The following is a 57,671-nucleotide window of genomic DNA, read 5'->3' on the forward strand; positions in this document are numbered from 1 at the left end:
GCGCCTATGCGATTCTTGATCGTTTGCGCGAAGAAGGATTTCGCGCTCCTTTACAGGTGTATCGTGCACTAGAAGGGCTTCTTCAATTAAAGTGTATTCACCGCCTTGAAAGTGCAAATGCTTTTATGGCCTGCTTATACCCTGAAAATTGTCAATATGAACTAACGACTTTCACAATTTGTGATAACTGTGGTACAGTAAACGAAGTACAGAGCCCACTCATGACATATGGTGTTAGACAAATGACACAAGAAATTGGTTTTCACGCCAACAAGAGTACTATAGAAGTGCGAGGTGTCTGCGAAAAATGTATGGCGAAATAATTTGTCTGCATTTGCAAGTTCGTATTGAGTATTATGTCATTTTTATAATATCATGGTGGTTTAATTTATTGTTATTTGAAAAGATCATAGTATTTTCTAGTGGCCTGGTGATTTATTTTATTTGCTTACACATTAAATTTCTTGAATTGAAAGTATAAAATCTATGTCCACGTCGGAAACAGCTCTTCCCCCAAATATGTATTTAAAAAAAATAAAACAGATAAAAATAATCCGTCTTCTCCTCATTCTTCTTGCACTTTTTATGCTCTGGTTTGGCTATCAGTGGATAACACATTGGCGTTATATTCTCTCCACCGAAGATGCCTATGTGCAAGGAGATATTGCTGCCATTGCTTCTAAATTAAACGGATATATTAAGAAAATTGCTATTAAAGCCAATCAAGTTGTCAAAAAAGACGATATTTTATTCTGTTTAGACAATGGTGATTACCAAATAGCTTTAGATCAGACAGAATCTCGTCTCAACACTCAACAAAAAACTCTTCTACGCATTGATGCGCAAATTGTAGCGGCTCACAGTGCTTTAGATGATGCACAAGCACAAAAAGCGGCCGCTTCAGCCATAGCAACCAATGCACAACTAACCTTAAAACGCACCACAGAACTTAAAGCTGATCGTTATGCTCCCCAATCCGATGTTGATGACGCCCAATCAGCTTATGAACAAGCCATTGCTAATGTGAACCGTGCAGATGCGCAAATAGCCGCAGCGCGCGCGAACATCCAAGTCCTAGAAGCACAACGCAATGAAACAGAAAGTCAAACAAAGAGCTTAGAACTCACACGTGATAAAGCAAAACGTGATCTTGATTCAACCATTATACGGGCTCCATTCGATGGAGTTATCGGAAATTTAACAGCGAAAACTGGGGATTTTGTTGTAAATGGTCAACGCCTTGCGGCACTCGTCCCTATACAGGAACTTTATATTGAAGCCAACTATAAAGAAACACAGTTGCAAAATATTTATGCTGGACAAACGGCTTATATTACTTTTGATGCCTTCAAAAAAGATGTTTTTACAGGGACAGTACTTTCTATTGCACCGGCAACAGGAGCTGTTTTTTCTCTCCTACCACCACAAAATGCCACTGGCAATTTTACTAAAATTGTCCAACGCATCCCAGTACGTATCTCTATTCCAAAAGAAGCATTAAAAAATGAGCGTATCCGAGCGGGAATGAGCGTTTCAGTACAAATTGACACACGTATAAAATTGCCCCCCCCTTATAATTCAAAAGAAAAATGATCTGTCCATGACATCTACTATACCAGAAGTTGACCATTCTCAAAAACACGTGGGAATCCGTGAAATGGTAGTTTTTATTGCTATGGCTTTTGGTATGTTCATGGCTATTTTGGATATCCAAATCGTTTCCTCATCTTTGGCTGAAATTCAAGCTGGTCTTTCAGCAAGTTCTGAAGAAATTTCATGGGTTCAAACCTCCTATCTCATTGCTGAAGTCATCATGTTGCCCCTTTCTGGATTTTTGGGAAGGTTGCTTTCAACACGAATTTTCTTTAGCATTTCAGCTATCGGTTTTACTGTTACATCTATTCTTTGTGCAACAGCGACATCTATTGAAGAGATGATTCTTTACCGAGCAATTCAGGGCTTTATCGGTGGTGGTATCATCCCCAGTGTTTTTGTCGCTTCTTATACACTTTTTCCTCCTTCAAAACGCCCCATTGTTACCCCTATCGTTGGACTGGTAGCAACATTAGCACCCACCATAGGTCCAACTGTAGGAGGCTATCTTTGTAATATCTTATCATGGCATTGGCTCTTTCTTATTAATGTGCCCTTCGGAATAATTATCTCAATTCTCGCTTGGAAATTAATTGATTTTGATCAAGCTGACTTCTCTTTAATGGCTAAATTTGACTGGTTAGGTCTTATCTCTATGGCAACTTTTCTAGGAACTTTGGAATATATTCTAGAAGAAGGTGCACGTCATGATTGGCTACAGGATACTCTAGTATTTAATTTTTTTATTATCATGGTTTTGTCTGCTGGCATATTCTTCTGGCGCGTTTTTACGACAAAAGAGCCAATTGTTGATCTCTCTGCTTTTTCTAATTTTAATTTTTCAACCGCAGCAATTTTTTCTTTTATGCTTGGAATAGGTCTTTATGGACTCACCTACCTTTATCCGGTCTATTTAAGCCAAATCCGCCATTATGATGCTCTCATGATTGGCAAAACATTATTTATTTCAGGTTTTGTTATGTTTTTGACTGCTCCTCTTGCGGGTTTTCTTTCAGCACGAATTGATGCACGTCTTATGATAGCGATAGGTTTTTCTGGCTTTGCATTAGGAACCTGGTTGGCTAGTTCTATCACAGATGATTGGGATTTTTGGGAACTCTTTTGGCCTCAAGTTCTTCGCGGTGCCTCGATTATGTTATGCATGGTGCCTATTAATGATATTGCTTTTGGATCACTCTCACAAGAACATATGAAAAACGCTTCTGGACTTTTTAATCTTACACGTAACCTCGGTGGTGCAGTGGGACTTGCTGTTATAAGTACTCTTATGACAAAGCGCGCAGACTTCCATTATGAACGGATAGCTGAGAATATCCAACAAGGGAATACCCAAGCAACTGAAATGCTTTCAAAGCTCACTATGTACTTCAAATTTGCAACTTTTGATTCACAGACTCTTGCACTCTTCCAATTTTTGAATATGGCTCGTACACAAGCATTGGTGATGGCGTTTAGCGATATCTTCTTTATAATAACCATCATCTTTTGCATCTTAACATTTTTAACCGTTTTTCTCCAAAAAACACCACCATCCACTGATATCCCTCCTAGTCATTAGGTTATGATTTAAAGCCAAAGAAACATGAAACATAAGTCAGAAATACTATAAAAGAAAAAGCTTTTTTATCTAATGCCTAAGAAATACCTAAAGCTTTTGAATTTATTAAAGAAGCTTTCGATAAAGTGATGTTTTTATTCTTTATAAAAATGTTCATTATTGTCGTATGATCTTTTCGTCATTGCGCAGAAAGGAATAAGAGAAATGCAGTCTTAATTTCTTTAAGCGTTTTCTTTGTGCCTACAAATATAACTTTTATCAGCAATAATTTGTGTATTTTCATTCCCCCATCAAGATGCTAAGTAATGTGAATAAGAGTATTCCAGCCTCTGGAGTGAAGAGAAAACATAAATTTGATTCCTACACATACTCCAATATGACTCTTCGACATTAAATCTTGGCTTATTTTTGCCAAAATCTCCCTCTCATTCCTGGCCGTATCTATAGTCTGCCGCACAATCTATAGCTTCCAGCATAATTCATGGGTTCGCATCACAGAGATAAGCGTAGAAGGTCACAATGATCCTTACAGGTGCACAATCACACTCCTTGGCAAGCTCTTCTAAAACTTGATACCAATGGCCTTTATTCACAACTTTTATGAATGAATGTTACAGAATTGCCTAAGAGCAATAAAACTCTCACCATTAAGTCGCCATTTAAAATAACATAAATTTTTTCAAAAAAAATGACGAGTAAGATTTTAATCCTCTCACACATTGAAGAAACTTTCCTCTCCACAAACGGCCAATCTTTACACTTAAGAGCATATTTCTTCCTAGTAAAACGCCTGCTCTTTTACTAATAGAACATTACCAATCGGGCTTTTTCTCTCTATCAACACATATATCCTGTAAAAATATTTACATGCTTAAAATCTTATACTGAACGATTATTACAAATTACATCTTACTAAACATAAAACGTAAGTACACTTCCAATGATTATCCATCACAAATTTTGTTCAAAGCCATTTTAGAACTATGCAAAATCTTCTTATATTACCCATTTATCAACAAAAATTACTAAAGAAGATAAAGTTTACAGCAAAGAGAAACCATACTCTGAAATAAAATTATCTCAAACTTTGCGCCTGAAAAAATAATAAACCACCAACACAATAAACACCTAAACTTCCCACAGAAAGTATCGCAGAAAAAAATTAAATGAATAGATTCTTTAAGCGACTTTATGGTGCTGAAAAGAATTCCAATCCTCTAACTCTCCGCTTGGGGTCAAAATACCATGACACGAAGTGAGATAATGAGGAATCAATTCTAGCGCTTGAAAACGATGTTTTTCATAAGGACCAGGCATTGCTAAATTTTTTGTGAGTCTGTGTGAAAAACCAAAACGCTGATAAAATGCACAATCACCAACAAGAAAAATAGCACCATAACCCATTTTTTTTGCTGTTGCAATCGCATGCCGCATAAGAACAGATCCTATGCCGATACCAGAGCATTCCGCTGAAACAGCCAGAGGTCCCAAAAGTAAAGCATGCTGTATTTCATTTTGCCCTTTATTAAATTGCACATGCCAAAGACGCACACTGCCCACAAGTTCTCCAAATACATTTTTGACGACAAAGGAAAGTCCACAGGCAGCCAACCGGCCACGACGTAAAACCTCTGACGATTTACGCTTATGCCCCTTTCCTAGAGTCAGATTAAGTAAGTGTTCCCGATAAGGTTTATCGGATTCCTGCTCCGATGCGAGTGTAAAAAATGCACCATCTTTTGTCTGAAAATAAATCATATTCATGTTTATCACCACCCCCTATAACTCTCGACCATCTCATAAAAGAAAAATTCAAATCACGTAGAATGGCAAAGGCTCAAAACCATTAAATGCAACAGATGCGTAAGTCGCCGTATAAGCACCAGTTCCATGAATTAACAACTCATCTCCTACTGTGAGGGATAAAGGCAACAGATAAGGTGTTTTTTCATAGAGAACATCCGCCGAATCACAGGTTGGTCCTGCTAAAATACAAGGCTCCATTGCCTTATCATCATGAGGTGTCTCAATGGGATAGCGAATAGCTTCATCCATAGTCTCGGTAAGACCGTTAAATTTCCCAACATCTAGATAAACCCATCGGACATTATCATTGTCTGCTTTTTTGGATATAAGAACAACCTCTGTACGAATAACACCAGCGTTGCCAACCATCCCGCGCCCTGGCTCAATGATCGTTTCAGGAATACGATTGCCAAAATATTTTTTTAATGAATCAAAGACAACTGTGCCATAAGCTTGTGTTGTAGGAACATCTTCCAAATAACGGGTTGGAAAACCACCCCCCATATTAACTAATTTTAACGAAATTCCTTCATGCTCCAAGTTTCGAAAAACCGTAGCTGCATCTGACAAAGCGCGATCCCACGCGTCAAGATCTGTCTGCTGAGACCCAACATGAAAAGAAACACCATACGCTTGCAAACCCAATTGATGTGCGCGACGCAATACATCAACCGCCATAGCAGGAACACAACCAAACTTACGTGACAATGGCCACTCTGCACCCCTTCCATCCGTAAGAACTCGACAAAACACGCGAACTCCTGGAGCAGCCCGAGCAATCTTTTCCACTTCTTCAATACAATCAACCGCATAAAGCGAAATACCCAAGGCATATGCCCGTGCAATATCACGCTCTTTTTTAATAGTATTACCAAAAGAAATACGATCAGAGGTTGCTCCTGCTTTTAAAGCCATTTCAATTTCCGCAATAGAAGCAGCATCAAAAGAAGATCCTAAAGAAACAAGCAAACTTAAAATTTCAGGAGCTGGATTCGCCTTTATCGCATAAAAGATACGGGACTGCGGAAGAGCTTTTTCAAAATTTAAATAATTTTCACGAACAACATCAAGGTCAACAATTAAGCAGGGACCTTCAGAAAGATGTTTTGCAAGAAAATCGCGAATACGTTGCGTCGCCATTTGTCAATTCTCCCAGGGGATAAACCCACCCACGCTACGGTTGGACAGCACAAAGCTGCTATAGCCAAAGGACAAAACACACAAAAACGCCCCACATCCCGATTCCTTAAATAACCAGGAAGAAAGCAGCATTGTATGCAGCGAAAAAACAGCGCGAAAACCGCGTTGTTCTACTTTATTCTGCCTTTTTGATTGGAGTTGAGAAAACCACTTCCGCACTGAAGGCAATGAGGTGTGCCTCTATAGTTATCCCAGCATTTGGACAGCTGGAAGACACCAGAAAGGCCCGCACCGTCGTTGCTTCAAGATGTCCTCATTCTTTCGGTTGGCCGTAAGAACGACTGGAGCGGTTAGTTCCAGGTACCGTACCGGTTAATCTCACCATTTGAGAACCAGCGGACACCCACAGGCACGTGCGACTTTGGGCAAGGATCCATATAGAACGAATTCTGATTCATTTCAATCATTTTTTAAATTTTAAATGTTTTTTAATCTTTAAAGAAAAATTGATGTAAAAAAGCAACAGCTCTCTCAAACAAATAAGTCACATATCCCCTTTAATAGAAATCGCAACTTTCACAAAAAAAACATATCATTGTAATACAAATGCATAATCTTTTCTTTAAAAAAATCTCTTTACTTGGCTTCTTAATCCCCTCTGTCTACAATCATTCATGAAAGGTATAACGCTACAAAAAATTGATTTATAAAGACAATTTATTGTTTTGCAACTTGAATGAGAACATCAAATATCGTAAGATTCTCTCCTCTCAAACCCTCTCATAGTAAATAACTCAAATTCATTCGCTTGCACATCACAAGCGGGATTGGCGTGTAGGTGCACACTCTTCAAGAAAGGAGTAAAAATGTTCCTTATAACCCGTCTCAATACAAAAGCTGGCAAAGAGAATGACGGAGCTGGCGTGCACCTTCATAAACGTAAAGAGGGTAGTGTACAATAGTTTTTATGGTATACCTTGTCACAGGCGCCATCGTGAAAGAGGCTTTTATGCACTGACAGATATCTCTTTAAAACAAGCGCGTGAATGTGCAACAACAGTGGCATTCCGTTTTGCATGATGGGTGTGACTGCATGATCCTATTAAGAAAGGTGAGAAACAAAAGCGTGAGACACTGCGCAATCTCCATTATTTAAAAGACATTGCTCCTAGATACTTTTAAAAGCCGTAAAACCAAATTAACAGAAGATAGTAAGGTTGGAAACTGATTTCTATATTTACAACTTCATATTCTCCCCCAATTAGGCTGTTTTCTTGTTTCAGAGATTACACAAACAGATATACACAATATTCTTGCCCCCACCTGCATAAAAAAGCTGCAACAGCAGACCAAGCACTTATCCATCTTAATATTTGTTGCAAACATGCAGCTGCATTAGAATTGGATGTTGATTTACAAGCAAGAGCCACAGAAAACACCATCTCTATGTTTATGAAATCATATGCCATGGCCATCAATGTCTTTATCATCCCCTTTACCAATTCTTGCATTTAAACAGTTTATCAATCGGCCTGTCGTATTCATTCCAAAACTGCTTTTCAAAGTCATATACTCTTCCATTGAGCTGTCTCCTCAATTGAAACATCATAAAGCAATTTTTACTGATTAAAAATTAAAAACTGAAACAACCAAAGACTATACAATCAGAGATATCTCATTCAAAATGTATAGCTCTAATTTCCGGGTGATAGCCAATCTTATAAAATTCTTGTCTACTCAAAACGAAAATTCTTTTCTTGAAATAACCAAAAAAAGCAAAAGCCTTAAACACCAAAGTACGATAGCTTGTATCACTCTTAATGAGAATGCATTGCACGCAATTTTGATAATTGGAACTGCCTATGACGTTCGCGAAATCGTTCCCTATCATCTTCACTGCGCATATTATAACAAGCATTACACGAAACACCTTCTTCATAATGAGGCGATAATTTGCTTTCAGCATTAAGAGGAAAACGACACGCACGACATAATTCGCGCCCACATTCTTCAAGACCATGTTTAACAGAGACACGCTCATCAAAAACGAAACACTCACCCCACCACAGACTCTCTTCTTTTGGAATTGTTTCCAAATATTTAAGAATCCCACCTTTTAAATGGTAAACCTGTTCATAACCAAGTTTACGAATATAAGCTGTTGATTTTTCACACCGAATACCGCCCGTACAAAACATAGCAATTTTCTTTTTCTTTTTTAAATCAGCTTCATGCTTAAGCACCCATGCGGGAAATTCACGAAATGTTTTGATCTGTGGATCAACCGCTCCTTGAAAGCTGCCAATTGCATATTCATAATCGTTACGCGTATCAATGAGAAGTGTTTCTTCATCTTGAATAAAGGCATTCCAATCTTTAGGGTCGACATAAGTACCAACAACTTTTAACGGATTAATACCCTCAACGCCCATTGTTACAATTTCTTTTTTCAATCGTACTTTCATACGATGAAAAGGCATCTTCGATGCCCATGAATATTTAATCTCAGGCGTTCGAAATGTTGATTCAGCAGTAATAAAATTCACTAATGTTTCAATAGCAACACAAGATCCCGCAACAGTTCCATTAATTCCCTCTTGTGCCAAAAGGAGAGTACCTTTGATATCCTTTGCCTGACATAAATTCAGCAAAGGTTTTTGTAATTGACGATAATGCTTCAAATCTGCAAAGCAATAAAGAGCAGCAACTTTAAAATTCTTTTCCATAGTTTTGGCATAACGCGGGTTTCATATAATTTCAAGATCTATTCATTTACTCTTTAAGATATTGTACTTAATCAACACCATCATTTTTTGGAGAAAGAACACCATATGCCAAAAAATAGAGAAGCTTTTATCACTGCTCCAGAAACAAGCTATTATATCTGCTTTGCACATTGATACTCTACACAATGCCGTGCCTTTAGCGCTTACCTTTTAAAGGAGAATTGAAAACAATTGAAGTTACATTGCAAACAGAAAATGCACTCGACGCAATTAAAGCCATTACACAATAGGTACTCGAATCAACTGTTGGAGCAGGAACAATTTTGAGCACCCTGCATTATGAACAAACAGAACATGCAAGAGCAAAATTTATCGTAAACCCTCGCTTCTCAAACAAATTGATCGATTGTGTAAAAACAGTGCTCCCTTTCTCGAGGACCGTTACACCAAGTAACTTAATGAAAGCACTGGACAAAGGCTATTTATATCTTAAATTTTTCCAGCTGAAACGGCAGGGAGTACTGCCTTTGTACCAGCTTTAGCCGCTCTCTTCTTTAAAATCCGATTTCACCCAACAGCGGCATAACACAAAAAAATGCTGCTCAATGGTTCCAGTTTTCTAATGTTTTCTGTATTGGTGGTTCTTGGATAGCTCTTAGAAATCTTATCACAGAGAAGAATTGTAATGTGATTAGCGAATTAGCACAAACTGCAGTACAACTCTCCTCTTATCCTACAAAAGCGTGTCCCATAATATAAGGTGCCGATGCATTATCGGAACCTTCAACAAGACCAAAGGCTTCACACACTCTCGTACAATATCCCATATTGCCATAGAACCACAAATCACCATAAGGTCTTCATCAGCATCAATCTTCAACAAACCAGTCATTTCAAAAAAAGCACCGCTCCCCAGAAAAGCAACAGCACAACACCTCTCTTACCCTACAAAAGCGCGCTCCACAACATACGTAGCCGGTGCATTATTGGCACCTTCAACAAGACCAAAGGCTTCACACATTCTTGCACAATCTTTCAGCATTGACATGGAACCACAAATCATCACCCGATCTTCATCAGCATTAATCTTTGGCAAACCAGTCATTTCAAAAAAAACACCACTCTCCATAACAGCCGTAATGCGCCCCATATACTCAGAAGATTCCCTAGTCGTCATGGGATAAAATTTTAACTGTGGTGCATATTCACCAATCAGTGGATCTTGTTGTAAAGAAATGACAAGATCTCTTGCATAATTAAGCTCATCCCGCTCACGGGTTGTTTGAATAAGAACCACTTCTGAAAATTTTTCATAAGTTTCAGGATCACGGATAAGACTCGCAAAGGGAGCAACCCCCGTTCCTGTTGACAAAAGATAAAGGCGCTTTCCAGGAATAAGAGCATCAAGAACCAGTGTTCCAGTAGATTTTTTACGCATGAGAACGATATCACCAATTTTAATTTTTTGGAGATATTCGGTTAATGATCCTCCTGGAACTTTGATCGAAAAAAACTCAAGCTGTTCATCCCAAAATGGGCTTGCAACAGAATAAGCGCGATAAATTGGCTTTTCTGCATTTGGCAAACCAATCATAACAAATTCACCAGAACGAAAACGAAAACTTTCAGGACGATTCAAGCGAAATTTAAACAAACGGTCTGTGTAGTGATAAACTTCCTGTACAGTAAGTGCGAACACATTTTCAGGAATAGGAAAGTTTGACGCAACGCCGCTGATATTTGACTGAACATTGCTAGCAGACGTATTCATAAAATTTTTCCCTTATCTTCATTCAACATTAAACCTTAAATCTTCAAAGTGATATAATACGTGCATCGCCATCTGCCAATATTTTTCTTAAAAAACAAACCACAAGATCAACACTCTTATATCAAAATTAGCTGAAAAAACTGAAATACATAATAAAGAAAAATCACATTCATTAGGAAAATTTCTTTTTACAGCTCGTGTTATTCTTTATCGTGGTTCTTGGCTTGATATTGAGTTTGATGCTAAAGACATCATTTATGCTCGTATTGACCGACAACGTAAAATTCCTGTTATAAATATTTTGATGGCATTAGAGATGGATACGTCAGATATTTTATCGACTTTTTATAATACAGTTACCTATGAGCGAGGTGGAAATGGATGGCATATTCCATTTTTTTGAGCGCTTTAAAGACATGAAGCCTGTTTCTAATCTTATATATAAGTGCAGAAAGTAGTGAAGTTGTTGCAAAAGCTTTTAAAAAACCAACGGTTCGTGCAGCGAAGGCTTTGGCAGAAAAAGGTCTCAAGGCAGTTAAAGTCAGTGAAAACGATTTATGAGGATCTTATCTCATAGAAGATATAGTTAATTACCAGACAGATGAAATTTATCTTGAAGCTGGTGATGAAATTGACGAAAAACTACTTTTGCTTGATGTTAATGCACACCCTACAAACAAATATCAAAGCATTTAACCTTAAATAAACTTATTACCCTGATAAGTTGTAACACGTAATGAGTATCAAACATTGTCTATAAATAGAGAAACACTCTCTAATTTTTTAAAATTTATAATCAAAAACTTTAAGAGAGGTAAAATTTGTGGCCCTTTAATAATAATCTTACAATTTCTCCACAAAATCTTCAATGAATTAGCTTTTTTGATAATTAATGGACAATCACTCTACAATCCTTTAGAAGACTCTCTATCATTTCACTGCTCTGACAGTTAATCTACCACCATAAACATTAAACTTCTTCCCCAAGAATTTTTCAACCTATCAAAAACTATAAAAATATCCCTCTTAACGATATCTGTGTCGTAAATGAAACAAGAAGAGCTCTCGCAATCTAGACAAAAACCAAAGAAAAAACCGGCAAAAGAATACCACAGTGCATTCTCATTGTCAGTGAAGATATGTAAATGCAACACAAGCATTTTAAAAGAATCATTCAAACAATGAACATAATATTCATTGAACGATCTACTCCAACTTAATAAAATCTCAAATGCAATCAAGTCCACGAAACTGGAACGGCAATTTTACAACCTTCGACATAATACAGAATACCCTCTGTCATTCGTATCTTTATCAAAACAATAGAGAAGGTTTCAGAATAAATTTTCAATCATAAAATTATTGATAATCATACCGCTAAATTTATGCTTGTTCTTTTATGGGAGACACAAATGTTAGCGGTATGAGAAAACAGATCAATAACTGGTTCTTAGTGCATTTTTATAATTTTCCAGCGATGACCATCAAACATGTACATCAGTTGTGTTCTGCTATCGACCTTCGTCATATCAGTATTAACATGAATAGATGAGCTGTAACTTGCTTTGTGATCAACAAAAATTGATTTTCATTTAAATAAACGAGGTTTTGGGAAATAAATATGAGATGCCCAATAACCATCCTGGGAACGAATAACGATCAAGCTAACTGCTCTCAACGCATCAGAAATAGTTTGTGCACTCAAATCTTTCCCATTTTAACAAGAAAAACTTTAGATGCACGAGGTAAGGCTCTCTCTCCAAGATAGTTTACAGTATTAATGCAAGCATCATCATTACAGGCAGCTTGAACCATATAAGAATCATTGCAATTTCATAAGTATCAGTACTTTGTTTCGCTTCGACTGTATTATTGCCTATAAGAGCTTTAAAGATTGAACTTTGCATCCCCATCACAAAACAAGATGAAAATTGCTCATCCCCTTGAGAATATTTTAAAGAGAATATATTTTCAACAAAGTCAAGAAAAGCATAAAATTTACCAAATGTTTTTGGAACGTCAATAAAACCCACAATTGTTTTTGTGCTATCCATTAAATCCATCAGAAATCCAACAACTAAATTTCTACTTTTTGAAATATCTAATTTGTACTGAGGCTCCATCTTCCACGGAATTTCAATACGATATTACATCCCAGAGCCTTCATAATTAAAATATGATACCGATCACTCTTCCAACCAACAGCCTTCTATATAGAGTAATTAACGAAATGATTACCTCCACTATTTTGTAAACCAATATATCCACTATCACCGTTTTTAAAGAAAAACTGCTTTGCTCAATAATAATGAAAATTCACTCCATCATCGTTACTGATCTCCTGGAAAAACGTCCATTGGTTAAATTCTGATTGAGCAGGCCACGCATGTCCAATAGAAACAATCCCATCCGCAACAATAGCGTAATTTGGGAAACTCACGAAAAACAATAAAAACGAATAATATTTTTTTGATTCTGTAATTCATAACTAATCCCCCCTTAATTTATTAAATATAAAGTTAATTTGATCAAACTCAGACTCTATAATCAATGTCGCCAAAAGAACTTTAATTTACTATTGATCTTAAAGTTTTTTCTGATTTCACTATGAAAAACGATATAACGCAGCAGATGAGCCTTTAATTTTTTTAATATCTTTACCCAAGGAGAGAGAATGAAGTCTATGCCTTTCCGACTGTCAGTACATTACGTGTTCATAAAAATACAAAGAGAATAAATTACTCTATTGATGATACTCAAAGTACGCATCTTACCTTAAAAGGTTGCTTTGATGACACATAATTCAGTATGAACTGCTTATGATTTTGATAAGAACAAACAGTACAGGCATCCTTTTCATATATCATAGAAAACTATATGAAAGAATCAAAGGGAATTTATGTCTCATTGACTCGAGAGAGGATTTTTAAAAATGAACAAATCCGCTAAGGATACAACAAACCTATTATTTCCTGCTACAGCGATAGCAACCATCGATGTGCGTGCTATTGTTGCAAATTATGTAACTTTAGCCCAACATGTTGCCCCAACTGAGTGTTCAGCGGTTGTGAAAGCCAATGCCTATGGGTTGGGTGCTAATAAAATTGCCCCTGCGCTTTATCAGGCTGGCTGCCGCACTTTTTTTGTTGCTCAAATCGAAGAAGCGCTTCAATTAAAAACCGTTTTACCAGAAAATGTCATGATTGCCCTTCTGAATGGGTTTCCACATAAAGCAGAAGAATTTGTTGCACAATCGGGTATTGTCCCTCTTCTGAACTCTTGGTCTGCTATTGAAGATTGGCAAACACTCTGCCAAAAAAAGAATAAAAAATTTCCCGCAATCATTCAGGTCGATACAAATATGAGCCGATTAGGGCTTGATAAAAAAGAATTACAAAAACTTATAAAACACCCTACAATTTTCGAAAAAGCAGAAATAAAATATATTCTCAGTCACCTTGCGAATGGAGAGGACGCCTCTCATTCATCCAATAACAAACAATTAGCTGCTTTCAAGAGAGTACTTGCACAGTTACCTACCTGTAAAGTCTCATTTGCCAATTCTGGAGGCATTTTTCTTGGTTCAGATTTTTATTTTGATCTTGTTCGCCCCGGCATAGCACTTTACGGTGTTGATCCCCATGGCAAACATCCAACACCTCTTAAAGCTGTTGTAAAACTTGAAGCCCAAGTCCTTCAAAGCCGCTTTATTGACGCAGGAATACCTGTTGGTTATGGGGAAAGCTTTATGACCCACAGGCCAAGTACTCTTGCAACCATTTCTATCGGCTATGCAGATGGTTGGCCACGCATTCTTTCGAATAAAGGTACCGTTTATTTCAATGGACACAAACTCCCTATTGTTGGACATATTTCTATGGATTCTATCATAGTCGATGCTACTGATCTCGATAAAAAACCTCAAAGAGGTGATTGGGTAGAGCTCATTGGCCCTCATCAACCCCTTGAAAAAGTATCTATAGATACCAATACTATTCCTCATGAAATTCTCACTTCTCTAGGAAAACGCTATAAACGCATTTACATTTAAAACTCTCTCAAGAAATTAAAGTGAAGAAAATTACCCTCTCAGTAAAAAAAATCTCAGAGCTTCTAGACATGGTTTTAAACAGCTAAATGTACAGACTATCCATCAATACGCCTTCTTCCATATCCTGTTCATCAATATTTTCATCAAAATGCTTAAGCAAATAATGACAATGAAAATCATCAATTTATTTTAAGATTATTTTAGATGACCATCAGGAAAACAAAAATCTATACGCACCAAGAAAAATAATATGATCAAATTCATGAATAAGTGACAAAAAAGCCCACAAATTCTGTAGAGGCTTTTTTTATTAATGCAAACAAAAAATTTAATAGGTGTTTTCCAAAGGCGGACAAGAACAAATAAGCATTCTATCTCCTGTAACATTATCAATACGTGAAACAGGCGGCCAATATTTATTTGCGGGATCAAGAGAGCAATTGGGGAAAGCCGCTTCTTGTCGTGAATAAGGCCGCGCCCAAGCATCATCTATTGTATCGGCCAATGTATGTGGTGCATGAACCAATGGATTATTGTCTTTTGGCCAAACACCGCTACCAACTTTCTTAGCTTCTTCAGCAATAGAGAGCAAAGCATCACAAAAACGGTCAATCTCTGCCTTTGGTTCTGATTCGGTTGGCTCAATCATCAAAGTTCCAGGAACAGGGAAAGACATCGTGGGCGCATGAAATCCGTAATCAATGAGACGTTTTGCAATATCATCAACACTCACCCCACACTGCTCTTTCAACACACGTGTATCCACGATACATTCATGAGCAACACGTCCCTGCCTACCTCGATAAAGAATGGAATAAGCCTGTGAAAGACGCACAGCAATATAATTGGCATTCAAAATTGCTGTTTGTGTTGCATATTTCAAACCCTCAGCGCCCATCATCCGAATATACATCCAAGTAATAACAAGAATAGATGCGCTTCCATACGGCGCTGCTGAAACTGCATATCTTGTCCCCTCTTGTTCATGACCTGGCAAAAATGGCTTGAGATGTTCTGCCACTCCAATCGGCCCCACACCAGGACCACCACCACCATGGGGAATGGCAAATGTTTTATGAAGGTTCATATGACAAACATCTGCCCCAATATCTGCCGGACGAGCAAGGCCAACAAGCGCATTCAGATTAGCACCATCAAAATAAACTTGCCCTCTATTTTCATGAATAAAAGAACAAATATCCTTAATACTTTCCTCATAAACACCATGTGTTGAAGGATAAGTGATCATGAGAGCAGCTAAACGCTCCTTATGCAATTGTGCTTTCATTTTAAGATCATCAAAATCCACATTACCATCATTCAAGCATTTCACCACAACAACTTCCATACCGGCCATATGAGCTGAAGCTGGATTGGTGCCATGCGCAGATTCAGGAATAAGACAAAGCGTGCGTTGATGTTCACCCCGCGATTGGTGATACCGACGAATTGCCAAAAGCCCAGCATATTCACCTTGAGCACCAGAGTTTGGCTGAAAAGAAACTTGTGCAAACCCTGTAATTTCACACAACCAGGCATTTAACTGATTGATCATTTCCTGATAACCTACCGCATCCTCTTGCGGAACAAAGGGATGTATATTGGCCACCGTAGGCCAGCTTATAGGCATTAGTTCAGCTGCTGCATTAAGTTTCATCGTACAAGAGCCAAGAGGTATCATTGTCCGATCTAATGCCAAATCCTTATCCGATAAACGACGCAAAAAGCGCATCATGTCCGTCTCTGAATGAACCGCATGAAAAAAGGGCTGTGAAAGAAAAGTAGCATCACGCCCTTTACCCATAAGTCTTGGAGAAACCTCATCAACTAACCCCGCACCGAAAAGCTGTGCTAAAGTACAAGCATCCTCTTGTGTTGACAATTCATCAAAATTGATCGCAACTCTGTCATCATCAAGAATACGAACAAGGCGTCCACCTGCTTTCGCTTGGCGTGCAATCTCTCGTGCTCTTCCCTTCACAACAACGCTTACACAATCAAAAAAATATTCTCCTTCACAAAAGATACCTACTGCCTCTAAACCACCAACGAAACGGCATGTTAAATGATGAACGCGCTGAGCAATTTCCTGTAAGCCTTTCGGACCATGCCAAACAGCATAAGCCGTTGCCATATTTGCCAGCAGAGCCTGTGCTGTACAAATATTTGATGTCGCTTTATCGCGCCGGATATGTTGTTCACGTGTTTGCAATGCTAAACGAAAACCAACACGGCCTTTCGTATCCACTGATTGACCAACAATACGCCCGGGAATAAGACGTGTGAGCGCATCGCTGACCGCAAGATAACCAGCATGAGGACCTCCAAATCCCATTGGAACGCCATAACGCTGCATCGAGCCGACAACAATATCAGCTCCCCACTTCGCTGGTGCTTCCATAAGGGTAAGTGCCAAAGGATCAGCAACCACAATCACCAGTGCTCCTTTTGCTTTTGCCTCCTTAATGACTTCACTATGATCATTAAAAGAGCCTTTTGTATCTGGCCAGGACAAAACAATCGCAGCGGTATCAGAACAAATTTCGCTATTTTGGCTAACCCGAAGACCTTGTGTTTCAGAACGCGTTTGTACAACACTCAAGATCTGGGGATGCAAAAAACTCTGAAGAGAAATCTTCGTTTTTTTCTCACGCGCAAAGCGGAAAGCCACTGCAATAGCTTCAGCCAAAGCAGTTGCTTCATCAAGAAGTGAAGCAGCTGCAACAGGCAAACCTGTGAGTTCACTAATCAATGTCTGAAAATAAAATAAAAGCTCTAAACGACCTTGGCTAATTTCTGCCTGATAAGGCGTATAAGCAGTATACCAAGCTGGATTTTCAAAAAGATTCCGCAAAATAACAGACGGCACAGATGTTCCATGATACCCCTGCCCAATAAAACTTTTGTGCAGATGATTACGCCCCATCATCTTGGAGAGTTCTTCCAGAGCTTTCTCTTCACTAACTGCCTTTGGGAGATTAAGCGGCCGTCCCAAATGAATAGAGCAAGGAAGAGCTTGAGAAACCAGTGTATCAACAGAATCTACTGCTAAAACATCAAGCATTTTTTGTTTTTCATCAGGACAAAGCCCAATATGGCGAGAAAAAAAAGGACGCTCTAACATAGCAGTCATCCGATCAGTTCTTGATAAGCAACCTTATCTAGCAACCCGTCAAGTTGCGTTTCGTCCTGCAAGGTCATTTTCCAGAGCCAACCTTCTGTTTCAGCTTTTTTGTTTACCAGTTCTGGACTATCTGCCAGAGCTTCATTCATTTCGACCACTTCACCATTCAAAGGTGCATAAACATCTGAAGCTGCTTTCACCGATTCGACAACAGCAGCAGCGTCTCCCTTAGAAAGTTTTGTCCCATTTTGTGGCAAATCAATAAAAACCAAATCACCTAACTGCTCTTGAGCATAATTGGTGATCCCGACAGTAACCACTTGTCCTTCAACACTAAGCCATTCATGATCTTGTGTAAAATAAGTTTTAGACATAAAAAATTATCCTTTAAAATAATGTTGTGCAACAAAAGGAAGTGAATGAACAGACAGTGCAATCTTTTTGCCACGCAGCTCTGTAAATATCTCTGTTCCTTCCACTTTCCAACCAATAGGAACATATCCCATCGCTACAGGACCATCAAAAGAAGGGCCAAAACCACCTGATGTTACCAATCCAATCCGATTGCCCTCATCATCGAAAAGCAAAGCACCAGCACGAATAGGTTGACGTGTTTGTGGTTTTAAACCAACACGACAACGAGAGGGACCTTTTTTAAGAGCTTCCAGAAAAGCCTTTGCTCCATAAAATTGCGCTTTTTCTCGAACATTTTTGGGAACGGCCCATGTCAGTGCAGCATCAATGGGCGTAGTATCAGGAGTAATATCACTGCCATGCAAGCATAATCCTGCTTCCAATCGAAGACTGTCGCGCGCCGCAAGACCGATCCACTCAACACGAGAATCCCTAAGCAATTTTTCAGCCAATTCGCGTGCATGCCCTATGGGAAGAGCAATTTCAAAACCATCTTCTCCCGTATAACCAGAACGGGCAATAAACCAATCTTGTTGTGGTTCGAATCCTTGCATAAATAACAGTTCATTGCCCGGTAAACCAGCATCAACTAGAACAGCAGCTGCTTGTGGACCTTGAAGAGCAAGCAATACCCTTTCAAGAGCAATGACTTGACATTCAAAGCCAACAGCACGTTTTTCAAGTTCAGCAAAATCGGCTTGTGCATTACCAGCATTAGCAACCAGCATAAAACGACACTCTGCCAAGCGGGTAAGGATAAGATCATCAAGAATGCCAGCCTGTTCATTAAGTAAATAGCTATAGCGCGAATGACCAATCTTTAACAGTGCCGCATCAACAGGAAGAGCATAGGATAAAAATTCCACTGCTTGCGACCCCTCAACAGTAATCAATTTCATATGAGAAATATCAAAAAGGCCTGCATGCGCACGCGTATGAAGATGCTCTTTCAAAACCCCAAGAGGATAAGTCAAAGGCATTTGCCAACCCGCAAAAGCACCAAATTTCGCTCCAGATTTTTCATGCAATTCATATAAAGGAAGTGTTTTTAAAGAAGATGTTTCAAATTCTCGTGATGTCCCCATAATATCTCCAAAGCCGTGCTAACGCTCACACAATGTGTTCGTTTCTGCACCCCTCTGTTACAAACCTGAGAGACTCGCGAAAAAAGCTTTCGCTTACACCTTTGGTGTAGCCCCTCCCGACTTTCCAGATCTGCCTTTCTCCTTTTACGGTCCTTAGAGCCTGAGAGATTACGGGCTATTTTCCCCTTCGGCGGCAGACACAAAAACTTGCAGCCTGCACTCTCCCGCACAAGAATGAAAGAAATGACAACGTTCTTTCCGACATATCTCTAAGTCTATAGCCTATCTCTATCATACTGTCATCAGCAAAATGATTAGTATGCCCTAATTTTATACTTGCATAGGTTATTTTAAAGAGCTTATAATGTTAGATCTCGTGTATTTTAAAAATCATAGGTGTTTACAGTTTAGTAAAGTAAGGAGAATCAGCTTATACATTACCGGCATGAGCTACCAACATAAAAAGGAAATTGCGAAAGGCCAAGACCAAAAACACCAATCAAAAACTAAAAAAACAAATTGAAGACAATATAAAATTTCACGGACTAAAAAGAGTGTCCCCTTTTGTATAGTCCTATTATAGCCGCAAAGTTTATTCTCTCTAAACTACATACTCTAAGAATATCAGGAAATATGATCTTAACATTCAAGGGGGGGTAGTCTCTATTATCGATAAGTAGTATCATAAACTGTGGGGCTCTTTATGCACCAAACCTCACTATACAAAGGTTTTAAAATACGAATGAAAGCTGGCAATATTCATTATAATTGCGAAAATGATCTCCCAAAGAAAATTGCTCTTTTTCCTTTAGAAGGTGCGCTCTTATTGCCAGGAGGTTTTTTATCGCTCAACATTTTTGAACCAGAAGCTCTCGAAATGGTTGAAGACGTTATGGCATCCAACCGTTTGTTAGGTATTATTCAACCACTTTCTTCAGGAACAGACTATTTCCCCATACAGCTTTATAAAATGGGCTGTATAGGTCGCATCACACACTACAACGAAACAGGAAATGGGCAGCTTTTCATTATCCTACAAGGTGTTTGCCGCTTTACTTTAGAACAAGAACTCGTGAACACAAAATCCTATCGGATTGCTCTCGTCCAATCAAACATACAAGACCTACAAGAAGCAGAATTTTCAGAAAGCATTAATCGAGAAAACTTACTCAACATTGTTGAGCAATATCTCATCATACATGAAATAGAATATAATTGGAGCAATATCATACAAACGCCTACGCCTATATTGGTGAATGCTTTTTCATCGCTTATTCCTTTTACACCCGCAGAAAAACAAGCTCTGTTAGAAGCTCCTGATATTGGAAGCCGTGCCCAGACTCTTCTCGCTTTAACTGAACGCTCTCTTATAAAACAAACAGGAGCATATCACTATTTAAACTAATGGATGTTAAAACATGAAGAAAATGATCACTGATCCCAAAATGCTCGAATTGCTGGTTTGCCCAATTACAGGAGGAACTCTCTCTTTGAACCGAAAAACACAGGAATTAATTTCGCTTAAAGCAAAACTCGCCTATCCTATTCGCGACGGTGTTCCCGTTATGCTTGCCTCCGAAGCCCGTCCTTTGCAAAATAATGAAAAAGAACTCTATAAAAAATAAGAAAGTTCTATTCAATTTTCCTTTTACAATAAACTGTTATCAATCTAGTTTTCCATAAAGAAATATTCTTTATGGACGTAGTTTTTTTTTCAATAGTTAGCACTTTTAAAAAAGTAGTTTCATAACAAATCAACACATTATTTTTTATTTACCACTAATGTTACGCTGTTTTTGTATGAAGACAGTTCATAAAAAAGTATATTGAGTTCTTTCTCAAAAAATTTTTGATTCTGAATGTGCAGAGATACCCTCATTTTTTATAAAGAAGAGAAGATTTAGATAAAACGAAGGATAAAGGATGGAATAAAACCATAGGATTTCAAATTTATAATGTAACGAAGATGCACATAGAAAATGATATCACATTGATCACCAACAGGAGTGGTTTAAAAAACTTTATTGCCCATGTCGTAAAGCTTAGTCTCCTTCTCACTCTCAAGGATAAAAACTTAATCCTTACTCATTCGATTACATGATTGATTTCTCTCAACGTATTCCACTTGGTGCCCACTAATATCATTCACTCCATAAGCTCACTGGACAAGCCCTGCCCTAAATATTATGTTCAACTTTAGATTTCTACATTTTAAGTTGGTGAAAAAAAAACTAAAACAAGACAGAGACAACGTTATATTTTTAATATACATAAATGCGCCTTATATGACCATACAACAAGACAATGTTTACAATACTACCGACCCTGTTTTTGAAAAGAAATCAATTGTAATCGTTCAAAATGCGATGACAATCTTGGCAACAAGTAATTTAAATGCATAAACTACAAAACATTATCTTAGCGTCTCATTTTAATTTTTAAAATTTACGTTTTGTCAATCAAACAGAATTTGCAAAGAAATAATATATCCCAAGCAACATTTTAATCACAATATAAAGCGTTTAATTATCATGAGTAGTTTTTTGGAAAATCTATGTAAAGTTCTATGCATTTGGATCAATAAATCTGACCATCTGAACCAAAAGGCAGTACAAAAATCCCAAATAAGCACTTAAAAATAATCTCAAATGCCGCCTCAAAACCGCTGTTCTTCGTAGTATTTTTGAAACCAACGAAACACGAGAAAAAGCGCAAGAAGAATATCTTTAAAAATAATGAAAGCTCTCTGCCGCTTTTAAAAACCAAATTGAAAGACACTTCAAGCTCTTAAACTCTTCTGAAAGTGCACATCAAAAACAAGATCTTAAAAACACTCCTTCTATCGATATAAAATGACGCCAAAGAGTACCTTCAATGGCGATAAATAAATTGTAAACAAAAAAAACTGAAAGCCTTAACAGATAGATTTTTAAGATAAATACATAAAACCACGAGTCAAAAATCTAAACTGTTTATCTTTTAAAATCAAAATCATTTCGGCATGCATGATTTTTACAAACGAAAACGGCATTTATACTTAACCTCACTTTCTTTTTTCCTTTTTTCACAGCTGAATTTTTCCAATTTGTTAAAACCCATTTGAGCCCCCCTGAAATGTCTTGCTCTGCAAAATTTTTTGAAAACGCCACTGCAGATTTTATTTTAAAATATCCTATTGATTAAAAACGATGCATAGAAAAAAAATGATATAAATTCCATTAAAATAGAGAGACACATTGCAATGGTTGCGTTTAAATTTTGAAAAAAAGCAACCAAAACAACTGTTGTATTGTAACTCTGATTGATGATTTAAGGAAATTATCCTATGAATAAGTTTGTAGTTTTGATCGTATACGCAGCGATCAATAGGACCTGGAGGCTCTAACATCGAACATAGAATAAATCTGCTTTGCGGGTATCCTAGAATTTCCAAGGTTTTTGTTATATACAAGTGCTATAAGTACTATAAAGTAAGAAGCTGATTTGATGCCAGTACTTCTAGACCCCAGAAGACCAACGCGAAGGCGTTCACTATCGGTGGGCGGCTTTCAAAGTGCGAACCCAAAATTCACATTTTAATGATATCTCTGTAGGCAAAAAAATCGCTTCAGAAGAAGCATCATAGGATTTTTTCAAAAACAATTAGGTTGTCATTTAAGCGCCATTTTCCAACAAATTCAAAAGTATGAAAAAGGAATAAATCGCGTAAGTGCAGAACACTTGCAGGAAATTGCCGATAGACTGAATGTTACTGTTTTTTTCTTTTATGCTGATATTTCAACAAAAGCAGATATTCTCTACCATGATAACGACAAAGTATCAAACAAAGTAGAACACTTTCTTTTGAAAAATTTCAGAGGGCTTAACTCCAAAAAAACAAACGGCAATCTTGCGGTTGATTTCTGATTAAGAAGACATCTTCTTATTTTCATGATTTGCATGAACGTTTCTTCAATAAACGCCTTTATCACATGAAAAGAACTTATGAAATAAGAATAAACATCACAAAATAAAATAGGGAACAGCACAGAAGAAAATCAGATCACAAACCTCCATTTTAACCTGCACATAAAAAACATTTATCATAAGGCAATATAAAAAACTTTACCAGCACAAGGCATGATACAATCGTTACAAAATTCAAACTTCTCAAGCTAAACAATTGACAGAAGATAAGCAATTCACTAGATTGCGGTGCTGTCAAGGAGATATTCATGCAGCTTGGCATAAAATATTCAGGCTTTCTTAGCTCTTAAAAACCAGCAGGATGATACATTCGAAATCAACCAACCTGTGTTGGTGTGGGTTGTGATTGACATGCACAAAAATGAGGCCTTTTAAAAGCCTACAATATTATGATTTAATTCCTGGCCAACTCGCCCTCTCCTGGGTATAGCCCAGGGAAGAAAAATAGAGAGAACAGGAGTATGGAAAATGAGTTTTAAAGTTGCAATTGTCGGCGCAACTGGAAATGTTGGTCGTGAAATGCTAACAATTCTCGAGGAACGTGGTTTTCCTACTCATGAAATCGTTCCTTTAGCTTCACGCCGCTCCCTAGGGCAAAGTGTTTCTTATGGTGACAAAACTTTAAAAGTCAAAGCGCTTGATACGTACGATTTTTCCGATACAGACCTATGCCTCATGTCTGCTGGAGGGAGTATTTCCAAAGAATATGCTCCTAAAATCGCGGGGGCTGGCTGTGTGGTAATCGACAATTCATCTACTTGGCGCTATGATAGCAATATTCCGTTGATTGTACCTGAAGTGAATGCACAAGCCATTGATCAATTTTCCAAGCGCAATATTATAGCTAACCCAAATTGTTCAACAATTCAACTTGTCTTAGCTTTAAAACCTCTCCATGAGGCAGCACACATTAAACGTGTTGTTGTGTCCACTTATCAATCGGTTTCCGGAGCCGGTAAAAAAGGGATGGATGAGCTCTTTGAACAATCACGAGCAGTTTTTGTTGCAGACCCAATCACATCAAAAAAATTCACCAAACGTATTGCCTTTAACGTCATTCCCCATATCGATGTTTTCATGGAAGATGGTTATACAAAAGAAGAGTGGAAAATGGCCGTTGAGACGAAGAAAATTCTTGATTCTAAGATCAAATTAACAGCAACAGCTGTTCGGGTTCCCGTCTTTATTGGTCATGCGGAAGCTGTTCATGTTGAATTTGAAAAACCACTAAGCGCCCCTGAAGCACAGAAGCTTCTACGCAATGCACCAAGCTGTCAGCTTATCGATAAACATGAAGATGGCGGCTATATAACGCCTTATGAAAGCACTGGTGAAAATGACACCTTTATTAGCCGTGTTCGTGAAGATATCACCGTTGAAAATGGCTTAGCTTTTTGGATTGTAGCTGACAATTTAAGAAAAGGAGCCGCATTGAACGCAGTTCAAATTGCTGAACTACTCATTTCTCATAATTTGATAAAACCAAAATCAGCAAACTAAACAAAAACGGCAGCATGAAGCAAAAACGCCTTATACTGCTGTATTTTTTTCCTATCACCGCAATAACAGTTGGATTTTCTGTATCCTTATGGCACGGGATAGGTCACAACACGGTAACGCGTTTCATTGCGTTCAAAATTTCTGTAATTGACATCATACGGGAAAAAGGGATTATAAGCGCTCACACGCTTTACAGATACACCTTGTGCCTTTTTGGAGGGATTTAAAACTGTCCTTTCATCCCTTTTTTTGACAGTTGTAGAATCAATGACTATATCTTTTCTGTAAAATTTTTGTAGATTTTTTCGTGTTTTTTGAGGTACCGTAAGATTTTTAAAACTGGAAACAACCTGTTTTACTTTTTGCTTTTGTGCTTTTATCGTAGAATTTGGCTTCATGCGCATATGTGTAAAAGAGATCGTAGGAACATTATTAACATTTAAATAACGTGCAGATACCCAACCGACCTTTCTATTATAGGAAAGTAAGCACCAAGATTTATTGGAAAGACAACCATTAATTTGCACTTTTGCTCCTGTTGAAGCAGTTGTAGTAACTTTGTAAGTTGTCGCTGGACCTATGCGTAGAACTGCCTGACCTGATGCGACGCGAGCAACTGTTGAAACTGCCGCATGAGAAGCAGTCATTTCAAACCCCGATCCCCCCAAAATCAACAAAATCATTGTGATTGATAAAAAATCCTTTTTTAACATTATTTTTCTTCCTCTCCAAAGTGTGAAGGACAAAATATAGACTTTTGCAAAAATGTACCCTGTTTCAATTTTGCCCTGTTTCAATCAAGTGGTGATCGATTTTTGATCTCCTTAAAGAGATGCAGCACATTTCGAAAAAAGCTCTCTTAACTCTATCCCCTAAGCCATACACACGGCCTATTATCTTGATTGCGCAATATTCTCCTCATGAATTTACTGATAAAAACCCATTTGATTGCTTAGCGATTTAGCCAATCGTTACTTTAAAAAAGTTTTGAAATTGCCTTTGGTTCCAAAAAAAGAATTATAATAGAAGAATTTATTGCCAGAATTTTGGAGAAAGACTGCCCATTCATCATATTATTTTTCAAGAATGCTTACAGTATTAGAAAAAAATAATATTATTTTTTGAATAAAAATGATTGAATATTCTATAAAGCTTTTATAGTCTCAAACCTCCCTAAAATAGTACAGAGTACATTGAATCTTCTCTCGAAGAATCTCTTAAGAAAAGAACAAGAAAGATAAAAGCACATGAAATTCAAGCAATTATCCCGAAATGCTATAATTGGATTACTTTTTTCTCTTTTTGCACTTTTATTGTCTCCTGTCTTTTCTATGGCAGCAAATAAATCAAACATTAAGCTCGGTGTTATGGAAGGACAGGAAGCGACTATTTGGAAAACCGCTGCAAAACAAGCTAAAAGAGCTGGTTTAAATATTGAACTTGTTTATTTTTCTGACTACACCCTACCTAACGATGCTGTTCACGCTGGAGAGATTGATGCGAATGCTTTTCAGCACACTCCTTATCTTAATAATCAAATTAAACAACGTGGTTACAAACTTTCAATTGCTGGATATACGTTTCTTACTCCGATAGGTGTTTATTCTCACAAAATCAAAGAGTTAAAAGAACTGCGTGATGGAGCACATATTGGCATTCCTAACGATCCCTCAAACGGTGGAAGAGCCTTATTGCTTCTCAATTCTCTAGGTCTCATTAAGTTAAAAGATCCTCACGATATTCTCGCATCTCCACTTGATATTGTTGAAAACCCTAAAAACTTGCAAATCCGTGAATTAGATGCCGGTATGTTAGGACGAGCGATCGATGATTTCGATATTGCGATTATAAACACAAACTGGGCTTTGATCTCTGGACTAAACTTACAAACAGATGCTATTGCATGGGAGAAAGCAGAAAATAACCCTTATAATAATATTATTGTTGTGCGCACTATCGACAAAGATGAACCGTGGGTCAAACAATTAGTTTCTGCCTACAATAGTGAACCTGTCCGAGTAAAAATCAAAGAAGTTTTTGGCATGGCAGCCCAAACATCTTGGTAATTGTGAATGGAGAATCCTAGCCTTATCTTTCTAAAAAATATCAGCCGTTGTTTTAGCACAACGGCTGATGTTCGTGCTATTGATAATTTATCTTTGAATATCCATGCAGGTGAAATTCTTGGAATTATCGGACGTAGTGGAGCAGGAAAATCAACACTTATTCGTTGTTTAAATGGATTAGAGCGAATTGACGCGGGGTCCATTTTTTTTGAAGGTGTGAATGTTTCAAATCTGTCAGAAACAGAATGGGCACCTTATCGTCAACGCATTGGCATGATTTTTCAACATTTTAATCTTTTATCATCGCAAAATGTTCTTAATAACATTGCATTACCCCTTAAGTTAACCGGTATAAATAAAAAACAGCGCCACAAACGTGCCCTTGAGTTGATTGAATTAGTAGGGTTATGTGGTAAGGAATACTGTTATCCAGTAGAACTTTCAGGGGGACAAAAACAACGTGTTGGTATTGCACGCGCTCTAGCCGCTAATCCCAAAATATTGTTATCAGATGAAGCAACCTCTGCTCTTGATCCTGAAACAACGCAATCTATTTTAGAACTTCTTGCCGATATTAACAAACGCCTCAATCTTACTATTGTGCTCATTACCCATGAAATGGAAGTTGTGCGCGCTATTGCGCATCGTGTTATTGTCCTCAATCAAGGACGCATTGTGGAAGAAGGGCATGTGAAAGATATTTTTACATCACCGCAAGATGATACGACTATTGCCATGCTTAAACTTGTCACTCCACAACTTCCTGAGAAATTTGCAAAAAATCTTAAACCAAGAGGCCAAGAAGCTGTTATTGAAATCAATATTGCAGGTGAAATTGCCCAACAACCTTTTCTCAATCTTCTGGAAAATGAAATCGGTTTAAGAGCACGTATTTTGCATGGTGGTATTGATACAGTCCAAGGTGAAACCATTGGGCGTCTCTTCTTAGGTCTTCCTGCACAAGATCAAGAAACTTTTAAAAAAGCCGTTCAGTGGTTAACCAGAAAAGGGCGATATTGTGAGGTTTTAGGTTATGTTTAATGTTCTCTCTCAGGAACTTCCCCAAGCCGTTTTCGATACAGTATTGATGACGATAAGTGCTTCTGTGATGGCATTTATTATAGGGCTTCCACTTGGTCTGCTTCTTTATACAACCGCACGTGGAGGAATTTTTGCCTCATATCTCATCAATCGCCCTCTGAGCATTATGATTGACAGTATTCGTGCCATTCCCTTTATTATTCTTGCATTTTATCTTCTACCCCTTACCCGTATAGTTGTAGGAAGAGGTGTAGGAATGCCTTCGGTGATTTTTGTTCTTACCATTTCAGCTATTCCTTTTTATGCAAGAATGGCGGAACTCTCTTTTAAAACTGTCGAGAATGGCCTGATTGAAGCTGCGCGTTCCATGGGAGCAAATCAACTTCAAATTATCAGACATGTTCTCATCCCTGAAGCACTCCCTAGTCTGATTACAGGTTTTACTGTTATGGTGATTTCTCTTATCGGAGCCACTTCACTTGCTGGATATCTCGGCGGAGGCGGTTTAGGGGATATGGCAATCCGCTATGGCTATCAGCGTTATAATACCTCCATTATGACAATAGTTATTATTCTTTTGATCATTCTGAATGTTATTACCCAATGGTCTTCTGATAAAATTGTACAAAAATTAGATAAAAAAAAGCATTAAAACAATTGAGAAATTTTTTTACTTCTCACCAACCATAGCAACTTTCTTTCTTACTCTTGCATTTTACCTTTCTCCCCTTATCCCTACAGTTACGATCGTAGAAAGAGATGTAGGAATACTGTAAAGTGATTTTTGTTCTCACCATTTCAGCCATTCCTTTTTATGCACAAATAGCATAACTCTCTTTTAAAACTGTCGAGAATGGCCTGATTGAAGCTGCATGTTCCATGGGAGCAAGCCAACTTAAAATTATCACAGGCATGTTCTCGTTCCTGAAGCGTTCTCTAGTCTGATTACCGGTTTTACTGTTATGGTGATTTCTCTTATAAGTCTTGTAGAGAATGGATGAGAAAAAAGAGAGAGAAAATTATCCAGAGGTAATGGGGAACTTCAACCTATATCTTAGCTTTGACCGGAGACATAAAAAGCCTATTTTTCTATAAAGATACAGTGCTGTTCTAAATTAGTTTGTACAACAATAAGCACATTCTCCTTTACCTCCCCCTATGCCCTAGAATAGTCTCTGCTACCTCATAAGGGACATCCATCATTTCAGCTAGCTAATCACATAAACCAGAACGAAAACCATGTGGACATGCACCAAGATCAATTTGTTGCAATGAATTGTGACAAGAAATTTGCAGCAAAGGAGTTATGACCGGTTGCAGAAAGAAATCATTGCGAGATAAAAATAAAAAAAGCGCGTGTCCCAGAATTTTCAGAGCTTCTAATGATAAAGGAACGCAAAACTCTGTTGTCGCATCACGCTTTCCTTTCATAGTTTTAACAGGAATTGTCCAATATAGCGCCGTCAATCTGCTCTTTATGAATATGACGCAAAGAATCTGTACTTCTCCCTGTAAGAATAAGAAAACGCGAAGCCAGATGTGTTATGCTTGTTGTTTCGCAAAGTATTTTATAAAAAGCCGAGATATTTCTCCAATCCATAGCCGGTCTATTAGTGGTTCTATAGCGTTGTTTTCCCAATAAAGCTTTTGCTGTTACCTGTAAATCAACATCTAAACTTAGCACAGCAGCATGTTTGAAACAAAGGTTAAAGCGATTTAGTATTTTCTCTGCTGATGCAGCTTTTGTATGCCCGATTGGAGCAAGAAACATTGCGCATATCTGTTTGTGTAATCTCTGAAAGGGATAAACAACCTAATTTAGGGGAAATATGAAGTTGTAAATATAGAAATCAGTTATCCAGCCTTACCATCACCCTTTAATTCTTCAGTTTTACAGCTTTCAAAAGCATTGAAAAGCAATATCTTTTAAATAATAGAGAACGCGCAGTACCTCACGCTTTTGTTTCTCACGCTCTTAATAGGGTTACACTCCTCGCAAAACAGAACGCTATTGTGTTGCCAATATAACACACTTGTTTTAAAAAGATGTCTATCAGTGCGCAAAAACTCATTTCATGATGGCGCCCGTGAAGGATATAATAGTAAAGTCATTGGGCACCACCCTCTTTACACTTGTGAAGGAGTAAGCTAGCATTGCTATTCTCTTTGTCAGCTCAAAATGTTGCGATAACCCTTACCTTGAGACGATTCATCTGAAGCATTCTTACTCCTTTCTTCAAGTGTTTTTCACCCATACGCGAACCCTATTTGTGACGTACAAGCGAATGGCTTTGAATGATTCACTACGAGAGAGTTTGAAAGGAGAGAATCTTATGATATTCGGATCTCTCATTCAAATTGAAAAACGATTAAATTATCTTTATAAAGCAATGTTTTTTTCTTAATCAGAGCCATTTCGCGTGCTGGATATCTCGGCTGAGACGATTTGGGGAATACGGCGATCTGCATGGCTATCAGTGTTATAATATCTCCATTATAACAATAGTTATTATTCTTTTGATCACTCTTTATGTTACGCTCCAAGAGTCTTCTGATAAAATTGCACAGAAAGTGAACAAAACAAAGCACTAAAACAATTTAAGAATTTATATACTTCTCTCCAACCATAGCAACAACAAGCCATTGAGCAGTAAGAGCTGGTTTTTTAAACTGTTCAATTTCCATCGTAGCTCCATAATGAAAAACCACCCGTCCAGAAGAACGAATCTCAGCATTATTTAAAACAAAACGCGCACGGACCCTTTTGCCTGTTTTAACGGGACTCATAAAGCGTACTTTATCAAAACCATAATTAATGCCCATTGTTACACCTTCCAACTCTGGCAGGGCCTCATAAGCTAGAGTAGACAAAAGTGATAATGTTAAAAAGCCATGAGCAATAGTGCCACCAAAATGCGTTTTTTTAGCCTTTTCCTCATCTACGTGGATCCATTGATGATCATCTGTTGCGCATGCAAATTGATTAATCATATCCTGTGTAACAAGGCGCCACTGCGATAATCCTATTTCTTTCCCAATAAAATTGGCTACATCTTGTACTGCTATTTTTTGCTGCATAACGCCTTTTCCTGTTTTATTTGATAAAACTCCCCAAAATCTCTTGCTTTTATAAAACCCATTGATTAGAGCATCAAGAGTAAAAGATGAACTGTTTTAAAAGCAAATGGGGCTTATGAATAAGAAAACATCTCTTTTAGTAAAGTAATTTTCAAATAGGAAAAAATGATGGCAAGCAATGTGAGCCTAACAGGTTTGGCGCGTGATTTAAAGCAGCATGCAGAAAACCATCCCCCCATCCGTATTGGATTGATTGGTTGTGGTGAAATGGGAACAGATTTTCTCTCAAGTATTGCGCATATGAATGGTATAACGGTTGCAGCTGTTGCTACCCGAACACCCTCTCGTATTTTTGATGCTGCTAGATTAGCCTATGGCGAAGAAGGGCATGTACGTGAAGTTGAAAATGCCAGCGCTCTAACCCGAACTATCGAAAAAGGTTTGATTGCAGCCACAAATGATATTGATCTTGTTTTAGGCCATGAGCAAATTGATATTATCGTTGATGCAACAGGCTATCCTGAAGCTGGAGCAGAAATTGGCTTCAAAGCGCTTGAAAACAACAAAAACCTTGTCATGATGAATGTTGAAGCGGATGTTACCATTGGTGCTTATCTAAAACATGAAGCAGAAAAACGAGGTCTCGTTTATACACTTGGTGCTGGTGATGAACCTACCTCTTGCATGGAACTCATTGAATTTATTTCAGCCCTTGGACATAAGATTGTTGCAGCTGGAAAAGGCAAAAACAATCCACTTATCTTTGATGCCACACCTGATGCTTATGAAGAAGAAGCACTAAAACGTAATATGAATGTGCGCATGTTAGTTGAATTTATTGATGGTTCCAAAACGATGGTTGAAATGGCAGCAATTGCCAATGCAACGGGGCTTCTCCCTGATTGCCCAGGAATGCATGGCCCACAAGCGGCACTACAAGATTTAAGCAAAATACTTATCCCTAAACAAGATGGTGGTATTTTAGAGCAGTGTGGCGTTGTGGATTATTCAATAGGTTCAGGCATTTCCCCAGGTGTTTTTGTCATTGCAGAAATAGCACACCCACGACTAAGGGAACGTATGGAAGATTTAAAAATGGGTCAAGGACCTTACTTTACCTTTCATCGCCCCTATCATCTAACAGCAATGGAAGTTCCTCTCACCTGTGCACGCGTTATGCTTTATGGTAGAAAAGATATGGCACCACTAAACCACCCTGTAGTGGAAGTTTGTGCCGTTGCTAAGAAAGATTTGTATCCTGGTGATCAGTTAGACTTTATCGGTCTTTATAGTTATCGCGCTTGGATAATGAATATTGCAGAAGCACGCATGCGCCAAGCCATTCCTTGTGGACTACTGGAAAACGCAACAGTTACAGCTGAAATTAAAAAGAATGAACTTATTACGATTCATAATACCGCTATTCGCGAAGATCAGTGGATTGCACGTCTTCGCACCAAACAAGACCTTTTACTTAATGTTCACCCTTTCCTCGCTCATGCATAAGCAAAACCTTCTTATCTTTATAAACCAAAACATTGACTTATAAGAACAATTCATCACTTTTCCTCTTGAAGTCAGAGCACCAAAGAGCAAAAATTCTTGTTATTGCATCCCTCTGATTCAAAATTATAAAAACTATTTGAAAAAGAATTCAAGACACCTCTTATTACAAACCATCTCAAGACAAGAGCAGACAGACAACATTGGAAAGGTGCTCGCTTAACTTTATAAGCGTAAAGGTGATATTGCCCAAGAAATCCTGTGTTATACTCTCCACGATCGCCGCCAAGAAAATAAAGTGTTTCTCTCAAAAAGAATCATAAAGGTGCAAACCTGCACTATCATGCTCTTTACCAACTCAAAATGTTGTGGCGTTACAGCCTTTACATTGAGACGGTTCATGAGAGGCATTTTTACTCCTTTCTTTAAATATTTTTATCCACACACCAAACCACGCTTGTGACGTGTAAACAAATAATTTTGATTGATTCAATATAAACAAATTTAAAATGACAGAACTTTACGATATTCGTAGTTCTAATTCAAGTTGCAAAACAATAAATTATTATTATAAAATAAAGTGTTGGTTTGAACAGTGTAATGGTGCGTTCTTCTTCATGAATTGCCTTAAAAGAATACCACAAACATAGGCTTGAGAAACCGCGCAATTCCTACAATTAAAAAATATTGCTTTCTCTCTGCTTTTGCAAGCCATAAAGCTGAACTTAAAAAGAAACAGTGAAATAGATAAGGATTTGTACCTTCTCCTGTTTTTCAGTTATTGGAAAACAGGAACAAGCTTTTTAAAGAGCTATCAGCTTTAAAAGAAAGCACTCTGAAGCTTACTTTTTAGGAAAAATATTATTAGAGTTTACTGAAGCATATCAAGAAAATATTTTATACGTTTTCAATAATCCCAACCAACATCTCTTTCCCCTTATCGGATTCAGCATGACTGATTTAGATATTGATTCTTCAAAAATAATGAAGTGATACGGAACATACAAACAAAAGAGAGATCTCCTACCAAATTTAACAGAACAAAGTCATAATAGATACTATAACATCACGCACATTTGCCATAACCAAAGAAGCTAACAATGAAACAAAACCAATAGCGCCCCAAAGTATATCAAATAAAGAGTCTTTCTCGACTTTCCTCAAAGAGAATTAACTTATTTCTCACGTCCCCTAGCATCCTCGATAACAAGCACATCTACCGACCTCATACCTGCATTTTTCTCTAATACAACAACAACCCCTCTTTATTGAATACGCATATTACTTTCTACGGTTTATACAAAAAGAATAAATACTGTATAAAAACATAAGTATACACAATTTTAAAATATTTTGAACATAGCTTTCTTTTGCTCCTCTTTTTCTTCACTGAAGAAGTGAAAACTATTCAAATATATAAAAACATAATTTTCATTTAAGCATTTAATTTTAATATATAACACAGTTTGATATATTATATTATATGTATAATACATTATGTGTTATATGTAAAGACATATAAAATAAAATAATTAAAATTTTCAAAAAAAATTTATTCATCAAAGATAGAAATTACAAATAATTAATAAATGCATCAGAAAAATTCTTTCCTTAAAGAGAAATACAGGACGATCTATCTGAAATTCGTAATATCATAGAAACCAATATTGGTAAAAAAATTAATCATAAATCAAATGCGTTATTATAGATTTAATCAGCTATTACTAAAAATCACACCTCAAAAAATCAAATTCTATTGCTAATATGTAGCGAATTATCATTAGAAAAATCTTTACAAAGATATCTTTTATAAAAAGAAGTAATGATACACTTATCAAACGCTTTTATATGCGAATTGCAAATTAAAGAATAAAATACTTTTCTTATTTTCCTTAAGATCAAAAGAGTCTATTCATTTAAAAAAATCATAAATTGACTACAACTCTCATTAATCATTCTTCATATTCAATGAAAACAGCTAATAAATGGAGTTTTTCTCATTTTATCCTCTCTGATTCAGAATCATTAAAAAAAAATTTGGCTTACACTTCATAAAATAAAGTAATGTGGAGTGGAAAATCTATTAAGAAAGGAATTAAGATTTCTATTATGATTTTTTTTAATAGAAAATCAGTGTAACATTAAAAAATGTGAATATAGTAATAGCCTTTGTCTATTATTTCACTTATCTGTTATTTCATCAACGTAAACTAAAATGTTGTTTAGTGGATTTTTCACTCTATCATTCAGAGACAAAACTGAGAAATGAGCTTTCTGATAAATAAAGAAATGACGCTAAAACAAATCCATATCCATGAAGAGCATCAACCATGGACTGCTATTCTTCTACAAAACAGCTATAAACTATAAAAGAAAACTGAAGATCTCTATTTTCAAACAAAAAGACATCAATCGATATATTTTCAGCAATATATATTCAGAAAACACCCTATAATGACTTTAGTAAAACAATACAACAACACTCTTATTTGATTACAATGTAAACCGCTCAAGAGATTGCTTTTCAAAAATAACAAAATACCAATAAAATAAGGAAATTAACTAGATTTACAACAACAGCACGAAAAACATTAAAGTGCTAGGCACACTAGTTGCAACCCAATAAAAAGAACATCATAAAAAATGAGATGAGCCCCCAAACTGCTGAAAAGATTTTTTTGCTTCACTTTCATAAAAGTTAATCTCTTTTTCTCTTCAAGAGTGCAGATCATCAGCATATCGATCATTTCAGTAACTCTATTTTCCTCCGGAGCAATAAGAAACATTACCTTTTGAAAGAAATCTTTCTCAATCTTTGCATAACTCTCTAAAGTTTGTGAAAAAAAGAAAATAAACACTGTGAAATATATAAAAACAAACGATTTTTAAATCCTTTAAACATAGCTTCTTTGCTCCTCTTTATTCTTTACCGAAAAAGTGCAAGACTATTCACAGTTATAAAAACCAAAATCGTATTTAAGCAGCTATTTCAAAATATAAAGTATAATACGATATATTACAAAAGGGATGCTTTTTCATAGAGTGATTACATTATGTATCCAATGTAAAGACATAATTAAAATTTTAAAAAAACAATTGATCAAAGACATGAAGGAGAATTGCTGGAAAAAGCAACCAGGAAACTGCGTTTTGAAGTATCCTCTTAAGTAAGTTTGCCGAAAAGTCAGCGCACCATGAAAAGCGATATTGAAAATATCAATGCACATAAAAAACAAAACACACTATTTTATTAAAAGACTACAAGTTAAACTCTATCGCTCATCTCTACCAAAACATCATCGCTAAAAACCTTGAGAAAATTCATTTTAGTACAAGAGAAAACAATACATTATTAAGCACTTTCAAACATAAATCAAAAAACTCAATAATTCACTCCTTTTAGTCAATAACAAAAAGACTCTCTTTCTTATAATGACGCAGACGCAAGAGAAATTTTTATAGATAAAAAGAAATATACTATGCTTGCATTTCTTTATTATTTTTTTCATTCTTCATATTTTCATCAGTTTTGGTAAGTGTAATAACAGCTAAAACGAAAAATTTTCCTCACTTTCAAATAAAGTGTATCATTCTTCGGAACATCCAGCGATAGACCTGTTAACAGAATTGATATAAATATTGATTTATAAAAATAATTTATCGTTTTCTCACCTTAAATAAGAGCTCTGAATATCGTAAGATTCTCCCATCTCGCCCCCTCTCATGGTAAATCAATAAAAACCCTTCGTTTGCATCTCACAAGCAGGATTGGAGTGTGAATAAAAACACTTCAAGAAAGGAGTAAAAATGCCTCTCATGAACTATCTCAATACAAAGGTTGTCGAAACATTGTGAGCTTAACAAAGTAAAGAATGGTGCCAGCTTGTACTTTCGTAAGTATAAAGAGGGAGGTGCCAAATGGTTTTACCATTATACCCTCCACGAACACTGTTGTAAAATAAGATCGGGTGCATTAAGAGATGTTTCTATAAAAAAGCGCGTAAAGGTGCAACACAATGGCATGCACCCTACAATAATGCAAAGTATCTATGCTTTTAGCCCCCATTTTAATTCCCATCTTAATCATTTTATCAGCTGTTCAACGGTATTTATTCTTTAGCACGCTAGAGCGCATCAAGCTCTCTCTGATTACGTGACTTCATCTAATGCAGGTTCTACGCATTACTTTATAATCATTTTTCCTCATGAACATTAAAATCTGTTAATGCACTATATAAAATTGGCAAAAATAAACTTGTGCAACGAACGCTTTCTATCCTTTTGTCACATTGATACAATCCCCCTGATAAAGGAGAGCAAGAATCTTGATTTAAAAAAGTCTGTATAGCCACAATCTTCGCAATAATTTGTGTCTTTTCTTCAGACACTTCAACAAAAATACTCTAATTATTCTCTCTCCATAGAACAAAAAGAAGAATATTCGCAACTTTATCTCAACTTGAATTTTTAAGAGACAGATGAGAAAAATTTATTTTTTATAATATGATCATCTAGAATATTTGATAGCTTTGAGACTCATTTTACAAAAACAAAAGCACTCATCAAAAAGTCTCACCAAAATACCCACTCTTTGAATATTTCATCTTGTATCAAAAATTGAGGTGATTTTTTAAAAAATATTTCCATTCTTTTTGACAAAGCTCTTCCTCTTTATCACAAAGATATTTGCTGTGAAAATGCCCTTATTTGCTTTTCTCTGTCATATAAATTAGAATTGATAAAAGAGACTCCAGAATCTTTGACCATTCGGCATCTGGTGACTTTTTTTGTGTAATAAATTCATGATATCTGATATGCCTTTTCTTGCTCTTTTACCCTTGGGCGCCCATGAATATCATGGAGATCATCTCCCCTTTGAAACCGACTGGATTATTGCCAAAGCTTTTGCAAAAGCGCTTACTGTCCAAACGAAAAAGCAGTTTGATATCGCGCTCTTACCGGTTGAAAAGATTGGCTATTCGATAGAACATATGGATATCTCTGGTACACAAACACTCACCTTTTCTGAGGCTATCGAACGATGGATAAACATTGGTGAGAACTGCTATCGTAAAGGTATCAAGCGTTTTCTTCTTCTCAACGCTCATGGAGGTAATTCACCTTTAATGAGCATTGTGATCACTGAATTACGAAGACGTTTTTCCATGCTAGCGGTAGCGACAAGCTGGACCCGTTTTGGATTGCCGCACGGTTTAATGCATCCGTCTAAACACCATCTTGATATCCATGGAGGGTTTATTGAAACCTCCTTAATGCTCTATTTAGCACCAGAAAAAGTGCATATGGAAAAAGCCAAAAATTTTTATAATAAGCAGGCTGATATGATTGCCAATTATCAGTACTTACGCGCCTATGGTCCCCATGCCTTTGGATGGACAATGCGTGATCTTAACCTACAGGGAGCAGCAGGCAATGCACGTGAAGCAACATCACAAGCAGGAGAAGCAATTTTTTCTCATGTACTTGGTGGGCTTCGTGGTTTACTTGATGATATTAATCGATTTAAAATAGACGCATTATGATAAAAAGGCGCAACCATGGAAAAGACGCAAAATACGCCTGATAAACTTCCTGGTACAGTTCTCACAGGTTATCTTGGCTCAGGGAAAACCACTCTTCTCAATCGCATTCTCAGTGAAAACTACGGCAGACGTTATGCAGTCATTGTCAATGAATTTGGTGAAATTGGCATTGACAATGACCTTATCGTTGAATCGGATGAAGAAATTTATGAAATGAATAATGGCTGTGTTTGCTATACCGTACGCGGCGATCTTATTCGCATTTTAGAAAGTCTGATGCAAAGCTCTCATCGATTTGATGCTATCATTATAGAAACAACAGGGCTTGCTGACCCAGTTCCTGTTGCACAAACTTTTTTTATGGATGATACTGTACATGAAAAAACAGCACTCGACAGTGTCATAGCAGTCGTTGATGCGAAGCAGCTTGCGCTCCAACTTAAAAAAAGCCGAGAAGCTGAAGAGCAAATTGCCTTTGCTGATATTATTCTTTTAAATAAGATTGATCTTGTGAGTGCAAAAGAACGTATACAGGCTGAATCACTCATTTTGGCAATTAATCCACGGGCCGTAATTTATACAACAAAGCGTGCAAACATCCCCTTTGAGAAACTCCTCGATCGTGGTTCATTTGATCTACAACGTGTTTTAGAGAATGATCACCATTTTCTTGATCACCAACATTCCAACCATATATGTGGTCCCGATTGCCATCATGATCATGCACATCATCCCATATCTGCCCTTCACAATATTACGATAACTTCTGTAAGTTTAAAAACAGGTGCCCTTCAACCAGAAAAGTTTTCCCATGGATCCAACAAGTTACTCAGCAAAAAGGTCCTGATATTTTGCGTTTAAAGGGGATTATCGCTTTTCAAGGAGATAATGATCGTTATGTTATTCAAGGCATACACATGATCCTTGAAGGACAGCACCAGCGTCCATGGCGTGAAGATGAAAAACGTGAAAGCCGACTTGTTTTTATTGGCCTTACCCTTGATGCTGAACAACTTAAAACTGGTTTTGAAAATTGTGCGTAAGTGAATAATAATGCCAAGAATTACCAATTACGATCTCCAAAGTTATTGCCTTTCCTGTGGTTTTATAGGCAATAAACCAGCTTTCGTTTCAGTTGAAGGTTTCATTGTTTTTTTAAAAGCCAACCCCTCAAAGCATTGAAATTCACCAGGGAATAATTTCTAGCCATTTTTCTCATGATAACACTGCTATCATTACAGGTGGAGAAGATGGAAAGGTATGCCACACAACAGCAGATAGTCATACACAAGTGCTAAGCAAACAAGAACGTAAATGGATAAACAATGTTGCTTTTGGACCACAAAAAGTTTGTGCCTTTGCCTCTTCACACACTGCATGGGCAAATCCCGGCCAAGGATTCCAAGAGCTTCTTCATAAACGCAATGTAGAAGGTCTTGCTTTCGCTCCCAAAGGTTTACGACTCGCCGTTGCCCATTACAACGGTATTACCCTGCATTGGTTATCAACGCAAACATCTCCCACCATATTGGCATGGAAAGGAGCACATTGTGGCGTTATCTTCTCACCAGACAATCGCTATGTCATTTCTACTATGCAAGAAAATTCCCTCCATGGTTGGCGCCTCACAAATCATCAGCATTTACGCATGAAGTGGTTACCCAAGCAAAGTCAAAAGTTGGTCTTGGAGCCAAAAAGGAAAATGGTTAGCAACATCAGGTGCATCAGCAGCAATTGTGTGGCCGTTTCATACAAAAGATGGCCCCATAGGAAAAGCACCACTAGAACTCGGCGCACGAGCAAATGTACTTGTCAGCAGCGTTGCATGCCACCCAAGCGAAGAAATTGTAGCAATAGGCTTCAATGATGGAATGATTTTGTGCGCACATTTTCGCGATGAAAAAGAAATCCTCTTAAAAGATTGTGGGAAAAGCGCTATTTCAGTGCTAAATTGGGACAAAACAGGACACAACCTAGCCTTTGGTAGTGAAAGTGGTGAATGTGGTGTTATAAATATCTCGTCTTAAGAAAAGCATCAGCAATAACAATCGTTGCAGATAAAAACAATCACTCGGCCTCCGAAAGATGATTGAGCAACAAAATCCCCTTCCTCTCTCAAGAAAAACCAAACGCCTCAAACAAGAAAAGACCTTTAAAATATCTGAGCTATTTACCTTTGAATATTGCTGTCTTCCCTCCCAGATGGGTGAAAGCATCCCTCCCTTAAGAGGCTATAAAATAACACCCAACCCCTACATAAACTTGTGCTATGCTACAGACTTTCATAAAAGCACTATCCCCTAAAAACTTCTGAAAATCGTGTCTTTACCATTGGTAATATCCCTATACATAATATCAGAGGAATGAAACTCTGTATTGTTTCTTTAAATTTTTTGATAATTTAAAAGAAAATCTGATCATACTTGAAAAAACTGAATCAAAAATGGCGTAAAATTTCTTTCTAAAAAAACCTTGAATCAACGGAAAACATCATTTTAATCATAACCCTTGTTTTATGCAAAATCCTAGTATGTAGTTTTTCAAGCTTTCTGCTTATCCCCTCTTTCTCTTTTCAGCACTCTCATTGAGAAATCAATATATTGATTTACAAAGATAATTCAGAATTATTCAACTTGAATATAAAACCCGAATATCGTAAGATTCTCTCCTCTCAAACCCTCTCATAGTGAATCACTCAAAACCATTCGTTTGCACATCACAAGTGGGATGAACATGTGAATAAAAACTCTTCAGAAAAAGGAGAGAAAATGTTTCTCATGAACCGTCTCAAGTGCCGAGGGTTATCGCAACATTTTGAGCTGGCAAAGAGAATGATAGTGCCGGTTTATACCTTTATAAGCGTAAAGAGGGTGGTGAGTGGCTTTAATACCTTCTTACGCTACCGTAGTCATGAAGATAATGTATAGAGATCTACCTGTTTCAAAAGGCACATTGGCATTTATAACGTGCAAAAAATCATAACCTTTAAAATATAGTAAAGCACATTTTTAAAATATTTCCGTCACTATTTTACCTCAAACACCCTTCTCCTTTCTTTAAAGTATCAGTATTTCTTAAATAAAGATCCAAAGAAATATCTTATAAAAGAAGAAAGTAGAATGGCGCATTGACCGTCTATAAAAATTAGCACATTTTGTACTTTTATAGTACTTTTATAAAAGAAAAATTAAAACAAACCATAAACAATAAGCTCACAACGAAAACTCATGAGTTTACACCAAAACTGGTAAAGAGAGAGTCAAAAAAGAACAGGAAAGCTCCCTAAGAAACAATTCTGATCACTTATCTTGACATAAAAAAGATCAAAACAAACAACCTTTTACAACATTACACAATGAGCATCACGCATACAATCTTGCAAGATGCATAAAACCAAAATGGAATTGCTAATCCCATGTCATCATTATAAATGATAAAAATCTTTAAAAGACCTATTGTAGCGTAGAAGAAACCATACAATTACTAAACGTTTTCAATCATAAACTAAAGAAATCACATAATGTGGGTTCTTTCATCAATAAACAGAGAAGCATTTAGATAAAGTAATAGAGATTTGAAGAAATTAAAAGGCAGCACATTGTGCTGCCTTTTATATCATAATACATATTGTCTCATATCCTAGAACTGATACCGCAGTCCACCCGAAAAACTAGTTCCAGAAAAACCCGCCTTAGTAAGCTTCTGCTGATAAACCAAATCACCATGAAGAGAAAACTTTGAAGATAACCGGGCATTAAAGCCTAATCCTGCTTCTACAGAAGAACCAAAGCCACCCAACTGAAAAGCATCTTTAAAATAAACAAATTGTTTTTCCCCAAAACTATGTGCAAGATGAAGCTTGCCATAAAAGGAAACAACACGCGCCTCTTCGGTTGCAGCTAGGGCCTTTGTTAAACGTCCACCAACACGCATCGTCCATTGATCCAATTTCCCCAGTGCAATCTCAAAATCGTCAATATCACGGGCCTTATCAAACTGAATATGCTGATAAATAGCTTGAACCTGCGGATCAAAAATAAAACCTTCCTCTCCTACCACAAACGCTTTACCAGTAGTCACTGAAACACTGAGAGGCTTGCCCTTTAATGTTGCCGTCTTGCCACGGGCAAGAGTATGGACATCACCCTTAAACACACCATAGGATAAAAGTCCATCTACATAAAAGCCCGCATCATGCTGCAAAGTGCTATATGCTGTTACAGACCATTTATCAAAGACACTTTTTTGACTTTGTTCTACATCTAAAGGTTGCAGAGAAAGTTTTCCATAAGTCCCCATAACTCCAAAAGAGGTATTACTATGTTCACCCTCGATTGTTTTCAGTAAAATACCAGCTTCGATTGCATTATAGCCAAGCTCACCCCCATAACCATATTCCAACGCAGAAAGATTTGAGGCATAACGATGACTTCCACCGTAACTGCGCACAAAAAAGGCAGGATTTTCCTCATTTTGCAAGTATCCACCAGAAACAGTGCGTAAAACTTCTAACCGCTTACCTTGATTGCTAACATCTATCAAACCAGCATGAAACAGGGCATTTGGCAAAAGCAAATAGGTCGGAACTTGCGGAACAACTGCTTTAACTCCCGGTTCAAGACGAGGCGGCGGAGTTGGTTCCGGAAATGGTCCAGGAGAAGGGCCTAGCTCTGGACGAGGTCCTGGTTCAGGAATAGGTTTTGGAACAGGTCCAGGAGCCGGCGCTGGCCCAGGTTTATGATCATCAATATACCTATTTTCGAGGCGAAAATCCCAAAATTTTCCCTCGCCTTTAACTAATCTTTGATTGGAATGCGCCTCTCCTAAATCAGATTCTGGACCATAAGCATAAAGCATATACTGATAAGGTGAGTGCTGCGCAGTGACATAACCGCCATCTAACTGAAAAGAATTTTTATTTGCCTTTCCAGAAACCTGAATGATTGAAATCCCTTGTTCATTTCCACCACTACCCGTAGATTCCCCTGAACTTCCTGGCATACCGCGTACATGGACTACCGTTGTACCAGAAACATCACCATGTATCAAAACACGATCAGTCTTTTGCTTTTCACGATCTCCTCCCTCATTCAGATATGTGTTAAGGTAAATATTCCCCCCATCCTGCACCTTATAAACTGTGTTCATCCCATTCCCAATATTGAGTGTTTGATAATGATAAGTCGAAGCAGATTTCAGTTTTTTAAAATTAACGGAACTATCATTCATAAGAAGCAGAAATGAAACAGATGAATGATTTGTAAAATCAGATTCACGCGAATCCGTCTCTTGTGTTTGTTTTAAAATCCATGTCGAACCAGCACCTAAATAGAGCTCAGCGGTAGAACGATCATCAACAGAGGCTTTCCCTTCAAGGGTAGAAGCACTGGCTAAAACTTTCACCAAGGCCCCCCTCTCAGCCCTTAACAATGACCGCCCTGAAAGGGTACTTTGCATTAAATTAACAACACCATAAGTACTATCGATACTATAAAGAGCCACACTGTCTGGAACAGAAAACATTGTCTGTCTCAAATTAATAGCTTCCAATCTAGGTAGCTTTTTTTCCTCCTCTAGATTTTCTCTATTCTCGAATCTTTCGCTCAGCTTTTCTCCCCGAAAATATATACCGTATGATGCCTCTCCATTCACTGTAACAGAAGCAGATGTGAGATTAACCTCAGTCACAGAAATTTTCGGCCTAGAATCTTCAGCTCCAAACTGCAAAATGGAATTTGAAGTACGAACTGTGTTTTCTGATAAGATTCCATGAACATTCATAGCATTAATAGTCGTACCATCTAAATTAATAGGACCACCTAAATCCGTATGCAAAACCGCATAATTATTTGAATTTTTTTCTTTACTATTTCCAGTAATCTTAACAGCATCGAGATTAATCTTTCCACCTAGTGTCGAAGAAACCCCATGACTATTCATGAAATCAACTGATCCGCCTGCCATCCAAACTTCTGAACGGTCATAACTCAAAAGGCCCGCCTTTCCATTACCCGTCTTAATTTCTGTATCCTCTAAAACAACAAACGAGTTCCCTATTGCCTCAACTGCCTTATGATTTGCCTCAATAGTCCCCTGACGTACCTCAATTATCCCATCACTAGCATAAAAGGCTACATGTACATTCTTGAGAGTTGGATTTGTCAAAACAATCTTGCCATCCTCTGATACAGAGACACCACGTGTAAAAGGTTTATCATAAACTTGACTGTGAACAGTTACATTCTCCCCATCAACTCTACTATCTCTCCCCTTTACTGTTATCGCAGTATTAGAGGAAAATTTAGCATTCTCATGCGTAATCTCATAATACTGATACCCAATTTTTTCCGTTCCGCAATCATTGCACATATAATATAATCCATCATATATCATAAGCCTGCTCGGCTGATCACCAACCTTTTCATCTTTAACATAAACATATCTGCTAACACTTTTATCCCCACCCTCTCCACTAAGAATGTGTCCAGCGTTATTCCCACTAAGATGTCCACTAGAATTGCTACTACCAGATCCGCTATCACCTCTACTAGCACCAAGATTATCACTGCTAAGACCATTAAGGCTACTAATTCTCCTCCCAGAAAGGTTAAGAGTGGACATATAGGAGACACCATTTTGCACAGGGGTAACACTGATCTCATAAAACTGTCCAGGATATATAGAGCTAACACTAATCTTATAATCATCACCCTGAGCACTAGCACCAATTCCTATTCCATTTTGTAGGAAAGAAAGAATAGCGGTCGTGACAGTACATAAACACACATGATTTCTAAACACTTTAATCATAGTTCCCTCGAAACTTTTCTTCCCCTCTCATTAAAAATAAAAGCATTCGTAAAAACATCCCGCTTACTCCTTCAACACTCTCACCCAAAGGATGCATCTACGGCTCATTTGACTGGCGCAACGCATTATTCAAATGAATTAAACGGAAGACTTCCTTGCAACACAAAAACTACTAATAAGAGAATAATTTATATACGCAATCTTTAGGTGTATAATACATTCCGTATTTGGTGTAAAGCAAAAATAAAATCATTAGGTGCAATTAATTGCATAAACAATCTATCGTTGTGAAACTAAAAAGAATTACCAAAAAATATGAAATGAAAAAGATTGCTAAAATCAATAAAAAGACAAACTCTAGAAAACCTAGCTTAAGTAACTATAGGGCAGAGACATCAAATACCATATAAAGTAGGATATTACACACCCACACAGGAACCTATTCAAAATGTCCTCGAATAAAATCAGACACTTCGGCATCGTATCATGACTAGCAAAGATCTTAAGAAAATTCACTCATTGTAGCATGAAAAGAAAATGCTACGGTCTTTAGCTGCTTTTACGTGAAAAACAAAAAAATATTATGATTTTTTGATGAATATCAAAAGAATAAGAATCTTTTAAGAAATCAACGTAAGTTTTATAAATCAAAAAGGCAGCACACTGTGCTGCCTCTTATATCAAAGTATATATTTGCTCGGTAGCCTAAAACTGATAACGCAGTCCCCCAGAAAAACTCGCTCCTGAAAAGCCAGCCTTCGTAAGCTTCTGCTGATAAACAACATCACCGTGAAGTACAAACTTTGGAGACAACCGAGCATTAAAGCCTAATCCAGCTTCTAAGGAAGAACCAAAGGCACCTAACCGGAAAGCATCTTTGAAATGCACAGATTGTTTTTTTCTAAAACCATGGACAAGATAAAGCTTACCATAGAAGGAAGTAGCGTTTATCCCCTCAGATCCTGTCGGAGCCTTGCTTAAACGTCCACCAACACGTGCAACCCATTGATCAAGCTTTCCCATCTCAATATCAAAGTTATCGATATCACGGGCCTTATCAAACTGGAGATTTTGATAAACAACCTGAACTTGCGGATCAACAACAAAACCTTCATATCCTGTTGCAAATGACTGACCACCTGTCAATGAAACACTAAGAGGTTTGCTCTTTAATGTTGCTGTCTTGCCACGGGCAAGAGTGACCACATCTCCTTTGAACAGACCATAAGATAAAAGTCCATCTACATAAAAACCCGCATCATGCTGCAAAGTGCTATATGCTGTTACAGACCATTTATCAAAGGCACTTTCCTCACTATGTTTAACATTTTTAGGTTGTAGAGAAAGCTTTCCATAAGAACCCATAACCCCAAAAGATACCACATTATCTGCACTCTCGAGTGTTTTTAGCAAAATGCCAGCCTTAACAGCGTTATAACGAAGATATCCCCCATAGCCATATTCAAGTGCAGACAGATCTGAGGCATAACGGTAATGACCACCATAACCACGCAAGAACAAAGCAGGATTTTCATGAATTTCCAACATTCCACCGGCATTCATCCGCAATGTCTCCAACTGCTTATTTTGATTGCCAATATCCATCAAACCAACATGGAATAAGCTATTGGGTAAGAGAAGATAAGTCGGTACTTGCGGAACAACAGACCTGACAATGCGTTCAGGGAGAATAAATCCATCAGATCGTTCAGGGAAATCAAATCCATCAGTAGGAACTGTAGGCTTAACATATTGATTCTCTAGACGAAAATCCCAAAAATCTCCACCGTCCTTCATAAATTTCTGTTCAATATTCTCCTGTTTTGCAGTTACCTCTGGACCATAAGAACGAAGAACATATTTGTAAGGCGAATTCTCTAATGCAACATAATTACCATCCAATTGGAAAGAATCTTTCTCCGCCTGTCCATAAACCTGAATAATTGAAACACTGTGAGCAATCCGGCTGTTATCGTTACCTTCTCCTACAGTACCCGAAACACCTCGTACCTGTACTCTTGTTTTACCAGAAACATCACCATGAATGACAAATCTATCAGTTACTTGCTTATTACTAGGATCATTGGGGTTTAAACGTGCATTGAGATAAATTGTAACATCGCCCTCCGCCTCATAAACCTTGCCATTCCCAGTTCCAATGTGGACAGTCTGATACAGATCGTCAGATTCCGGAGGCACAAAATCAATAACACTATTTACAAGTCTTATAGAAGAAACACACGAATCCACACACTCTGAATCCGGAGTTACAAAATTTCTCTGTACACCTCTTTTTAGAATCCAGTCTGATTTATTGATCAAGTCCAATTTGGCATAAGAACCTTTATCAACGCGCGCACCACCTTCAATAATAGAGTTATCAACTGAAATCGATATATTAGAATTATTCTCAGCACTCAACAACAAACCACCAGAAAGAATTGTGTCCTGTTCTAATAAAATCTGACCACCAGAATTATTACCATAAATAGCTGTACCATTCGGGACTTCAAATCTAGTTTTTTTCAATGAAACCACCCCTGTTATACCTATAGGTGTCTTCTCGTTTTGAAATACAGTACTTCGTTTAACAACACTTACTTCCTCAACAGTCCTTTCTTTTCTAGATAATTCTGCAACAGATTCCTCTAGAACTTTATTTCGATTCTGCTGATTATCTTCTCTTCGTTTGCCCCCATCAAAGTATATGCCATATAACCCATCACCCTCCACTTTAATACTAGCGAATTCGATATGAGCACGATTCAGAGAAGGACGAACATCAGAAGATCTTTTTCTTCTGGAAGTAACAGTATCAAAAGCACCGTCTTCAACGGAAACATCACTATTCCTCAACCACAAACCATTAGCATCAGTAAAAACATAACCATTAGCGAATTCAATAGAACCACGATCATTCAACAAGAAAGCCGCACGCCCAAAGATCTCTGTTGTATCCGACTGCTCTTTCTCTTTTACCGCAATAATATTAACGTTGTCTAATTGAACACTTCCACCCGATTCCGACCTAACTGCCACTCCCCCTGTAAGAGTAATCGACCCAGAATTCATGGTTATTTCACCAGCATTACTAGCAAGACCAGCTACAGCCAAATCCCCCATTACACTAATTTCCGTATTACTTAAATTAATAAACGACTCGGAACCTGCCAAAGCCCCTACATAAAGAGTTCTGACCGTCCCATCGATCATCTCAATTTTCCCACCTCTTTGCGCTTCAAGCCCAATCATAGAAGATTGTACTTCGGAGTCTTGTTGCAAAATAATCTCTGCCCCATTTTCCGCAAGCACAGCACTTGCAACCTGTAATTTAGTAAAATCAACATTATCTTCATCAAAAGAATCCGCACCAATAATGGTAGCATCATTTAGATTAATAATCGTATTCTGACCTTCTGCATACATAGGATGCTGAGTTGCATCACTTGCCTTCAGTGTAAGACCTGTCACTTCATGTGTTCGACCATCATTGCATGAATAAGCAGTTTGCGAATTCCCTACACCATTATTTTCTATATCACTACACGCACCAGAAACAGTTCCCCTATCAACATTATTAAGCAGAAAAACACGTCCAACAGGTTCACCAGGTTTTGCGAAAACCGGCTGTGCGGAGACAGTAGGCGCTAAAGCAACTGAATTTATAGGTGCTGGCACCTTAGACACAAAAAAAACAGAACTCTGAGGTGATTCAGAAGATTGAACAGCTGATATAGGAATCCTAGATTGATTCAAACTAGACGAATCAAGAGAAGGTCTAGACACTACAGATTCAGATTTTTCAATCTCTGCAGATTTTCCAAGTTCTGCAGAATTATCAGCCTCAGCGGAAGCAGTAGAAGTCTCAACGGAGGAAAGATTAGAAACTACAAAAACCTCATCTCCTGGTTCAGATCTCCCAAGTGAAGAAGACTGAGTATTTACTACAGATATAGAATTATCAGATACATCACTCACACTAGAACTACATTGAAGTTTATCAGTAGGAGATGATAAATTTAAAAAACGCCCATCAGGACAAGGCCGCCTGAAAGTCCCATCACGTTTTTGTATGATAGCCCCCGCATTAATAACGGTATTTTTAGGATCGTATAATTCTTCAGGTATTACCTTCACTACAACAGGTTCAGATGTCTTAGATCCCCTAATATTATCAGACATATAATCCGCTCGATTACACTTCGCATTACTAGTAGGAGATGATAAGGCAAGCATACTTATAGAATCACCCCGAGAACACACCCTATAAAACGTGCCGTTACTCCTTTGGAAGACATAATCCTTATCCCTAGGATATTCGAAAGGTCTGGATTCGTACAATACCGCAGGCACTACAAGCACTGCATTAGGTTTAGATCTCTCAAATTCATTAGACACCACAGGCACAGAACTCTGAGGTAAAGCATTAGTTTCAGATCTTCCAAGTATAGAAGATACTACAGACACAGAATCTTCAGAAGGATCTGCAATAGGAGGCATCACAAACTCAGCAGCATTGGATTCACTCCTAGCAACGGATTCACTCCTAGCAACACTAGCATCAGGTTTAACAGTAGAAGCAAGTAAAACACGCGATCTAGGCTTAAAAATAGGTTGAAAATTAGTCGCAGTAGTATACCCAGAAACAAGAGGTATAACATATTGGTTTTCTAAACGAAAATCCCAAACTTCACTACTCTTAATCAATTTCCTATCGAAATACTGCATCTTTGGAGGTGTAGTTGGACCATAAGCACGAAGAACATACTGATAAGGCAATCCTTCTCGTGTAATATAATCACCGTTCAGCTTAAAAGAATCCTTCTCTGCATCCCCAAAAACCTGAATCATTGAAATACTATGAGGCACATCTTGACTTTGTTGAGTACTATCATCTGAAGTGTCTGTTACATATACCGTTGTTTTTCCATCAACATTACCATGAATCAGCAATCTATCAGATACTTGAGAACTCTCCGTATCACTAGGCATTAGATTAGCATTAAAGTAAATTTTAGAATCACCAGAAGCACTGTAAACTGTCCCTTCCCCATTTCCAATACGAAGGGTTCGATACTCAATTCCTCCAACTTTATGTGTATTCTCATTTTTTAAAGAAAATCTAATATTACTATTAGTAAGTTTTATAGACGAAATACATGAATCCACGCAACCTATATCTGAATTTTCCAAACGATTATATAAATTCTCTGTTAAGTACCACTCCGATCCCCCAGATAAAAAAAGCTTCGCATGAGAATCTTTATCGGTGCGAGCAGCCCCCATAATTATAGAATCATCAACAAAAACAGACAGATTTGAACCAGCCTCAGCTCTTAAGAATAAACCACCAGAAAGAGTTGATTCATCTTTTACAACGACGTAACCATCCAAATTATCACCATAAACAGCCACACCATCAGGAACTCTGAAAGCAGTATTTTTTAAAAGAACTGCATGCAATCTATCTTCATTACCTCCTCCTTGCTGATTCTCTAAAACCTGTTGTTCACCCTGAACTGAATTTGATGTATCCGCTATTTCATCCTTATTAAAATATATACCATAAGAATTACCATTCACTTTAATAGTTGAATTTTGAATATCAGAAACTGTTAAGTTAAAATTCTTAGGTTCTTCTTCTTCCTCTTCCTCTTCATCTTCCTCATCATAATCTTCAAGAATTTCTTTACTCTTTAAAGCTTGCCCTATAGAATTTGCAACTTCAATATGTTTAGATTCACTACTATCATAGATAACGTCATCATAGACAGCATCATATTTCGATCCAATCGGAATTACCTCAGCAAAAACCCCACTATCGAAAACACTACCACTAATGCCATACTGATTGATATCCACTCCCTTTTGGTCAGAAACTTCAAAGATATTACCGTTAAAGTCATCACTTACCCACAATGCAACATTATTAAAGCCTTCAAATTTTCCATTATTAAAGGAAACACTGCCCCCACGTGATAATAATCCAATACTTATTTCCTTAGAATCACGGCCCTCTTCTCCACCAGCCTGAACAGTAACTCCATCTAATTGAACAACTCCTCCTTTTTCTGATATAATTCCTATTCCACCCTCTTCTACAGTAATTATTCCAGACTTCATCCCTATAACAGATGGTCCAGAGCTCAATAGACCAATTGCTGTAGCATTAATATCTACATCCCCTAAAAAGATCTCTCCACCCTCGCTAGCGACAGCACCTACATAAACATCCTCAATAGCCCCCTCTGTCATATAGATCTTCCCAAACCCTTTAGCTTGAAGACCAATAAAAAAGCCTTGAATATTTGAGTTATTTAAGTCAACTTTTGTAATTTTACCTTCTTTAACACCTTCTACTCGTACGGCAACATACCCCACTTCGTTATTATCATAATCATCATCAGAATTAATGAAAGCTAAATTAACAATATTTTTCAAATTAACTTGAGACAAACTATCAGTAAGATGTTCTCTGATACCTTTAATGGATACATTATCCAAATTAACAACTATATCTTGATTCAAGTCAGCAACACCTTGTATCTTATCTGCAAACGCATCTCCCTTTATAGATACGGCAGTCTCCCCCTCCTCCGCCATAATCGTCCCCCCTGTTATTTTGTATACTCCACCTCGATCACAAGAAATAGGCCTATATATTCGCTCACCACTATTGAAAAAATCTGCTAACCCAGCTCTTGTTAAAACATCTACAGCTCCTACACCTTTACCAACTGGTGCACTTACACTGACACCAGGCATTACACCACCTGGTAAAATCTCTGACATAGTATCTAGTACACTATTCGGTATGCCATCAACACCACCTTGCGCAGCTCCTTTCAAATCATCTCGCACTAACAGCATACCATCTGGCACTTCTCCTAAACCACCATTTCGCGCTATCGCAGGCACCGCCATTCCTGCCCCTGGAATACCGCCCGATACCATCCTATCACTTGATAAAGTATCCAGCGTAGTAGCCAGCTCTCCATTTGCAAAACTAGGCACAGCAGATCTTGCTGCTCTTGCTGTTCTACTTGGAACACCCAAACTAATAGATGGCATACCACCTGGCACACCTGCTAAACCATCTGATACACCTGCTACACCACCTGGCACACCTGCTACACCACCTGGCACACCTGCTACACCACCTGGCACACCTGCTACACCACCTGGCACACCTACTCGATTCCGCACATCACCCCGTATAGTACCAGGAACAGCGGGAGCATTTTCATTACTAGAATTACAAGCATAAATAGATTGATTCAAAACAGGGGTAATTCCAACAGATTTGGAACTCATAACACCACTTACTCTATATCCCCCTCTAGAATTAATTACAGGTTCACTAGATATAGGTAAAGAAGGACTTACAGACCCAGATACGGATACGGAATCAGAGAGCTCAGGTACAGGATAGGCAGATTGCCCTCCAAAAGGTAAGGACAATGATGAGAATGAAGGAAGAGAGAATGAGGGAAAAGAGAACGTCCACCAACCAGCTCCCATAGAAACATCTGCACTTTGTAAAAAGAAGAGAGCACTCGTTGTAAGAGCACACAAACGGGTACGATTTTTCAATACATTAATCATATATCCAACTTTCTAAATTAAGACATCTTGTAAAAACACTAGATTTAGTTAAAATTTCTAGAATTGAGTAAAAAATGAGATGAGCGGCTGGTTTTTAACATATGTTAGATAGATTTACAACATAATGTTTTTTATTAATTTATCATTTTGTGCATAAATAGCCTAAATTAAACTTTTTAACTCAATAGCTGCTTTAAGTATTAACAGGATAAAAGGATGAAATGATGCTGATAAAATATCTAAAACGAGTAACTTCTCTCTTGGTTGTAGCAATCAGCTGTGCAACATATTCATGGGCAAGTGTGAATGCACATGTAACCATTAATCATGCTTCAGGCACCACTGCTGTTCCTACTTCTCCTAAAAAGGTTATCGTATTTGACCTTGCAACGCTTGATAATATGAATCATCTTGGAATCAAAGCAATTGTCGGCGTTCCTGAAGGGAGAAAACCTACTTATTTGCAACAATTTAATAATGCAGAATATGAAAAAATTGGTTCTCTATTCGAGCCAAATTATGAGAAGATTGCTACCCTTCAACCCGATCTCATTATTATTTCCTCACGCACTCAAGCCAAGTATAAAGACTTATCCAAAATCGCTCCAACTATTGATCTAACATTAGGGAATCAGAACGCTCTCGAAGAGATTGAACGGAATGTGTCTATTCTTGGGAAGATTTTCGGCAAAGAAAAGGAAGCTGAACAAGAAATTGTGAAACTCAATGAAAATTTAGCCGAAGTCCGTAAAAACACTCAAAAGAAGGGTACAGGGCTTATACTTATGACCTCTGGTGGAAAAATCAGTGCTTTAGGTCTAAAATCACGTTTTGATATTTTCCATTCCGCATTTGGAATTGCTCCTGCAACCGATAAAATTACTGTACAAAAACATGGACAGCTCATTTCTCCTGAGTTTATTCTCGAAACTAATCCTGACTGGCTATTGGTTATTGATCGAGATGCAGCGATCGGACGAGAAGGACAATCTGCACAACAACTGCTCAACAATGAACTTGTTCAACAGACAACAGCTGGCAAAAAAAACCAAATTATTTATTTAGACTCTTGGAGCTGGTATCTTGCAAGTGGTGGTCTAACTGGACTGAATGAAACAGTACAACAAATCAATGAAGCCTTTACAAAAGCAAATAAAACACACAAATAGCTTGATTGCTGTAGAAATAAAACTTAAAAGCAGAGGTTGTCTACAAGCAGCCTTTGCTTTTTTTGGAAAATGATTCAACGTGAAAAATTACTGGATAACCATAACAATTCTTATTTTCCTATCTATTCTTAGCATTTTTGTTGGTTATTCAAATGTAACACCTTCTGATCTATTATCAAGAAATCCGCATGCCTGGCTTATTTTCTGGCAAACACGCCTTCCTCGTACAATTGCAGCACTTTTGGTAGGCGCAGCACTTGCACTCTCAGGTATGATTATGCAACTGCTGGCGCGCAATCATTTTGTCGAGCCATCAACCACTGGAACCGTTGAGTCAGCATCCCTTGGCATTCTTTTGGTTATGATTTTTCTGCCTGATATCCCTGTCTTAGGAAAAATGATTGTTGCTACAATTTTTGCTATGATTGGCACACTATTTTTTATGTTTTTATTACGCCAAATCTTTCTAAAATCTGCCCTCATTGTACCACTGACAGGGATTATGTTGGGCTATGTTATTGGTTCCTTAACCAACGCCATTGCTGATTATGAAATGTTGCTCCCCTCTCTTCAAGCATATTTATTTGGCAGTTTTGCGATGATTCTTGAGGGAAAGTACGAACTCTTATGGTTCTCTCTTCCCCTTTGCATTCTTGCCTATTTGACCGCTGACCGCTTTACAGTAGCGAGTCTGGGAGAAGATTTAACTAACAATCTTGGGCTGAATTATCGTACTGTCATGCTCTTTGGCCTTTTTATTGTAGCATCAATCACTGCTGTTGTCGTCTGTACAGTTGGCCGAATCCCTTTCGTTGGACTGATTATTCCCAATCTTGTTTCAAATTTTATGGGTGATAATATGCGCCATACTGCTCCTTGGGTAGCAATCAGTGGTGGAGCAATAGTCTTGATCTGTGATTTGTTAGGACGAATAATTCATCCTTCTTTTGAAATTCCTATCAGCACTATAATGGGAGTTGTTGGTAGTTTTATTTTCATGATAATGCTTTTACGCTGGAGAAAGCGTTTTGGATAAAAAAAAAGCAACAACACTAATACTGACAATGCTTATTGTAATGATGTGCATCGTCATTAGTCTTTACATGACATGGAATATTAATATTTATACGTGGCCATTTCGGCTTACAAAGCTTATCTCTCTTCTTCTCATTTCTTATACAATTACTGTCTCTACTATTTTATTTCAAACAGTTGTTAATAATCATCTTCTTACCCCTTCTATTATGGGATTTGATCAACTTTATATTTTAATCAAAACCATCATGATTTATTTTTTAGGATCTCTTTCTTTGCCGCTTTTAAATGAAGAAGGACAGTTAATTTTTGAATCTTTGATCCTAACTCTCTTTTCAATAAGCCTTTTCCACTGGCTATTTTCAGGAAATTTAAAAGGACTTCACTTTACACTCTTAGTTAGCGTTATTTTGAGCGGCTTTTTTTTCAGCTTACGCATGTTCATGCAATTGCAACTCAATCCAGACCAAATGGTGAATTTAACGGATATTATGTTTGCAAATTTTAATAAATTCAATACGTCATTAATGAACTTTGCCACCATCGTTGTTTTCATTGTAAGTTTAATTGGTTGGCGTTTACATCACCTGCTTGATATTCTTGCTCTGGGACGTGAGAACGCGCTCAACCTTGGAGTGAATTATCATAAAAGCGCTATAGCTATTCTTATATTTGTTTCTATTCTCGTATCCATTTCCACAGCACTGATAGGGCCTGTCACCTTTTTTGGTCTGTTAGTTTCTAACCTTGCTTATGAACTTTCTCCTCAAGCAAAACACAGTGTTGTTGTGCCGATTGCAATATTATTGGCTATTATTGGTCTAGTTGGTGGACAATTTATTTTAGAACAAATTTTCCATATGGCAGGACGCTTAAGTTTTATTATTGAATTTTGTGGTGGAATTGTCTTTTTAACATTACTGTTGAAGGGAAAATGATAATGATTGAAATCAATCATCTTTCCAAAAATTATGGAACAAGGTTGATTATCGATAATTTATGTCTTCATCTCCCCAAAGGAGGAATTATTTCTCTCATTGGCCCTAATGGTTCTGGCAAATCAACGCTTTTAATGCTGATAAGACGTCTTTTACCCCGCCACAAAGGTACAATTCATATCGACGGCTTTGATATTGATAAAATGCCCCACGATCTTTTAGCAAAAAAGCTTTCAATCCTGCGTCAAGATAACTCTTTATCCTTTCGCCTTACCGTATATGATTTAGTAAGTTTCGGACGCTATCCTTACTCAAAAGGCTGGTATAATAAAGAAGATAAACAATTTATTGACAGTGCAATCCGATATCTCGGTCTACAAGATCTGAAAGACCGCTTTTTAGATGAACTTTCTGGCGGACAACGCCAGCGTGCTTTTATTGCAATGGTAATCTGTCAAGATACTGATTATCTTCTGTTAGATGAACCATTAAATAATCTGGATATAAAACATGCCGTTTGTATGATGAAGCAATTACGCCGCATAGCTGATGAACTCAAAAAAACCATTCTTGTTGTTATGCACGATATTAATTTTGCGTCATCTTATTCTGATATGATTGTTGCAATGAAAAATGGTAAAGCAGCTTACTGTGGAACCCCAAAAGAGATTATACAGCCAAAACTTCTTAAAGACATTTATGATGTGGATATTCAAGTCAAAACAATCAATGACGTACCTATCGCCCTTCATTATCGATAAATTGCTCTTATTGATCAATCATTATAAAAATCCTTTTTTGCCCTTGTGTGCACCATAAAATCTGCTAAAAGTGACAGCATCTGCATGCTGGGGAATAGTTTAATGGTAGAACAGCGGACTCTGACTCCGTTAATCTTGGTTCGAATCCAGGTTCCCCAGCCAAATTCGATGTAAATTGTCACCGGGTTTTGTATATTTTGACACTAGGTTTTGTACCAATTTATTTCTTTTCAAATGATTTTTAAGGGGGTGTTTACAGGGTCTTCAAAGGCGATTCTCTGAGCTTTCACAGACTTTTTAAAAATCTTCAAAGGATTTTCAGAGACCTTTCAAAACCTTCTCTGATTTTTACCATTTTCTGCTCCTTTTTGGATTTTTAGGTGTCAAAATCCATTTTGACAAACAACGCACTTAATGGTAAAAATAACTATAAAATAATGAATTATAACGTATTCATACCTAATTCCATCTCTTCCCATTTAGTAGAAAACATAGTGTCAAGCTACAATCAATATATGAATATGAGAAAAAACTAGCGTAATATATGCAAAACAAGTTTGGAAATTTGAATTTCGTTTATTCGATTGATTTTATTTTTCCCTTAACACTTTGAAGTTTTTTGTTTGATGGTACGGCGTATCTTTTAATCTACATAGCGTAAGAGACAAAAAGTATTATATTACTCTTTTATCTTTAAATCGCCTTCATTTTCAAAACTATAGCGCATACATCGGCTACACATGTTTCTTCTATTGTCCCAAACCATTTGCTGATTTTTTTAACAACACCCTCATAATTAAAAAAACAGAACAAAGCTCTCAACAAAAGCTCTGTCTGCTAATCAAAACCAAAGCTTCTTTCCATATAAAAAGTTAAGAAATTCTTTTTTTATGATGAGAAAAAACACTCACATGTTGAAAAATATAGCGTATTAAAAAAGCTTTTTAAAAGTAAGTATTTTGAAGATTTTTTAAAGTGCTACGTTATCCTGCTCTCAAAGCAAGTGCTCTCCCCAACACATGCTGTACGAGTCATAGAATGTAGAGGACAAAATTATAAGCCAATATAAATACCCTTCACAGATACTTCATAGCGGATATCTTGCAAAAGAAAAAATGCACATATACTGAATATCAAACTGTTAAGAATGATAAAAACAAAAAGTACTTAACAGCTTAACGAAAAACACCCTTCTTAACATCTCAATTTCCCATTATGAATGGAAAAAACTGTCAAAACCAACAACTTCTCCCATAAAAAGATCAGAAATCACCTACTCACAGATGTCATTCACTGTAGCTAATCGCATCACTTGAATAACGATATCATAGAAAAGAATCCATTAGCAATTCCAAAGAAAATGTATG

The 57,671-nt window shown here is 37.3% G+C and carries 31 protein-coding genes, 1 tRNA gene, 6 pseudogenes and 1 riboswitch (1 of these 39 only partly in view); of the genes and pseudogenes, 24 read left to right on the forward strand and 14 right to left on the reverse strand.

The features are described 5' to 3' along the window. The 3 genes from O9A_RS06825 to O9A_RS06835 all read left to right on the forward strand — a co-directional run. A protein-coding gene (locus O9A_RS06825; protein ID WP_034459958.1) for a Fur family transcriptional regulator crosses the window boundary here: on the forward strand, positions 1-323 show its 3' portion. The gene continues 70 nt to the left of window position 1, outside the view; the window shows 323 of its 393 coding nt (coding positions 71-393); the start codon falls outside the window, past its left edge; it ends in the stop codon at positions 321-323. Positions 324-486: 163 nt separating this feature from the next. Further along, positions 487-1,593, forward strand: coding sequence for an HlyD family secretion protein (locus O9A_RS06830; RefSeq protein ID WP_034459960.1), 1,107 nt, complete (start codon positions 487-489; stop codon positions 1,591-1,593). A 7-nt stretch (positions 1,594-1,600) separates the two neighbouring features. Continuing rightward, positions 1,601-3,172, forward strand: a complete 1,572-nt coding sequence (locus tag O9A_RS06835) for a DHA2 family efflux MFS transporter permease subunit (RefSeq protein WP_034459962.1) — start codon at positions 1,601-1,603, stop codon at positions 3,170-3,172. Positions 3,173-4,351: 1,179 nt separating this feature from the next. Here the strand turns inward: O9A_RS06835 and O9A_RS06840 are convergent. Together O9A_RS06840 and O9A_RS06845 are read right to left on the reverse strand one after the other, a co-directional pair. Beyond that, positions 4,352-4,936, reverse strand: a complete 585-nt coding sequence (locus O9A_RS06840; RefSeq protein ID WP_034459965.1) for a GNAT family N-acetyltransferase — start codon at positions 4,934-4,936, stop codon at positions 4,352-4,354. 48 nt (positions 4,937-4,984) lie between these two features. Further along, positions 4,985-6,118: a type III PLP-dependent enzyme gene (locus O9A_RS06845; protein ID WP_034459967.1), complete on the reverse strand. Its 1,134-nt coding sequence runs from the start codon at positions 6,116-6,118 to the stop codon at positions 4,985-4,987. A gap of 866 nt (positions 6,119-6,984) precedes the next feature. Here O9A_RS06845 and O9A_RS08475 point away from each other — a divergent pair. Next, positions 6,985-7,546, forward strand: a pseudogene (locus O9A_RS08475) (integrase); the annotation flags it as partial. A 30-nt stretch (positions 7,547-7,576) separates the two neighbouring features. Here the strand turns inward: O9A_RS08475 and O9A_RS08585 are convergent. Both O9A_RS08585 and trhO read right to left on the reverse strand, forming a co-directional pair. Next, on the reverse strand, positions 7,577-7,699 hold the full coding sequence (locus tag O9A_RS08585) for a hypothetical protein (protein WP_280949013.1): 123 nt from the start codon (positions 7,697-7,699) through the stop codon (positions 7,577-7,579). Between the two features lie 236 nt (positions 7,700-7,935). Continuing rightward, positions 7,936-8,844, reverse strand: coding sequence for an oxygen-dependent tRNA uridine(34) hydroxylase TrhO (gene trhO / locus O9A_RS06855; RefSeq protein WP_034459972.1), 909 nt, complete (start codon positions 8,842-8,844; stop codon positions 7,936-7,938). A 323-nt stretch (positions 8,845-9,167) separates the two neighbouring features. On the opposite strand from trhO, the gene O9A_RS08480 reads away from it, so the two are divergent. Next, the gene (locus O9A_RS08480; protein ID WP_245262482.1) at positions 9,168-9,386 is read left to right on the forward strand and encodes a beta/alpha barrel domain-containing protein; all 219 of its coding nucleotides are present in this window, start codon (positions 9,168-9,170) and stop codon (positions 9,384-9,386) included. Positions 9,387-9,784: 398 nt separating this feature from the next. Here the strand turns inward: O9A_RS08480 and O9A_RS06860 are convergent, their stop codons facing one another. After that, entirely contained in the window at positions 9,785-10,615 is an 831-nt protein-coding gene (locus tag O9A_RS06860) for a ferredoxin--NADP reductase (RefSeq protein ID WP_034459974.1), read from the reverse strand. Between the two features lie 148 nt (positions 10,616-10,763). Between O9A_RS06860 and O9A_RS07830 the strand changes: the two are divergent. Then, a pseudogene (locus O9A_RS07830) lies at positions 10,764-11,293 on the forward strand (DNA-directed RNA polymerase subunit beta); the annotation flags it as partial. Between the two features lie 1,091 nt (positions 11,294-12,384). Here O9A_RS07830 and O9A_RS08485 read toward each other — a convergent pair. Then, positions 12,385-12,669 carry a hypothetical protein gene (locus tag O9A_RS08485; RefSeq protein WP_245262483.1) on the reverse strand — a complete coding sequence of 95 codons (285 nt, stop codon included), beginning with the start codon at positions 12,667-12,669 and terminating at the stop codon, positions 12,385-12,387. Positions 12,670-13,547: 878 nt separating this feature from the next. On the opposite strand from O9A_RS08485, the gene alr reads away from it, so the two are divergent. Next, entirely contained in the window at positions 13,548-14,666 is a 1,119-nt protein-coding gene (gene alr / locus O9A_RS06870) for an alanine racemase (RefSeq protein ID WP_034459976.1), read from the forward strand. Between the two features lie 328 nt (positions 14,667-14,994). Here the strand turns inward: alr and gcvP are convergent, their stop codons facing one another. The 3 genes from gcvP to gcvT are packed head-to-tail and all read right to left on the reverse strand — an operon-like array spanning position 14,995 to position 19,289. Continuing rightward, a complete protein-coding gene (gcvP, locus tag O9A_RS06875) occupies positions 14,995-17,790 on the reverse strand; it encodes an aminomethyl-transferring glycine dehydrogenase (RefSeq protein WP_034460300.1) in 2,796 nt (931 codons plus the stop codon). Between the two features lie 5 nt (positions 17,791-17,795). Next, the gene (gcvH, locus tag O9A_RS06880; RefSeq protein WP_034459978.1) at positions 17,796-18,164 is read right to left on the reverse strand and encodes a glycine cleavage system protein GcvH; all 369 of its coding nucleotides are present in this window, start codon (positions 18,162-18,164) and stop codon (positions 17,796-17,798) included. Between the two features lie 6 nt (positions 18,165-18,170). Beyond that, the gene (gcvT, locus tag O9A_RS06885; protein WP_034459980.1) at positions 18,171-19,289 is read right to left on the reverse strand and encodes a glycine cleavage system aminomethyltransferase GcvT; all 1,119 of its coding nucleotides are present in this window, start codon (positions 19,287-19,289) and stop codon (positions 18,171-18,173) included. Positions 19,290-19,426: 137 nt separating this feature from the next. Further along, positions 19,427-19,526: riboswitch (glycine riboswitch) on the reverse strand. A 505-nt stretch (positions 19,527-20,031) separates the two neighbouring features. Between gcvT and O9A_RS06890 the strand changes: the two genes are divergently transcribed. The 4 genes from O9A_RS06890 to O9A_RS06910 all read left to right on the forward strand — a co-directional run bounded on the left by O9A_RS06890 (position 20,032) and on the right by O9A_RS06910 (position 24,755). After that, positions 20,032-20,694, forward strand: a complete 663-nt coding sequence (locus tag O9A_RS06890; RefSeq protein ID WP_034459982.1) for an LON peptidase substrate-binding domain-containing protein — start codon at positions 20,032-20,034, stop codon at positions 20,692-20,694. Positions 20,695-20,707: 13 nt separating this feature from the next. Then, positions 20,708-20,914, forward strand: a complete 207-nt coding sequence (locus O9A_RS06895) for a Trm112 family protein (RefSeq protein WP_034459984.1) — start codon at positions 20,708-20,710, stop codon at positions 20,912-20,914. Positions 20,915-22,985: 2,071 nt separating this feature from the next. Further along, complete coding sequence (locus O9A_RS08625) at positions 22,986-23,195, forward strand: hypothetical protein (RefSeq protein ID WP_342543793.1); 210 nt, start codon at positions 22,986-22,988, stop codon at positions 23,193-23,195. A gap of 528 nt (positions 23,196-23,723) precedes the next feature. Next, positions 23,724-24,755 carry an aspartate-semialdehyde dehydrogenase gene (locus tag O9A_RS06910; RefSeq protein WP_034459989.1) on the forward strand — a complete coding sequence of 344 codons (1,032 nt, stop codon included), beginning with the start codon at positions 23,724-23,726 and terminating at the stop codon, positions 24,753-24,755. 86 nt (positions 24,756-24,841) lie between these two features. Here the strand turns inward: O9A_RS06910 and O9A_RS06915 are convergent, their stop codons facing one another. Further along, positions 24,842-25,468: an SH3 domain-containing protein gene (locus O9A_RS06915; RefSeq protein ID WP_034460302.1), complete on the reverse strand. Its 627-nt coding sequence runs from the start codon at positions 25,466-25,468 to the stop codon at positions 24,842-24,844. A gap of 534 nt (positions 25,469-26,002) precedes the next feature. Between O9A_RS06915 and O9A_RS06920 the strand changes: the two genes are divergently transcribed. The 4 genes and pseudogenes from O9A_RS06920 to O9A_RS08490 all read left to right on the forward strand — a co-directional run. Further along, positions 26,003-26,821, forward strand: a complete 819-nt coding sequence (locus O9A_RS06920) for a MetQ/NlpA family ABC transporter substrate-binding protein (RefSeq protein WP_034459993.1) — start codon at positions 26,003-26,005, stop codon at positions 26,819-26,821. Positions 26,822-26,827: 6 nt separating this feature from the next. Further along, positions 26,828-27,862: a methionine ABC transporter ATP-binding protein gene (locus O9A_RS06925; RefSeq protein ID WP_034459996.1), complete on the forward strand. Its 1,035-nt coding sequence runs from the start codon at positions 26,828-26,830 to the stop codon at positions 27,860-27,862. Continuing rightward, positions 27,855-28,514, forward strand: coding sequence for a methionine ABC transporter permease (locus tag O9A_RS06930; protein WP_034459998.1), 660 nt, complete (start codon positions 27,855-27,857; stop codon positions 28,512-28,514). Before O9A_RS06925 ends, O9A_RS06930 begins: the two co-directional genes overlap by 8 nt. 46 nt (positions 28,515-28,560) lie before the next feature. Further along, positions 28,561-28,842 (forward strand): annotated as a pseudogene (locus O9A_RS08490) (ABC transporter permease subunit); the annotation flags it as partial. 101 nt (positions 28,843-28,943) lie between these two features. On the opposite strand, the pseudogene O9A_RS06935 reads toward O9A_RS08490, so the two are convergent. Next, positions 28,944-29,934 (reverse strand): annotated as a pseudogene (locus tag O9A_RS06935) (tyrosine-type recombinase/integrase). Between the two features lie 526 nt (positions 29,935-30,460). After that, positions 30,461-30,940 carry a MaoC family dehydratase gene (locus O9A_RS06940; RefSeq protein ID WP_034460000.1) on the reverse strand — a complete coding sequence of 160 codons (480 nt, stop codon included), beginning with the start codon at positions 30,938-30,940 and terminating at the stop codon, positions 30,461-30,463. A gap of 168 nt (positions 30,941-31,108) precedes the next feature. On the opposite strand from O9A_RS06940, the gene O9A_RS06945 reads away from it, so the two are divergent. The 4 genes and pseudogenes from O9A_RS06945 (at position 31,109) to O9A_RS06970 (ending at position 40,013) form a co-directional block, all read left to right on the forward strand. After that, entirely contained in the window at positions 31,109-32,446 is a 1,338-nt protein-coding gene (locus tag O9A_RS06945) for an NAD(P)H-dependent oxidoreductase (RefSeq protein WP_034460003.1), read from the forward strand. Between the two features lie 4,799 nt (positions 32,447-37,245). After that, on the forward strand, positions 37,246-37,986 hold the full coding sequence (locus O9A_RS06960) for a creatininase family protein (protein WP_034460009.1): 741 nt from the start codon (positions 37,246-37,248) through the stop codon (positions 37,984-37,986). A 15-nt stretch (positions 37,987-38,001) separates the two neighbouring features. Then, positions 38,002-39,029 (forward strand): annotated as a pseudogene (locus O9A_RS06965) (CobW family GTP-binding protein). A gap of 10 nt (positions 39,030-39,039) precedes the next feature. Beyond that, positions 39,040-40,013 (forward strand): annotated as a pseudogene (locus tag O9A_RS06970) (WD40 repeat domain-containing protein). A 1,612-nt stretch (positions 40,014-41,625) separates the two neighbouring features. Here O9A_RS06970 and O9A_RS06975 read toward each other — a convergent pair. Then, positions 41,626-44,796 (reverse strand): autotransporter outer membrane beta-barrel domain-containing protein, encoded by a 3,171-nt coding sequence (locus tag O9A_RS06975; RefSeq protein ID WP_034460012.1) that lies wholly within the window; start codon positions 44,794-44,796, stop codon positions 41,626-41,628. 705 nt (positions 44,797-45,501) lie between these two features. Further along, positions 45,502-52,401, reverse strand: coding sequence for an autotransporter outer membrane beta-barrel domain-containing protein (locus O9A_RS06980; RefSeq protein ID WP_034460014.1), 6,900 nt, complete (start codon positions 52,399-52,401; stop codon positions 45,502-45,504). A 224-nt stretch (positions 52,402-52,625) separates the two neighbouring features. Between O9A_RS06980 and O9A_RS06985 the strand changes: the two genes are divergently transcribed. The 5 genes from O9A_RS06985 (at position 52,626) to O9A_RS07005 (ending at position 56,466) form a co-directional block, all read left to right on the forward strand. After that, positions 52,626-53,570, forward strand: a complete 945-nt coding sequence (locus tag O9A_RS06985) for a siderophore ABC transporter substrate-binding protein (protein ID WP_195890932.1) — start codon at positions 52,626-52,628, stop codon at positions 53,568-53,570. A gap of 79 nt (positions 53,571-53,649) precedes the next feature. Further along, a complete protein-coding gene (locus O9A_RS06990) occupies positions 53,650-54,606 on the forward strand; it encodes an ABC transporter permease (RefSeq protein WP_034460016.1) in 957 nt (318 codons plus the stop codon). After that, a complete protein-coding gene (locus O9A_RS06995; RefSeq protein ID WP_034460018.1) occupies positions 54,599-55,543 on the forward strand; it encodes an iron chelate uptake ABC transporter family permease subunit in 945 nt (314 codons plus the stop codon). The genes O9A_RS06990 and O9A_RS06995 overlap by 8 nt, the downstream gene beginning before the upstream one ends. Before the next feature lie 2 nt (positions 55,544-55,545). Further along, positions 55,546-56,304 (forward strand): iron ABC transporter ATP-binding protein, encoded by a 759-nt coding sequence (locus tag O9A_RS07000; RefSeq protein ID WP_034460021.1) that lies wholly within the window; start codon positions 55,546-55,548, stop codon positions 56,302-56,304. An 88-nt stretch (positions 56,305-56,392) separates the two neighbouring features. Continuing rightward, positions 56,393-56,466 (forward strand) — tRNA-Gln (locus O9A_RS07005). Positions 56,467-57,671: the final 1,205 nt, after the last annotated feature.

Origin of the sequence: Bartonella koehlerae C-29 (genome assembly GCF_000706625.1) — a bacterium.
Taxonomy (GTDB): Bacteria; Pseudomonadota; Alphaproteobacteria; order Rhizobiales; family Rhizobiaceae; genus Bartonella; species Bartonella koehlerae.

Excerpts from the sequence above, each read along its gene's own strand:
- O9A_RS06830 (WP_034459960.1), top strand. The coding sequence starts at position 487 with ATGTCCACGTCGGAAACAGCTCTTCCCCCAAATATGTATTTAAAAAAA.
- O9A_RS06835 (WP_034459962.1), top strand. The coding sequence starts at position 1,601 with ATGACATCTACTATACCAGAAGTTGACCATTCTCAAAAACACGTGGGA.
- O9A_RS06840 (WP_034459965.1), bottom strand. The coding sequence starts at position 4,936 with ATGAATATGATTTATTTTCAGACAAAAGATGGTGCATTTTTTACACTC.
- O9A_RS06845 (WP_034459967.1), bottom strand. The coding sequence starts at position 6,118 with ATGGCGACGCAACGTATTCGCGATTTTCTTGCAAAACATCTTTCTGAA.
- O9A_RS08585 (WP_280949013.1), bottom strand. The coding sequence starts at position 7,699 with ATGGAAGAGTATATGACTTTGAAAAGCAGTTTTGGAATGAATACGACA.
- trhO (WP_034459972.1), bottom strand. The coding sequence starts at position 8,844 with ATGGAAAAGAATTTTAAAGTTGCTGCTCTTTATTGCTTTGCAGATTTG.
- O9A_RS06860 (WP_034459974.1), bottom strand. The coding sequence starts at position 10,615 with ATGAATACGTCTGCTAGCAATGTTCAGTCAAATATCAGCGGCGTTGCG.
- O9A_RS08485 (WP_245262483.1), bottom strand. The coding sequence starts at position 12,669 with ATGGATAGCACAAAAACAATTGTGGGTTTTATTGACGTTCCAAAAACA.
- alr (WP_034459976.1), top strand. The coding sequence starts at position 13,548 with ATGAACAAATCCGCTAAGGATACAACAAACCTATTATTTCCTGCTACA.
- gcvP (WP_034460300.1), bottom strand. The coding sequence starts at position 17,790 with ATGTTAGAGCGTCCTTTTTTTTCTCGCCATATTGGGCTTTGTCCTGAT.
- gcvH (WP_034459978.1), bottom strand. The coding sequence starts at position 18,164 with ATGTCTAAAACTTATTTTACACAAGATCATGAATGGCTTAGTGTTGAA.
- gcvT (WP_034459980.1), bottom strand. The coding sequence starts at position 19,289 with ATGGGGACATCACGAGAATTTGAAACATCTTCTTTAAAAACACTTCCT.
- O9A_RS06890 (WP_034459982.1), top strand. The coding sequence starts at position 20,032 with ATGAAAGCTGGCAATATTCATTATAATTGCGAAAATGATCTCCCAAAG.
- O9A_RS06895 (WP_034459984.1), top strand. The coding sequence starts at position 20,708 with ATGAAGAAAATGATCACTGATCCCAAAATGCTCGAATTGCTGGTTTGC.
- O9A_RS06910 (WP_034459989.1), top strand. The coding sequence starts at position 23,724 with ATGAGTTTTAAAGTTGCAATTGTCGGCGCAACTGGAAATGTTGGTCGT.
- O9A_RS06915 (WP_034460302.1), bottom strand. The coding sequence starts at position 25,468 with ATGTTAAAAAAGGATTTTTTATCAATCACAATGATTTTGTTGATTTTG.
- O9A_RS06920 (WP_034459993.1), top strand. The coding sequence starts at position 26,003 with ATGAAATTCAAGCAATTATCCCGAAATGCTATAATTGGATTACTTTTT.
- O9A_RS06925 (WP_034459996.1), top strand. The coding sequence starts at position 26,828 with ATGGAGAATCCTAGCCTTATCTTTCTAAAAAATATCAGCCGTTGTTTT.
- O9A_RS06930 (WP_034459998.1), top strand. The coding sequence starts at position 27,855 with ATGTTTAATGTTCTCTCTCAGGAACTTCCCCAAGCCGTTTTCGATACA.
- O9A_RS06940 (WP_034460000.1), bottom strand. The coding sequence starts at position 30,940 with ATGCAGCAAAAAATAGCAGTACAAGATGTAGCCAATTTTATTGGGAAA.
- O9A_RS06945 (WP_034460003.1), top strand. The coding sequence starts at position 31,109 with ATGGCAAGCAATGTGAGCCTAACAGGTTTGGCGCGTGATTTAAAGCAG.
- O9A_RS06960 (WP_034460009.1), top strand. The coding sequence starts at position 37,246 with ATGATATCTGATATGCCTTTTCTTGCTCTTTTACCCTTGGGCGCCCAT.
- O9A_RS06975 (WP_034460012.1), bottom strand. The coding sequence starts at position 44,796 with ATGATTAAAGTGTTTAGAAATCATGTGTGTTTATGTACTGTCACGACC.
- O9A_RS06980 (WP_034460014.1), bottom strand. The coding sequence starts at position 52,401 with ATGATTAATGTATTGAAAAATCGTACCCGTTTGTGTGCTCTTACAACG.
- O9A_RS06985 (WP_195890932.1), top strand. The coding sequence starts at position 52,626 with ATGCTGATAAAATATCTAAAACGAGTAACTTCTCTCTTGGTTGTAGCA.
- O9A_RS07000 (WP_034460021.1), top strand. The coding sequence starts at position 55,546 with ATGATTGAAATCAATCATCTTTCCAAAAATTATGGAACAAGGTTGATT.